The 53619-nt window shown below is 68.6% G+C and carries 58 protein-coding genes (1 of these 58 only partly in view); 38 read left to right on the top strand and 20 right to left on the bottom strand.

All coding sequences use genetic code 11. The annotated features are described in order from the left end of the window. Together QLQ83_RS18160 and QLQ83_RS18155 are read left to right on the top strand one after the other, a co-directional pair. A protein-coding gene (locus tag QLQ83_RS18160) for a hypothetical protein (RefSeq protein WP_040185486.1) crosses the window boundary here: on the top strand, positions 1 to 193 show its 3' portion. It extends 101 nt beyond the left edge of the window; only the last 193 of its 294 coding nucleotides appear in the window; its start codon lies off the left edge, out of view; its stop codon occupies positions 191 to 193. 134 nt (positions 194 to 327) lie between these two features. Continuing rightward, positions 328 to 630, top strand: coding sequence for a DUF6482 family protein (locus QLQ83_RS18155; RefSeq protein ID WP_282736911.1), 303 nt, complete (start codon positions 328 to 330; stop codon positions 628 to 630). Positions 631 to 632: 2 nt separating this feature from the next. On the opposite strand, the gene QLQ83_RS18150 is transcribed toward QLQ83_RS18155, so the two are convergent. Beyond that, entirely contained in the window at positions 633 to 1040 is a 408-nt protein-coding gene (locus QLQ83_RS18150) for a thiol-disulfide oxidoreductase DCC family protein (protein WP_282736910.1), read from the bottom strand. Further along, positions 1037 to 2623, bottom strand: coding sequence for a cryptochrome/photolyase family protein (locus QLQ83_RS18145; RefSeq protein ID WP_282736909.1), 1587 nt, complete (start codon positions 2621 to 2623; stop codon positions 1037 to 1039). Before QLQ83_RS18145 ends, QLQ83_RS18150 begins: the two co-directional genes overlap by 4 nt. A 113-nt stretch (positions 2624 to 2736) precedes the next feature. Here QLQ83_RS18145 and hemH point away from each other — a divergent pair, with 113 nt between their 5' ends. Further along, positions 2737 to 3825 (top strand): ferrochelatase, encoded by a 1089-nt coding sequence (gene hemH / locus QLQ83_RS18140; protein WP_282736908.1) that lies wholly within the window; start codon positions 2737 to 2739, stop codon positions 3823 to 3825. A gap of 61 nt (positions 3826 to 3886) precedes the next feature. On the opposite strand, the gene QLQ83_RS18135 is transcribed toward hemH, so the two are convergent. From QLQ83_RS18135 to QLQ83_RS18110, 6 genes are read right to left on the bottom strand one after another with little or no spacing between them, the layout of a single operon-like run. After that, complete coding sequence (locus tag QLQ83_RS18135; RefSeq protein WP_181243564.1) at positions 3887 to 4279, bottom strand: Na+/H+ antiporter subunit G; 393 nt, start codon at positions 4277 to 4279, stop codon at positions 3887 to 3889. Positions 4280 to 4287: 8 nt separating this feature from the next. Then, positions 4288 to 4557, bottom strand: coding sequence for a K+/H+ antiporter subunit F (locus QLQ83_RS18130; RefSeq protein WP_250059830.1), 270 nt, complete (start codon positions 4555 to 4557; stop codon positions 4288 to 4290). Continuing rightward, on the bottom strand, positions 4551 to 5048 hold the full coding sequence (locus QLQ83_RS18125; RefSeq protein WP_282736907.1) for a Na+/H+ antiporter subunit E: 498 nt from the start codon (positions 5046 to 5048) through the stop codon (positions 4551 to 4553). The genes QLQ83_RS18130 and QLQ83_RS18125 overlap by 7 nt, the downstream gene beginning before the upstream one ends. After that, complete coding sequence (locus QLQ83_RS18120; protein WP_282736906.1) at positions 5045 to 6553, bottom strand: monovalent cation/H+ antiporter subunit D; 1509 nt, start codon at positions 6551 to 6553, stop codon at positions 5045 to 5047. The genes QLQ83_RS18125 and QLQ83_RS18120 overlap by 4 nt, the downstream gene beginning before the upstream one ends. Then, positions 6550 to 6894 (bottom strand): Na+/H+ antiporter subunit C, encoded by a 345-nt coding sequence (locus QLQ83_RS18115; RefSeq protein ID WP_106230575.1) that lies wholly within the window; start codon positions 6892 to 6894, stop codon positions 6550 to 6552. The genes QLQ83_RS18120 and QLQ83_RS18115 overlap by 4 nt, the downstream gene beginning before the upstream one ends. Next, the gene (locus QLQ83_RS18110) at positions 6894 to 9728 is read right to left on the bottom strand and encodes a monovalent cation/H+ antiporter subunit A (RefSeq protein WP_282736905.1); all 2835 of its coding nucleotides are present in this window, start codon (positions 9726 to 9728) and stop codon (positions 6894 to 6896) included. The genes QLQ83_RS18115 and QLQ83_RS18110 overlap by 1 nt, the downstream gene beginning before the upstream one ends. A gap of 262 nt (positions 9729 to 9990) precedes the next feature. Between QLQ83_RS18110 and QLQ83_RS18105 the strand changes: the two genes are divergently transcribed. The 11 genes from QLQ83_RS18105 to rloA3 all read left to right on the top strand — a co-directional run bounded on the left by QLQ83_RS18105 (position 9991) and on the right by rloA3 (position 19673). Beyond that, a complete protein-coding gene (locus QLQ83_RS18105) occupies positions 9991 to 12321 on the top strand; it encodes a putative monovalent cation/H+ antiporter subunit A (protein ID WP_282736904.1) in 2331 nt (776 codons plus the stop codon). After that, a complete protein-coding gene (locus QLQ83_RS18100; RefSeq protein WP_282736903.1) occupies positions 12314 to 12751 on the top strand; it encodes a Na+/H+ antiporter subunit B in 438 nt (145 codons plus the stop codon). The genes QLQ83_RS18105 and QLQ83_RS18100 overlap by 8 nt, the downstream gene beginning before the upstream one ends. 9 nt (positions 12752 to 12760) lie before the next feature. After that, entirely contained in the window at positions 12761 to 13108 is a 348-nt protein-coding gene (locus tag QLQ83_RS18095) for a Na+/H+ antiporter subunit C (RefSeq protein WP_282736902.1), read from the top strand. Beyond that, on the top strand, positions 13105 to 14622 hold the full coding sequence (locus tag QLQ83_RS18090; RefSeq protein ID WP_282736901.1) for a Na+/H+ antiporter subunit D: 1518 nt from the start codon (positions 13105 to 13107) through the stop codon (positions 14620 to 14622). Before QLQ83_RS18095 ends, QLQ83_RS18090 begins: the two co-directional genes overlap by 4 nt. Continuing rightward, complete coding sequence (locus QLQ83_RS18085) at positions 14619 to 15092, top strand: Na+/H+ antiporter subunit E (protein ID WP_282736900.1); 474 nt, start codon at positions 14619 to 14621, stop codon at positions 15090 to 15092. Before QLQ83_RS18090 ends, QLQ83_RS18085 begins: the two co-directional genes overlap by 4 nt. Before the next feature lie 17 nt (positions 15093 to 15109). Continuing rightward, the gene (locus QLQ83_RS18080; protein WP_282736899.1) at positions 15110 to 15379 is read left to right on the top strand and encodes a monovalent cation/H+ antiporter complex subunit F; all 270 of its coding nucleotides are present in this window, start codon (positions 15110 to 15112) and stop codon (positions 15377 to 15379) included. Then, the gene (gene mnhG, locus QLQ83_RS18075) at positions 15372 to 15779 is read left to right on the top strand and encodes a monovalent cation/H(+) antiporter subunit G (RefSeq protein ID WP_282736898.1); all 408 of its coding nucleotides are present in this window, start codon (positions 15372 to 15374) and stop codon (positions 15777 to 15779) included. Before QLQ83_RS18080 ends, mnhG begins: the two co-directional genes overlap by 8 nt. Positions 15780 to 16016: 237 nt before the next feature. Further along, positions 16017 to 17315 (top strand): DASH family cryptochrome, encoded by a 1299-nt coding sequence (locus QLQ83_RS18070; RefSeq protein ID WP_282736897.1) that lies wholly within the window; start codon positions 16017 to 16019, stop codon positions 17313 to 17315. Next, positions 17315 to 17767, top strand: coding sequence for a DUF3429 domain-containing protein (locus QLQ83_RS18065; protein WP_282736896.1), 453 nt, complete (start codon positions 17315 to 17317; stop codon positions 17765 to 17767). The genes QLQ83_RS18070 and QLQ83_RS18065 overlap by 1 nt, the downstream gene beginning before the upstream one ends. 70 nt (positions 17768 to 17837) lie before the next feature. Beyond that, positions 17838 to 19094, top strand: a complete 1257-nt coding sequence (locus tag QLQ83_RS18060) for a lytic murein transglycosylase (protein WP_282736895.1) — start codon at positions 17838 to 17840, stop codon at positions 19092 to 19094. Positions 19095 to 19115: 21 nt separating this feature from the next. Continuing rightward, a complete protein-coding gene (gene rloA3, locus QLQ83_RS18055) occupies positions 19116 to 19673 on the top strand; it encodes a retropepsin-like aspartic peptidase RloA3 (RefSeq protein ID WP_282736894.1) in 558 nt (185 codons plus the stop codon). 9 nt (positions 19674 to 19682) lie between these two features. Here the strand turns inward: rloA3 and QLQ83_RS18050 are convergent, their stop codons facing one another. Continuing rightward, on the bottom strand, positions 19683 to 20396 hold the full coding sequence (locus QLQ83_RS18050) for a 16S rRNA (uracil(1498)-N(3))-methyltransferase (protein ID WP_282736893.1): 714 nt from the start codon (positions 20394 to 20396) through the stop codon (positions 19683 to 19685). Between the two features lie 99 nt (positions 20397 to 20495). Between QLQ83_RS18050 and phaR the strand changes: the two genes are divergently transcribed. The 6 genes from phaR to coq7 all read left to right on the top strand — a co-directional run bounded on the left by phaR (position 20496) and on the right by coq7 (position 24758). After that, positions 20496 to 20960: a polyhydroxyalkanoate synthesis repressor PhaR gene (gene phaR, locus QLQ83_RS18045; RefSeq protein WP_282736892.1), complete on the top strand. Its 465-nt coding sequence runs from the start codon at positions 20496 to 20498 to the stop codon at positions 20958 to 20960. A 70-nt stretch (positions 20961 to 21030) separates the two neighbouring features. Next, the gene (gene purD / locus QLQ83_RS18040) at positions 21031 to 22326 is read left to right on the top strand and encodes a phosphoribosylamine--glycine ligase (protein ID WP_282736891.1); all 1296 of its coding nucleotides are present in this window, start codon (positions 21031 to 21033) and stop codon (positions 22324 to 22326) included. A gap of 38 nt (positions 22327 to 22364) precedes the next feature. Then, positions 22365 to 22799 carry an acyl-CoA thioesterase gene (locus tag QLQ83_RS18035; RefSeq protein ID WP_282736890.1) on the top strand — a complete coding sequence of 145 codons (435 nt, stop codon included), beginning with the start codon at positions 22365 to 22367 and terminating at the stop codon, positions 22797 to 22799. After that, positions 22799 to 23671: a phosphoribulokinase gene (locus QLQ83_RS18030; RefSeq protein WP_282736889.1), complete on the top strand. Its 873-nt coding sequence runs from the start codon at positions 22799 to 22801 to the stop codon at positions 23669 to 23671. The genes QLQ83_RS18035 and QLQ83_RS18030 overlap by 1 nt, the downstream gene beginning before the upstream one ends. A 29-nt stretch (positions 23672 to 23700) precedes the next feature. Next, a complete protein-coding gene (locus QLQ83_RS18025) occupies positions 23701 to 24042 on the top strand; it encodes a histidine triad nucleotide-binding protein (RefSeq protein WP_282736888.1) in 342 nt (113 codons plus the stop codon). Between the two features lie 71 nt (positions 24043 to 24113). Further along, the gene (coq7, locus tag QLQ83_RS18020; RefSeq protein ID WP_282736887.1) at positions 24114 to 24758 is read left to right on the top strand and encodes a 2-polyprenyl-3-methyl-6-methoxy-1,4-benzoquinone monooxygenase; all 645 of its coding nucleotides are present in this window, start codon (positions 24114 to 24116) and stop codon (positions 24756 to 24758) included. A 132-nt stretch (positions 24759 to 24890) separates the two neighbouring features. Here the strand turns inward: coq7 and QLQ83_RS18015 are convergent, their stop codons facing one another. The 3 genes from QLQ83_RS18015 to QLQ83_RS18005 form a co-directional block, all read right to left on the bottom strand. Then, positions 24891 to 25310, bottom strand: a complete 420-nt coding sequence (locus QLQ83_RS18015) for an OsmC family protein (RefSeq protein WP_282736886.1) — start codon at positions 25308 to 25310, stop codon at positions 24891 to 24893. Positions 25311 to 25603: 293 nt separating this feature from the next. Then, positions 25604 to 26278, bottom strand: a complete 675-nt coding sequence (murU, locus tag QLQ83_RS18010; RefSeq protein ID WP_282736885.1) for an N-acetylmuramate alpha-1-phosphate uridylyltransferase MurU — start codon at positions 26276 to 26278, stop codon at positions 25604 to 25606. Then, complete coding sequence (locus QLQ83_RS18005; protein ID WP_282736884.1) at positions 26275 to 27300, bottom strand: aminoglycoside phosphotransferase family protein; 1026 nt, start codon at positions 27298 to 27300, stop codon at positions 26275 to 26277. Before QLQ83_RS18005 ends, murU begins: the two co-directional genes overlap by 4 nt. 166 nt (positions 27301 to 27466) lie before the next feature. On the opposite strand from QLQ83_RS18005, the gene QLQ83_RS18000 reads away from it, so the two are divergent. From QLQ83_RS18000 to QLQ83_RS17965, 8 genes are all read left to right on the top strand, one after another. Next, the gene (locus QLQ83_RS18000) at positions 27467 to 29944 is read left to right on the top strand and encodes an LPS-assembly protein LptD (protein ID WP_282736883.1); all 2478 of its coding nucleotides are present in this window, start codon (positions 27467 to 27469) and stop codon (positions 29942 to 29944) included. Positions 29945 to 29976: 32 nt separating this feature from the next. Next, positions 29977 to 30636: a SurA N-terminal domain-containing protein gene (locus QLQ83_RS17995; protein WP_282736882.1), complete on the top strand. Its 660-nt coding sequence runs from the start codon at positions 29977 to 29979 to the stop codon at positions 30634 to 30636. After that, positions 30636 to 31679, top strand: coding sequence for a 4-hydroxythreonine-4-phosphate dehydrogenase PdxA (gene pdxA / locus QLQ83_RS17990; protein ID WP_282736881.1), 1044 nt, complete (start codon positions 30636 to 30638; stop codon positions 31677 to 31679). Before QLQ83_RS17995 ends, pdxA begins: the two co-directional genes overlap by 1 nt. A gap of 248 nt (positions 31680 to 31927) precedes the next feature. After that, positions 31928 to 32743, top strand: coding sequence for a 16S rRNA (adenine(1518)-N(6)/adenine(1519)-N(6))-dimethyltransferase RsmA (gene rsmA / locus QLQ83_RS17985; RefSeq protein WP_282736880.1), 816 nt, complete (start codon positions 31928 to 31930; stop codon positions 32741 to 32743). Beyond that, positions 32740 to 33138, top strand: a complete 399-nt coding sequence (gene apaG, locus QLQ83_RS17980) for a Co2+/Mg2+ efflux protein ApaG (RefSeq protein ID WP_282736879.1) — start codon at positions 32740 to 32742, stop codon at positions 33136 to 33138. The genes rsmA and apaG overlap by 4 nt, the downstream gene beginning before the upstream one ends. 43 nt (positions 33139 to 33181) lie before the next feature. Next, the gene (locus tag QLQ83_RS17975; protein WP_282736878.1) at positions 33182 to 34006 is read left to right on the top strand and encodes a symmetrical bis(5'-nucleosyl)-tetraphosphatase; all 825 of its coding nucleotides are present in this window, start codon (positions 33182 to 33184) and stop codon (positions 34004 to 34006) included. A gap of 30 nt (positions 34007 to 34036) precedes the next feature. Then, a complete protein-coding gene (glpE, locus tag QLQ83_RS17970; RefSeq protein WP_282736877.1) occupies positions 34037 to 34360 on the top strand; it encodes a thiosulfate sulfurtransferase GlpE in 324 nt (107 codons plus the stop codon). A 3-nt stretch (positions 34361 to 34363) separates the two neighbouring features. Further along, positions 34364 to 35524, top strand: coding sequence for a polynucleotide adenylyltransferase (locus QLQ83_RS17965; RefSeq protein ID WP_282736876.1), 1161 nt, complete (start codon positions 34364 to 34366; stop codon positions 35522 to 35524). Positions 35525 to 35527: 3 nt separating this feature from the next. On the opposite strand, the gene folK is transcribed toward QLQ83_RS17965, so the two are convergent. Together folK and folB are read right to left on the bottom strand one after the other, a co-directional pair. After that, positions 35528 to 36046: a 2-amino-4-hydroxy-6-hydroxymethyldihydropteridine diphosphokinase gene (gene folK / locus QLQ83_RS17960; protein WP_282736875.1), complete on the bottom strand. Its 519-nt coding sequence runs from the start codon at positions 36044 to 36046 to the stop codon at positions 35528 to 35530. Next, a complete protein-coding gene (folB, locus tag QLQ83_RS17955; protein ID WP_282736874.1) occupies positions 36046 to 36411 on the bottom strand; it encodes a dihydroneopterin aldolase in 366 nt (121 codons plus the stop codon). Before folB ends, folK begins: the two co-directional genes overlap by 1 nt. A gap of 170 nt (positions 36412 to 36581) precedes the next feature. Between folB and plsY the strand changes: the two genes are divergently transcribed. Then, entirely contained in the window at positions 36582 to 37169 is a 588-nt protein-coding gene (gene plsY / locus QLQ83_RS17950) for a glycerol-3-phosphate 1-O-acyltransferase PlsY (protein ID WP_411971142.1), read from the top strand. A 123-nt stretch (positions 37170 to 37292) separates the two neighbouring features. On the opposite strand, the gene QLQ83_RS17945 is transcribed toward plsY, so the two are convergent. Both QLQ83_RS17945 and tsaD read right to left on the bottom strand, forming a co-directional pair. After that, positions 37293 to 37472, bottom strand: coding sequence for a hypothetical protein (locus QLQ83_RS17945; protein ID WP_282736873.1), 180 nt, complete (start codon positions 37470 to 37472; stop codon positions 37293 to 37295). Between the two features lie 209 nt (positions 37473 to 37681). Further along, the gene (gene tsaD / locus QLQ83_RS17940) at positions 37682 to 38719 is read right to left on the bottom strand and encodes a tRNA (adenosine(37)-N6)-threonylcarbamoyltransferase complex transferase subunit TsaD (protein WP_282736872.1); all 1038 of its coding nucleotides are present in this window, start codon (positions 38717 to 38719) and stop codon (positions 37682 to 37684) included. Positions 38720 to 38986: 267 nt separating this feature from the next. On the opposite strand from tsaD, the gene rpsU reads away from it, so the two are divergent. The 3 genes from rpsU (at position 38987) to rpoD (ending at position 43225) form a co-directional block, all read left to right on the top strand. Then, complete coding sequence (rpsU, locus tag QLQ83_RS17935; RefSeq protein WP_013333229.1) at positions 38987 to 39202, top strand: 30S ribosomal protein S21; 216 nt, start codon at positions 38987 to 38989, stop codon at positions 39200 to 39202. Positions 39203 to 39321: 119 nt separating this feature from the next. After that, positions 39322 to 41142: a DNA primase gene (dnaG, locus tag QLQ83_RS17930; protein ID WP_282736871.1), complete on the top strand. Its 1821-nt coding sequence runs from the start codon at positions 39322 to 39324 to the stop codon at positions 41140 to 41142. A 241-nt stretch (positions 41143 to 41383) separates the two neighbouring features. After that, positions 41384 to 43225 (top strand): RNA polymerase sigma factor RpoD, encoded by a 1842-nt coding sequence (gene rpoD, locus QLQ83_RS17925; protein ID WP_282736870.1) that lies wholly within the window; start codon positions 41384 to 41386, stop codon positions 43223 to 43225. Between the two features lie 90 nt (positions 43226 to 43315). Here rpoD and QLQ83_RS17920 read toward each other — a convergent pair whose 3' ends face one another. Both QLQ83_RS17920 and QLQ83_RS17915 read right to left on the bottom strand, forming a co-directional pair. Continuing rightward, positions 43316 to 43972, bottom strand: coding sequence for a hypothetical protein (locus QLQ83_RS17920; protein ID WP_282736869.1), 657 nt, complete (start codon positions 43970 to 43972; stop codon positions 43316 to 43318). Between the two features lie 62 nt (positions 43973 to 44034). Beyond that, positions 44035 to 44973 carry a LysR substrate-binding domain-containing protein gene (locus tag QLQ83_RS17915; protein ID WP_282736868.1) on the bottom strand — a complete coding sequence of 313 codons (939 nt, stop codon included), beginning with the start codon at positions 44971 to 44973 and terminating at the stop codon, positions 44035 to 44037. A gap of 168 nt (positions 44974 to 45141) precedes the next feature. Between QLQ83_RS17915 and QLQ83_RS17910 the strand changes: the two genes are divergently transcribed. The 6 genes from QLQ83_RS17910 to QLQ83_RS17885 all read left to right on the top strand — a co-directional run bounded on the left by QLQ83_RS17910 (position 45142) and on the right by QLQ83_RS17885 (position 51613). After that, positions 45142 to 46521: an L-serine ammonia-lyase gene (locus tag QLQ83_RS17910; protein ID WP_282736867.1), complete on the top strand. Its 1380-nt coding sequence runs from the start codon at positions 45142 to 45144 to the stop codon at positions 46519 to 46521. 326 nt (positions 46522 to 46847) lie between these two features. Next, positions 46848 to 47624, top strand: coding sequence for an ABC transporter ATP-binding protein (locus QLQ83_RS17905; RefSeq protein WP_282736866.1), 777 nt, complete (start codon positions 46848 to 46850; stop codon positions 47622 to 47624). Then, positions 47621 to 48367: an ABC transporter ATP-binding protein gene (locus QLQ83_RS17900; protein ID WP_282736865.1), complete on the top strand. Its 747-nt coding sequence runs from the start codon at positions 47621 to 47623 to the stop codon at positions 48365 to 48367. The genes QLQ83_RS17905 and QLQ83_RS17900 overlap by 4 nt, the downstream gene beginning before the upstream one ends. A gap of 91 nt (positions 48368 to 48458) precedes the next feature. Further along, entirely contained in the window at positions 48459 to 49679 is a 1221-nt protein-coding gene (locus tag QLQ83_RS17895; RefSeq protein ID WP_282736864.1) for an ABC transporter substrate-binding protein, read from the top strand. A gap of 58 nt (positions 49680 to 49737) precedes the next feature. Next, complete coding sequence (locus QLQ83_RS17890; protein ID WP_282736863.1) at positions 49738 to 50625, top strand: branched-chain amino acid ABC transporter permease; 888 nt, start codon at positions 49738 to 49740, stop codon at positions 50623 to 50625. A 4-nt stretch (positions 50626 to 50629) separates the two neighbouring features. Then, the gene (locus QLQ83_RS17885; protein ID WP_282736862.1) at positions 50630 to 51613 is read left to right on the top strand and encodes a branched-chain amino acid ABC transporter permease; all 984 of its coding nucleotides are present in this window, start codon (positions 50630 to 50632) and stop codon (positions 51611 to 51613) included. Positions 51614 to 51693: 80 nt separating this feature from the next. On the opposite strand, the gene gfa is transcribed toward QLQ83_RS17885, so the two are convergent. After that, a complete protein-coding gene (gfa, locus tag QLQ83_RS17880) occupies positions 51694 to 52263 on the bottom strand; it encodes an S-(hydroxymethyl)glutathione synthase (RefSeq protein ID WP_282736861.1) in 570 nt (189 codons plus the stop codon). Positions 52264 to 52507: 244 nt separating this feature from the next. Then, a complete protein-coding gene (locus QLQ83_RS17875; RefSeq protein WP_282733581.1) occupies positions 52508 to 53617 on the bottom strand; it encodes an S-(hydroxymethyl)glutathione dehydrogenase/class III alcohol dehydrogenase in 1110 nt (369 codons plus the stop codon). Between the last annotated feature and the right edge of the window lie 2 nt (positions 53618 to 53619).

The following is a 53619-nucleotide window of genomic DNA, read 5'->3' as shown; positions in this document are numbered from 1 at the left end:
GCTGGGGATGCCTGACCTCTACCGCTATCACCTGGTGGTGGACGGCGAGGCCTACAGCTACCAGACCGAGGATGCCGAGCTGCCGGTCCAGGTCGGCGACCGAGTGGTGTTCCGCTACAAGGAGACCAAGGCCGGCAACTGGGTGGACCGCAACTCCCTGGGCAAGGCGATCGATCCTTCCGAATATCAGTAGGTCCGGAACCTGACGAAGCGGTCAGGGTCACATCAAGGTAATGTCGACGACACGATACCGTCACCGGGTGCAGTCAGGCTGTGCCCGTTCTTGTATCTCGACATCATCGCCCCGGACATCAGGAGGAAGGACCCATGGAATTCCAGGAATTGAAAGCCTTCGTGGCTCGCCACGACAACTTCGAGATCCGCGTGATCGGCCATGCCGGCAGCCGGTTCTATCAGGTCGAGCTGGAGGACGTGGAGGGACAGCGTCACATGCTGACCCGTGCCGCCAAGCCGATCCTCTTCCGCTCGCTGGATGACGTCTATCTGGAGCTCAAGCGCGCCGGCATCCACCGTGCCTATCTGGTCCAGCAGGTGCCCCACGACGAGATGATCGGGCGCGAGACCCACTATCAGGACCCGCTGACGTCGCGCATGCCGCTGGTCTTCTGACCCTATCCCTTGTCCTTGCCCTGCCGCCGCCGTTGCAGCCAGCGCCCCAGGCGCAGGCGGCGGCGGGCGAACCAGCGATACCCCGCATCCATCGTGACCGCGATCCCCGGCAGGGTGCTCAGCCACACCAGCCGGCGATAGCCCAGCACCGCGTAGAGCGCGCGGCTGGCATCCATGCCGATGTACCAGCGCCCCCCGGTGTCGCGGACGTGCAGAAGGCCCATCATCGCCTCGACGCTGGTGCCGAGCGCCGCGGCGTCGAAGTCCGCTGCCTGGATATCCACCAGCCTGACCCGCGCGCGGCGCGGGTGACGCGCCAGCCAGGCCACCTCGCGCTGGCAGAGCGGGCAGTGACCATCGTGGTAGAGGGTCGCCGGGGCGCGGGCCTGGAGGCTCTCGCGTCGTGTCATGGGATCATCTCCTGAATGGCGTCGTAGCCCGCCCGGTGCACGCCCTGGCCATAGGCGGGGGCGGTGTCGAGTCGTGCCAGGAAGGCCTCGGCCTGCTCGCGCATGGCCGCGCGCTTGTCATCGCTCATGCGCCGCAGGCTGGCGTAGATCAGCGACATGCGCGGGTTGCCGCTCAGGGCGTCGGCATGGCGTTCGAGGAAGGCCCAGTAGAGGCTGTTGAAGGGGCAGGCGTCGGGGCCCGTGGCCTGCTTCGGGTCGAAACGGCAGTGCCGGCAGTGGTCCGACATGCGGTCGATGTACTTCCCCGAGGCGCAGTAGGGCTTGGAGCCCATCAGTCCCCCATCGGCATGCAGCACCATCCCCAGGGTGTTGGGCAACTCCACCCATTCGCAGGCATCGGCGTAGACGGCCAGGTACCAGTCGCACAGCGCCTCGGGCGCCACGTCGCAGAGCAGCGCGAAGTTGCCGGTGACCATCAGCCGCTGAATATGGTGGGCATAGGCCTGGTCGCGGGTCATCTCGATGGCGCGCCTCAGGCAGCGCAGTTCGGTGTCGCCGCTCCAGAAGGCGGCCGGCAGGCCACGGCTCGCCCCCAGTGCGTTGCGACGCTTGTAGTCGGGCATCCGCGTCCAATAGAGGCCGCGCACATACTCCCGCCAGCCCAGCACCTGACGGATGAAACCCTCCACCGCGTTGAGCGGTGCCTCGCCGCGGTAGTAACGAGCCTCGACCGCCTCGCACACCTCCCGGGGCGAGAGCAGGCCCAGGTTGAGGGCCGCGGATAGCCGGGAATGGAAGAGGAAGGGATCGGCGTCGCTGATCGCGTCCTGAAAGCGGCCGAAGTCGGGGAGAAGACGCTCGAGAAAATGGCGCAGGTCACCCAGCGCCTGACGGCGCGTTACCGGCCAATGAAAGTTCTCCAGAGTGCCGAAATGCGCGGGGAAATGCTCCGCCACCAGCGCCAGCACGGCCTTGGTAGTCTCGTCCCGGCCGTGACGGGGCGGCGGGGGCGGGCGTGTCCCCGTGGACAGCGGCTCGCGATTGTCATGGTCGAAGTTCCACCGGCCGCCTGCCGGCTGGCCGTCCTCCATCAACAGGCCGGTGCGCTGGCGCATCATGCGGTAGAAGTGCTCCATCCGCGGCGCCTTGCGCTTCCGGGCCCAGGCAGCGAACGCCTCCGGCGTCGTGAAGAAGCGGTCATCCTCGATCAGGCGCCAGGGCAGGGCGGCGTCCTCGCGCTCGCGCATCGCCTGCCACAGCCGCCACTCGCCGGGGCGCACCACGCGGACCTCGTCGCAGGCGTAGAGGCCGGCCAGGCGCTCTGCCTCGTCGACCAGCGCCTGGGCATTGTCCGGGTCGTCCAGGGCGCTGTAGTGGACGCGATGGCCCCTGTCGCGAAGCTCGGCGGCGAAGTGGCGCATGGCGGAGAGGATCAGGGCGATCTTCTGGGGATGGTGGGGCACATAGGTGCCTTCGGCGGCCACCTCGCACAGTGCGACCACCGTGTCGTCCGGCAGGTCACGCAGGCTGGCCATGTCATGGCTGAGCTGGTCGCCGAGCAGCAGCACAAGCGGTCGGGACATGATCCTCTTCTCAAGCTGTACAAATTCCGCTCATAGTACAACTTCATCCCACCCCGGGCGAGCGGGCTGTTAGACTAGGGCGCAATGACTCATCGACCCGAAGGAGCTCCCGCATGACCCCCCCGAACCCGGATAAGGCCTCCCCCGACCTGGATTCACCGGGCAGCGGCCGCCTGGCCCATGCCCCGGCCGACCACCCGGCGGTGGCCAGGCCGAAGGTCGGCGTGGTGCTCGCCAACCTGGGCACGCCGGATGCCACCGACTACTGGTCGATGCGCCGCTACCTGAGCGAATTCCTCTCCGACAAGCGGGTGGTCGACTACCCGGACTGGAAGTGGCAGCCGCTGCTGCAGCTGATCATTCTCTCGCGCCGGCCCTTCAAGTCCGGTGAGGCCTATCGTGGCATCTGGAACACCGAGAAGGACGAGAGTCCGCTGCTGACCATCACCCGCGAGCAGACCCGCAAGATCGCGGCGGGGCTCCACGCGCAGTTCGGCGAGAGCGTGGTGGTGGACTTCTGCATGCGTTACGGCAACCCCGCTACCGACAGTGTGCTGAAGCGCATGCAGGCGGCGGGTTGCGAGCGAATCCTGTTCTTCCCGCTCTATCCGCAGTACGCCTCGCCGACTACCGCCACGGCCAACGACCAGGCCTTCCGCACCCTGATGACGCTCAAGTGGCAGCCGGCGATTCGCACCGTGCCCGCCTATTTCGAGCATCCCGCCTATCTGGATGCCCTGGCGAATTCGGTGCGCGAGGCCTACGACGCCGCCGAGACGCCCCCCGAGGTGCTGGTCGCCTCCTACCATGGGGTGCCCAAGCGCTATCTGCTGGAGGGTGACCCCTACCACTGCCAGTGCCAGAAGACCACGCGCCTGCTGCGCGAGCGGTTGGGCTGGGGGGAGGCGGCGATCCAGACCGCCTTCCAGTCCAAGTTCGGCCCCGAGGAGTGGGTGGGGCCGGCCACCGTGGAGCACGTCGCCGAGCTGGCCCGTCAGGGCAGGAAGCACATCGCGGTGGTGTCGCCGGCCTTCTCGTCGGACTGCGTGGAGACCCTGGAGGAGATCGAGGAGGAGATCCGCGAGAGCTTCCTCGAGGCCGGCGGCGAGACCTTCACCTACATCCCCTGCCTGAATGATCGCGACGACCATATCGCCGCGCTGCTCTCGATCATCGACAACGAGCTGGGCGGCTGGGTGTAGGCCCTGCCGGTCCTTGTCGGTTCCTGTCCACCCTGCCTCGGGNTGGCGGGCCCGAGGCGTGTCAGCCGTGGCCGCGATCCGGGTGTGGTACCGGCTTTTCGCCGATCTCCTCGTCGCGCAGCTCGGGCGGGTTGCCGCGGGTCTTGTCCTCGTGTCGCAGCTGCAGGTGCAGGCCGGTCTTGGCCAGCAGGTGGGCGCTGACCGGGGCGGTGATGAACAGGAACAGCGTGATCAGCATCTCCTGGATGTCGGGCTTGCCGTCGATCACCCAGAAATAGAGCATCGAGGCGACCAGCATGCAGCCGATCCCCAGGGTGGTGGCCTTGGTGGGCCCGTGCAGGCGCATGTAGAAGTCGCGCAGGTGGGCCATGCCCAGCGAGCCGATGAAGGCGAAGGCGCCACCGGCGACCAGCAGGAAGGCGATCACGCCCTCGAGGAACACGTACAGCGTCATGGGGCCTCCTATTCGATGATGTCGCCGCGCAGCAGGTACTTGCAGACCGCCACGGTGCTGATGAAGCCGAGCATGGCGATCAGCAGCGCCGACTCGAAGTAGGTCTTGGTGTTCAGCCACAGTCCCATCAGCACGATCAGCGCGATGGAATTCACGTACATGGTGTCCAGCGCCAGGATCCGGTCCGGCATGTCCGGCCCCACCGTCAGGCGATAGACGTTGAGCAGCAGGGCCGCCACCACCAGGGCCATGCTGGTCCACAGGGCAATGTCTAGCATTCGTAGATCTCCTTCAGCGGCCGCTCGTAGCGTTCGCGGATATGCGCGATCAGCGCCTCCTCATCCTCCACGTCCAGGGCATGGATCAGCAGCGTACGGCCGTCCAGGCGCAGGTTGGCCGATACCGTGCCCGGGGTCAGGCTGATGGTGTTGGCCAGCAGGGTGATGGTGAAGCGGTCCTCCAGCATCAGCGGGTATTCCACGAAGTGGGGGCGCAGCCGGCGCCAGGGATTGACGATCAGCCAGGCCACCTCGATGTTGGCGATGAGGATGTCGCCGAGCACGCGCAACACGAAGCGCAGCAGCTTCCAGGGCCGGGCCACATGGGGCTGAGCATCCCAGAAGCGATGGGTGGCCAGCGGGATCACCACCGCCAGGAAACCACCCAGCAGGAGCTGGCCGAAGGCGGTGCTGCGCACCAGCAGCAGCCAGACCGCCAGCAGCAGGATCGACAGCAGGGGGGTCGGCAGCCAGGGACGGGGCTTGATCATGGCGTGCCTCCGGCATCGTTCAACAGGGCGTTGACCACCACCTGGGGGTTGGCCAGCTGCTCGGCGGTGGCCCGGGTGTAGTCGCTGACCGGGCCGGCCAGGGCCACCAGCAGCGGCGAGGCACCCAGCAGCCAGGCGACCCCGAACCACTGGCGCCGCGGCAGGGGCAGGCCCATCGGCTCCCCCTGACTCCGCCAGAACAGGGTGGAGCCGGCCCGGGACAGGGCAATCAGCGCGCACAGGCCGGTGCCCAGCAGGATCGGCCACAGCCAGGCGCGCTGGCCGCCCTCGGCGGCCGCCATCATCAGGGCCTTGCCGATGGCCCCCGAGAGCGGTGGCAGGCCGGCCACCGCCACGGCACCGACGAAGAACAGCCCGGCCAGCCAGCCGCCCTGATGCAGGGGGCGGCCCCTGACCAGGCGGGTACCGGCCTTGCCCCGCTGCAGGCCGATCAGCTCGGCCAGCAGGAAGAGCCCGCCGGTGATCAGGGTGGTGTGTATCAGGTAGTAGAGCAGGGCGGAGACGGCGGCCGGCGAGCCCATGCCGATGCCGGCCAGCAGGGTGCCCACCGAGACCAGCACCAGGTAGGCCACCAGCAGGCGCAGGTCACGGGCCGCGAGCACGCCGACCCCGGCCACCACCAGGGTGCCCAGCGAGAGCCACCACACCCAGGCCTGCTCGAGGTCCGCCAGCGGTCCGGCGTGGTCGCCGAAGACCAGCGAATAGACCCGCAGGATGGCGTAGATGCCGACCTTGGTCATGATGGCGAACAGCGCCGCCACCGGCGCCGGCGCGGCGGCGTAGGCCCGCGGCAGCCAGAAGTAGAGCGGCAGGATCGCCGCCTTGAGGCCGAACACCACCAGCAGCATCAGGCCGCCGGCGGTGACCAGCCCGGCCCGCTCGTCGGGCAACTCGGCGAGGCGCACCGCCATGTCGGCCATGTTGAGGGTGCCGGTGGCGCCGTAGAGCACGCCCACGGCGATCAGGAACAGCGAGGAACCGGCCAGGTTGAGCACCACGTAGTGCACGCCGGCCTGGATACGTGCCTTGCCGCCGCCGTGCAGCAGCAGGGCGTAGGAGGCCAGCAGCAGCACTTCGAAGAACACGAAGAGGTTGAACAGGTCACCGGTGAGGAAGGCCCCGTTGATGCCCATCAGCTGCCACTGGAAGAGGCCGTGGAAGTTACTGCCGCGCTCGTCGTCGCCGGCACAGGCGAACACCACCGCCCCGAGGGCGAGCACCGCGGTGAGCAGCACCATCAGCGCCGAGAGGCGATCGAGCACCAGCACGATGCCGAAGGGCGGCTGCCAGTCACCCAGCGCATAGTAGGTGACCTCGCCGCCGGCGGCACGGGCCACCAGGGCGAAGCCGACCACCACCAGTGCCGCCGTGGCGACGACCCCGACCAGGCGCTTGGCCCGGGTGGCTCCCTGGCGGCGATACAGCAGCAGGATGCCGGCGACCAGCGGCAGCACCACGGGCAGGACGATCAGATGCTGCATCACGGGCGCCCCTCCCCGTCTTCATGCTTGCGGCCGTCGACATGGTCGTTGCCCGCCTCGCTGCGCGCGCGCATGGCCAGGATCACCACGAAGGCGGTCATGGCGAAGCCGATCACGATGGCGGTGAGCACCAGTGCCTGGGGCAGCGGGTCGGCATAGTCGGCCGGTCCGTCGAGGATGGCGGCCCCGTCGGTGGTCAGCCCGCCCATGGAGAACAGGAAGAGGTTGACCGCATAGGAGAGCAGGGTGAGGCCGACCACCACCGGGAAGGTGCGGCCACGCAGGACCAGATAGAGCCCGCAGGCGGTCAGCACGCCGGTGGTGATGGCGTAGAGGCTTTCCATCAGCGTTTCTCCTTGCCGGGTCGCGAAGTGGGGGCGTTGTCGAAGCTCGTGGCGGCTTCCTTGGCCGGGCGGTGGGGCGTGGTGACCTTGCCCAGGTTGGCGAGGATCATCAGCGTGGCCCCCACCACCGCCAGGTAGACGCCGAGGTCGAAGAGCATGGCGGTGGCCAGCTCGAACTTGCCGACCAGCGGCAGGTGGAAGTAACCGAAGGCCGAGGTCAGGAAGGGATGGCCGAACAGCCAGCTGCCAAGCCCCGTGAGGGTGGCGATGGCTACCCCGGCGATCGCTACCGGCTGATAGGGGAAGTCGAGGCGCTGCTGGACCCATTCGACGCCGCGGGCCATGTAGAGCAGGATCAGCGCCACGGCGGTGACCAGACCGGCGATGAAGCCGCCGCCGGGCTGGTTGTGGCCGCGCAGGAAGATGAAGGCCGACACCAGCAGGGCCAGCGGCAGCAGCGCCATGGAGATGGAGGTGAGAATTGCCGGATAGTGGTCCGGTGACCAGAGTCGACCCTTGCCGTCGCTGTGCGGCATGAACAGTCGCAGCCGGTTGAGCAGCTTGAAGATCGCCAGGCCCGCCAGCGCCAGCACGGTGATCTCGCCCAGGGTATCGAAGCCACGGAAGTCCACCAGGATGACGTTGACCACGTTGTGGCCGCCGCCGCCGGGCACGCTGTTCTCCAGGAAGAAGCCCGAGATGGGGGCATTGTCCCGCGTCAGCACCGCGTAGTTGAGGCTGGCGACCACCATGCCCAGGGCACCGGCCAGCACCACGTCGCGCAGGCTGCGGCGGTTCGAGGACTCCCGGGGTGTCTTCTGGGGCAGGAAGAACAGCGCCAGCATCAGCAGGATCATGGTCACCACCTCCACCGAGAGCTGGGTCAGCGCCAGGTCGGGCGCGGAGAAGCGGGCGAAGGTCAGGGCGACCACCAGGCCCACTACCGAGAGCATCAGCAGCGAGATCAGGCGGTAGCGGTGGGTGGCGGCCGTCGCGATGCCGCCGAAGATCAGCAGGCCGGCCCCCAGCAGCAGGATGCCGTCGAGGGGCTGGTTGCCCAGCTCGCCGGTCAACCCGCTCAGGCGCGCCAGGCCCAGGCCGCCCATCAGCAGGGCGGCCAACAGCAGCCAGGTCATGTAGCGTTGCAGCGAGCCCCCGTCGAACCGGGCCAGGCCCGCCTCCGAGCCGCGTCCCAGCCATTGCACGGCGGCCTCGAACACCAGGCGGGCATCCACCGGGCGGAATCCCTTGAGGAAGCGGCGCAGGTCGGGGTGGCGCCAGTAGGTCGCGACGCCGGCGACCAGGGCCACCAGGCTCATCATCAGCGGCAGGTTGACGCCGTGCCAGATCGCCAGGTGGAACTCGAACGCCTCGCCCAGCACCGGCGCCAGCGCCAGGCCCAGCAGCCCCTCCGCCAGCACGGGGGCCAGGCCCACGACCACGCACAGCACCACCAGCAGTACCACCGGGGCGCGCATCAGCCAGGGCGGCTCATGGGGCGACCTGGGCGGCGCCTCTCGGGCCGGCCTGAAGAAGACCGCATGCACCAGGCGCAGCGAGTAGGCCACCGAGAGGATGCCGCCCAGGGTGGCGAGTACCGGCAGCAGCCAGCTCAACCCGCCCAGCACCGGGGTCGCCAGGGTCTCGGTGAAGAACATCTCCTTGGAGAGGAAGCCGTTGAGCAGCGGCACGCCGGCCATGGCGGCGCCCGCCACGCTGGTCAGCACCGCGGTGACCGGCATGGCCCGGCGCAGGCCCCCCAGGCGGCCCAGCTCGCGCGTGCCGGTCTCATGGTCGATGATGCCTGCGCTCATGAACAGCGCCGCCTTGAAGGTGGCGTGGTTGAGGATATGGAAGAGTGCCGCGAGCACCGCCATGGGCGTGCCGATCCCCAGCAGCACGGTGATCAGTCCCAGGTGGCTGACCGTCGAGAAGGCCAGGATGCCCTTGAGGTCGGTCTTGAGCAGGGCGAACCAGGCGCCATAGAGCATGGTGGCCATGCCGACCAGGGAAACGATCACCGACCACAGCTCGCTGCCGGCGATGGCCGGGTGCAGGCGCGCCATCAGGAAGATGCCCGCCTTGACCATGGTCGCCGAGTGCAGATAGGCGGAGACCGGCGTGGGGGCCGCCATGGCATGGGGCAACCAGAACTGGAAGGGGAACTGCGCCGACTTGGTGAAGGCGCCGAGAAGCACCAGCACCAGCATCAGCGGGTAGCGCGGGTCGGCGAGAATCGCCTCGCCGCCGGCCAGGACGTCGTCCATGGCGTAGCTGCCCACCATGTCGCCCAGCAGCAGCAGGCCGGCGAGCAGCGCCAGGCCTCCGGCGCCGGTCACGGTCAAGGCCATGCGCGCGCCCTTGCGGGCGTCGCTGCGGTGCGACCAGAAGCCGATCAGCAGGAAGGAGGAGATGCTGGTGAGCTCCCAGAAGAGCCACAGCAGCAGCAGGTTGTCGGCCATCACGATGCCGACCATGGAGGCCATGAACAGGATCAGATAGGCGTAGAAGCGCCCGAAGGGTTCCTCCGGCGACAGGTAGTAGTGCGCATAGAGCAGGATCAGCAGGCCGATCCCCATGATCAGCAGGTTGAACAGCACCGACAGGCCGTCCAGCCGGAAGGCCAGGTCGAGGCCCAGGGTGGGTACCCAGTCGACGGCGAAGCGCAGTGCCTCGCCGGCGGCCAGGTCCGGCAGCTGCCCGAGGGTCAGCAGCAGGGCCAGCGCGGGCAGCAGCGCGGTGGCCAGGGAGCAGAATCGTCGCCCGCGTCGCTCGGTGAACGCGGGCACCAGCACCCCCAGCAGGGGCAACAGGGCTATCCACAGCAATGTCATCGATCGGTCATCCTGCGCGGGTCCGGGAACGGGGAGGGCCTAGCGTGCCCGCGGGACAGGATGACGCAAGCGACATGCCGTCGCATCCCGTCCCTGGGTCAGGTAGCCCCCCCATGGCTTGGCTCCTTTCCACTCTACCGCAAAGGGAACTCGCTCGCCGCCTCCTTGCCTTTCAACACCTTGTCTCTATAGAGTTGAGCGTTCGAATCGGTGGGGGCGGCGACGGTGCCGCGAACGCCGTCACGACAGGGGAGGGCGCCTGATGCAACTTGCCGTGCTGGGAGGCTTCGTGGTGGCGGGAATGGCCCCGCTGCTGCATCACTGGTTCGGGGCCCGGACGCCGCTGGTGATGGCCCTGCTGCCCGCCTCCCTGTCGGCCTGGCTGCTCGGCCAGTGGCCAGCGGTCGCCTCCGGCGAGGTCCTGCTGCTGGAGTGGGCCTGGGTGCCGGGGCTCGACATCACCCTGACCTTCCTGATCGACGGCCTCGCCTGGCTGTTCGCCATGCTGATCACGGTGATCGGCGCCCTGGTGCTGGTCTACTCGGGGGAGTACCTGCGTGGCCATCGCGACCTGCCGCGCTTCCTGGTGGTGATCACCGCCTTCATGATGTCGATGCTCGGCCTGGTGCTGGCCGACAACCTGGTCACGCTCTTCGTGTTCTGGGAGCTGACCAGCATCACCTCCTACCTGCTGATCGGCTTCAACCACACCGACCTCGCCGCCCGCAAGGCGGCGCTCCAGGGGCTCTTCGTCACCGTGGGCGGCGGCCTGGCGCTGCTCGCCGGGTTCGCCATGCTCGCCGTGGCCGGTGACAGCTGGTCGCTGGCCGAGCTCACCCGCCGCGGCGAGCTGCTGCGCGAGCATGCGCTCTACACGCCGCTGCTGGTCTGCGTGCTGCTGGGCGCCTTCACCAAGTCGGCGCAGTTCCCCTTCCACTTCTGGCTGCCCAACGCCATGGCGGCCCCCACGCCGGTCTCGGCCTACCTGCACTCGGCGACCATGGTCAAGGCGGGGGTCTATCTGCTCGCCCGGCTGCATCCCGCTCTCGGCGGCACCGATGGCTGGGTGATCACCCTCTCGCTGGTGGGGGCGCTGACCATGGCCACCGGCGCCTTCCTGGCGATCCAGCACACCAACGTCAAGAAGCTGCTGGCCTACTCCACGGTGATGGCGCTGGGCACCCTGACCATGCTGCTCGGCATCGGCACCGAGGGGGCGCTGGTCGCCTTCGTGATCTTCCTGCTGGCTCACTCGCTCTACAAGGGGGCGCTGTTCATGGTGGCCGGCATCCTCGACCACGAGACCGGCACCAAGGACGTCACTGCCATGGGGGGGCTGCGTCGGGTGATGCCGATCACCGCCGCCGTGGCCGGGGTCGCCGCCCTGTCGCTGGCCGGGCTGCCGCCCTTGCTGGGCTTCGTGGGCAAGGAGCTGATGTTCGCGTCGGTACTGTCCGTCGATGCCTGGCGCCCCCTGATCCTGCTGCTGGCCTTCACGGCGGCCTTCCTGACCCTGGCCGTGGCGGCCATCGTCGCCCTGCGCCCCTTCTTCGGCGTCCCGCGCGAGACTCCCCGGGCGCCCCATGAGGCGCCGCATGCCATGCTCGCGGGGCCCGCCCTGCTGGCCGCGCTGTCGCTGTCGTTCGGCCTGGCCCCCGGTCTGCTCGATCCCCTGGTGGGCGCCACCGTGGCGGGCATCGGCGCGCCCGGGGCCGAGGTGCACCTCGCGCTGTGGCACGGGGTCAACCTGCCCCTGCTGCTGTCGCTCGCTAGCCTGCTGCTGGGCCTGCTGGCCTACCGCCACTGGGATCGCCTGCGGGCATGGCTGGCACGCCTCGAGCCGCTCATGGCCCGCGGCCCCGAGGCCGGCTACGAGGCGCTGATGGCCGGCATGGTGAGCGTGGCCGGCTGGCAGACCCGCATGCTGCAGAACGGGCATATTCGCAACTACCTGGTGGTGACCCTGCTGGTGCTGGTGGGCCTGGTCGGCCATGCGCTCGTCTTCCGGCACACCCTCGAGTTCGACTTCGCCCTGGCGGTCTACTTCCACGAGGCCGTGGTCGCCGGCCTGATGATCGCCGGTGCCGTGGCGGCCTGCGTGATGCGCTCGCGGCTGGCAGCGGTGGCCGCACTGGGCATCATGGGCTTCTCCATCGCCCTGACCTTCGTGCTGTTCAGCGCCCCGGACCTGGCGATCACCCAGTTGCTGGTGGAGACCCTGACGGTGATCCTGCTGGTGCTGGTGCTGTTCCGCCTGCCGCGCTTCGCCACCCTCTCCACGCCCATCGAACGGCTGCGAGACCTTGCGGTGGCGAGCCTCACCGGCGGCCTGATCACCCTGCTGATGCTCTCGGTGCTGTCCGGCGAGCGGCTGCCGCGGATCTCGGACTACATGACCGCCAACAGCCAGCCGCTGGGCCATGGCCACAACATCGTCAACGTCATCCTGGTCGACTTCCGGGCGTTGGATACCCTGGGCGAGATGTTCGTGCTGGCGTTGGCGGCTATCGGCGTCTACGCCATGCTGCGCTTCCATGCCGAGGCGTACGATGCCCGGCGCCAGGCGCCGCCGCCGGAGAGAGACGATGGTTAGATCGGGCACACTGATCCTCAATGCCGCGGCGCGGCTGCTGCTGCCGCTACAGCTGCTCTTCTCGCTGTTCCTGCTGCTGCGCGGGCACGACGAGCCGGGGGGCGGCTTCATCGCCGGCCTGGTGGCGGCGGGAGCCTTCGCGCTCTACCTCTTCGCCCGTGGGCGTCGCGCCCTGAGCGAGATGCTCAAGGTGTCGCCCCGCGACCTGGTCGGCATGGGACTGCTACTCGGGGTGCTCGCCACGCTGCCGGCCTGGTGGGTCGGCGAGCCCTTCTTCACGGCCCAGTGGTGGACCATCCCGGTCATCGACTTCAAGGCCTCGACGCCGCTGATCTTCGATATCGGCGTCTATCTGGTGGTAGTGGGCTCGGTGCTCACCGCGATCACCGCCCTGGTCAAGACCGACGATCAGGAAGACGACGAACACTGAGGAGGCTCCATGGAACCCTTGATGGCCATCACCATCGGCGTCCTGTTCGCCGCCGCCATCTACATGATGCTGCGCCGCTCCATCGTCAAGCTGGTGATCGGGCTGATGCTGCTCTCCAATGCCGCCAACCTGCTGATCTTCGCCACGGCGGGCATGGTGCGCGGCGCACCGCCGCTGGTCCCGCAGGGCCTGACGGCGCCCGAGGGCCCGGTGGCCGACCCGCTGCCCCAGGCACTGGTGCTCACCGCTATCGTCATCGCCTTCGGGGTGCTGTCGTTCGCCGTGGTGCTGGTGCGTCGTGCCTGGGAGATCGTGCGTGCCGATGACCTGGACAAGATGAAGGATACCGACACGTGAATCCCCAGATCGCGCTGCCCATCCTCATCCCGCTGCTGTCGGGAGCTCTGTCGCTGGTGTTCTGGCGCTCCCGGAGCATGCAGCGCTTCGTCGCCGTGGCCGGTACCGCTGGCCTCTTGCTGACCAGCCTGTGGCTGCTGGCCACGGTCAATCGCGACGGCATCCTGGTGATGCATATGGGCGGCTGGCCCGCGCCCTTCGGCATCAGCCTGGTGGCCGACCTGCTGGGGGCGATCATGGTGGTGCTCACCGGCATCATCGGCTTCGCCGTGGCGCTCTTCTCGCTGGCCACGGTAGGGCGCGGTCACGAGGCCTACGGCTACTTCCCGCTGATGCACCTGCTGCTGGCCGGGGTCGCCGGGGCCTTCCTCACCGGCGACATCTTCAACCTCTACGTCTGGTTCGAGGTGATGCTGGTGGCGTCATTCGCGTTGCTGATCCTGGGCAGCGAGAAGGCGCAGATGGAGGGGGCGATCAAGTACGTCACCCTCAACCTGGTCTCCTCGGTGACCTTCCTGGTCGCGGTGGGGCTGCTCTATGGGATGGTGGGCACGCTCAACATGGCCGACATCGCCCGTCGCCTGGCGACCCTGGAGGACGACGGCATGGTCGATGTCCTGGCGATGATGTTCATGGTGGCCTTCGGCATCAAGGCGGCGGCCTTCCCGCTGTTCTTCTGGCTGCCGGCCTCCTACCACACCCCGCCGGTGGCCGTATCCGCGCTGTTCGCCGGCCTGCTGACCAAGGTCGGGGTCTATGCGCTGTTCCGGGTGTTCACGCTGATCTTCAACCAGAGCCCGGGCTATACCCACGAGATCCTGCTGTGGGGGGCGGGGTTCACCATGCTCTCCGGGGTGCTGGGCGCGGCGGCACAGTTCGAGTTCCGGCGCATCCTGTCGTTCCATATCGTCAGCCAGATCGGCTACATGATCCTGGGGCTGGCGCTGTTCACGCCCCTGGCGATCATCGGCGGGGTCTTCTACATCATGCACCACATCATCGTGAAGACGAATCTCTTCCTGGTCAGCGGCATCATCCATCGGCTGCGTGGAACCTACCAGCTCAAGTCGCTGGGCGGCTTCTATCGCAGCCACCCCTGGCTGGCCGTGCTGTTCCTGATCCCGGCGCTGTCGCTGGCCGGCATGCCGCCCCTGTCCGGTTTCTTCGCCAAGTTCATCGTGATCCGCGCCGGCATCGAGGCCGAGGCCTACGGGGTGACCTTCATCGCCCTGCTGGTGGGGCTGCTCACCCTCTATTCGATGATCAAGATCTGGGCCGAGGTGTTCTGGAAGTCGGCGCCGCCGGAAGGGGACGTCGACCCCTATCCGGCGGTCAATCCGCGCGAGATGTGGCTGATGGCCACGCCGGTGGTCGGCCTGGCGCTGTGCACCCTGTTCATCGGCCTCAATGCCGAGCCCATCTTCGCCCTGGCCGAGGCCTCGGCCGGCCAGCTGCTGGCGCCCGAGCGCTACATCGAGGCCGTGCTCGGCGAGGCCGGGGAGGTGACGCCATGATCGGGGCCGCCTGGAACCTGCTGCTGGGCTTCGCCTGGGTCGTGCTCACTGGCGACTTCAGCGGCCGCAACCTGCTCGCCGGGCTGTTCTTCGGCTACCTGGTGCTGGCGCTGATCCAGCCCCAGGTGCCGGCACTGGCCGGGCATGCCCAGCGGCTGCCACGGTTGATCCGTTTCGTCGGCTTCTTCCTCAAGGAGCTGGTGATGGCCAACCTCAAGGTCTCCTACGACATCGTCACCCCGCCCTGGTACATGAAGCCGGGGGTGATCGCCATGCCCCTCAAGGCCAGCACCGAGTTCGAGATCGCCTTCGTCGCCAACCTGATCTCGCTGACGCCGGGTACCCTGAGCCTGGATGTCTCCGACGATCGCCGCGTGCTCTACATCCATGCCATGTTCCTGGACGACGAGCCGGAACTCAGGCGCAGCCTGGCGGAGCTGGAGCGCCGGGCACTGGAACTGTTCCATTAGTGAAAGGAGGTGACCCCGTGTCGACCGTGATCCTGCTGAGCCTGGCGGTGATGGCCCTGGCCCTGTGCCTGGCCTTCGTGCGCCTGTTCCGCGGGCCCAGCCTGCCGGACCGGGTGGTGGCCCTGGAGCTCTTCTCGTCGATCCTCGTCGGCATCATCGGGGTGATCGCCATCGCCACCGATGTGCCGAGCCTGCTCGACGTGGCCATCGTCATGGCACTGATGGCGTTCATGGCCGCCATCGGCTTCGCCCGCTTCCTGGAACGCGGGGGGCCCCGGGATGACTGAGTTGATCAAGGGCAGCCTGATACTGGCCGGGGCGATCTTCATGTTCCTGGCGGCGCTCGGGGTGGTGCGCCTTCCCGACCTGCTGACCCGCATGCACGCCACCACCAAGGCCGCGACCCTGGGAGCCACCCTGATCATGCTGGCGGTGGCGCTGCACTTCGGCCAGGTGGCGGTGGTGGCGCGGGCCTTCGGCGTGATCCTCTTCATCATGATGACCGCCCCGGTGGCGGCCCATGTGATCGGCCGGGCGGGCTATTTCGTCGGTTCCCGGCTGTGGAGCGGTACGGTGAAGGACGAGCTCAAGCCCAACTACGACCCCCTCACGCACCGCCTGAAGAGCCACCTGGAGACCGAGGCCAACGCCGCCCGGCCCCCGCGTGACCCCGAGGACGCCCCCTGACCCTCGAGTAAGCGTTGCATGTCTCGTGAAGGCCGCCCGCGGGCGGCCTTCTGCATGACGCCTTCATGGCGGCGGAATATCATGTACAATATCTATACATTGAATTTCTCTTGTCCATGAATCACGCCATGAGGGGGGCGCCATGCGTCGCATTACGGCTCTGTCCGCCCGAGGTGCCGCCCGCCGAGGCGGATACGCCACTTCCCATTGCCCGAAGTCATCTGGCGGGAGGTGGGCATGAGCACCGAGATCGCCTGGTTTCGCCACGACCTGCGCCTGGCCGACAACCCGCTGCTGGCCTTTCCGACGCCGCCCGAGCAGCTGCTGTGCGTCTACGTGCTCGACGCCAGCTGGCTGGAGTCGGCCCTGCCCGGGCTGGCGGCGCGACGGGTCGGCCCGGCCCGCCTGCAGTTCCTCTGGCAGAGCCTGATCGAACTGCGTGGCGAGCTGCTCAAGCGCGGCAGTGACCTGCTGGTGCGCATCGATGATCCGGTGACGGTGGTCGCGGACCTCGCCGAACGGCACGCAGCGACCCGGGTACGCGTTCGCCACGACGCCGGTTGCGACGAGGACGAGGCGGTGGCGACCCTCGCCGCACGGCTCGAGGGGCGTTGCGAGGTGGTGAGGACCGACGGGGGCATGCTGTTCGATGCATCGAGCCTGCCCACCGGCGTGGCCGACCTGCCGACGAGCTTTTCCGCCTTCCGTCGGCGAGCCGAGAAGGCCTCGCAGGTCCCGGAGAGCGGCCCGGCCCCGGTGACCCTGCCGCCCTGGCCGCGGGAGGCCGCCCGGGGGCTGCCGCCCCTGCACGAGGTGAGTCCCGAGGCCGCCGGCTGGCAGCCCGACCCGAGGGGCCGGTTCCGCTTCGCGGGCGGCGAGGCGGCCGGGCGGGCCAGGCTCGACCATTACCTGTGGGACACCGCGGCCGTGGCGCGCTACAAGCAGACCCGCAACGGCCTTGTCGGTGCCGACTTCTCCACCCGGCTCTCGCCCTGGCTGGCACATGGCTGCCTCTCGGCTCGGCAGGTGCACGATGCGGTGCGCGCCTGGGAGAACCGGCATGGCGGCAACGACTCGACCTACTGGCTGGTCTTCGAGCTGCTGTGGCGCGACTACTTCCACTGGGCGGCGCATCAGGAAGGGCGCAGCCTGTTCGGCGCGCGGCCGCTGCCCGACGCGGGGGCGAGCTTCGCTGCCTGGCGGCAGGGCAGGACCGGGATGCCCCTCGTCGATGCCGCCATGCGCGAGCTGGCCGCCACCGGCTGGCTCTCCAACCGGGCTCGCCAGAACGCGGCGAGCTTCCTGGTGCGCGACCTCGGCGGGGACTGGCGCCTGGGCGCGGCCTGGTTCGAGCATTGCCTGGTCGACCACGACGTGGCCAGCAACTGGGGCAACTGGCGCTATCTGGCCGGGGTGGGGCGCGATGCGCGGCCGCGTGCCCTGGACGTCCAGGACCAGGCCGGGCGCTACGACCCCGACGGCACCTATGCGGCGCTCTGGGCGTCTGCCGTCGCTGCGCATGGGGAGGCGCCCTGATGCGCGCCTCGATCCCTGCACTGCCGCTGTGGCTCGGCCTGGCCGGCCTGCTGCCCTTCCTGGCGAGCGTCGCGGCGGCATGGCTGGCGCCGGTCGCCTGGCAGGTCGTCGCCGTCCGGGCCTTCCTGGGCTATGGCGCGGTGATCCTCTCCTTCCTCGGCGGGGTGCAGTGGGGCGTGGCCATGTGCCGGGAGCGCCCGGGCGAGGCCGCCTTCCGGTGGCGCATGTTGCTCGCCATGGTGCCGAGCCTGGTCGCTTGGCCGGCGCTGCTGCTCCACCCGCTCACCGGTGCCTGGGTGCTGGCCATCGGCTTCGTGCTGGTGCGCTTGCATGAACTCTCCCGGGAGGGTGGGGCGAGGCTGCCCGGCTGGTACCAGGCCCTGCGCATGCCCCTGACCCTGGTCGTGCTGGCCTGCCACGCGCTGCTGATCTGGCGGCTCTGGGGGAGCTGAACGGGCTGGCCTGGAGGCCGGTTCTGGGCGATGATCGGGCGCATCATGGAAACGTCCTGCAGGAGCGACGATGAGACGGATGCTGACCACCCCCCTGCTGCTGGCCCTGCTGGCCGGCTGCCAGGCCGCGCCTCCCAGCGAGGCCAGCGTGGACCGCGAGGCGGAACGCGGCGAGACGACCGACGCCGTGGCCGGTGAGCCGGCGGCCGCGGCAGACTTCGCCAGCTGGCTGGCCGACTTCCGGCGCGAGGCGCGGGCAGAGGGCATCGGCGAGGCGACCCTGGCGCGAGCCCTGGACGGCCTGCGCTATCGTCCGCGGGTGATCGAGCTCGACCGCTCCCAGCCCGAGTTCGTGCGGCCGATCTGGCAGTACCTGGACAGCGCCGTATCGGCGACCCGGGTGACCACCGGGCGGGAGCGCCTGGACGCGCACCGCGCCACGGCCCGGGAGATGGAGCGGCGCTACGGGGTGCCCGCCGAGGTGATCGTCGCCATCTGGGGCATCGAGAGCAACTACGGCGGCAACTTCGGCGACTTCTCGACCCTGGAGGCCCTGGCTACCCTGGCGTACGACGGCCGCCGTCGCGACTTCGCCCGCGGCGAGCTGCTCGCGGCGCTGCGAATCCTGGAGGCCGGGGACATCTCGCCCGAGCGCATGCAGGGCTCCTGGGCCGGTGCCATGGGACACACCCAGTTCATTCCCTCGAGCTTCGAGGCCTATGCCGTGGATGGCGACGGCGACGGGCGGCGAGACATCTGGGGCAGCATCCCGGACGTGATGGCCTCCACCGCCAACTACCTCGACAGTGCCGGCTGGCAGGCAGGGCAGCCCTGGGGCGTGGAGGTCCGCCTCCCCGACGACTTCGACTACGCCGAGACCGAGATGTCCACCCGTCGCCCCAGCCGCGACTGGGCCGGACGTGGCGTGCGCACCCTGGACGGGGAGCCGCTGCCCGACTTCGCGGCGGCCTCGGTGATCGTGCCTGGTGGTGCGGAGGGCCCGGCCTTCCTGGTGGGCCCCAACTTCCGTGCCATCCTGCGCTACAACAACGCCACCAGCTACGCCCTGGCGGTAGGCACCCTGGCCGATGAGGTGGCCGGCCGCGAGGGCGTGGTGCAGGGGTGGCCCCGTGAGGAACAGCCGTTGAGCCGGAGCCAGGTGCGCGAGATGCAGCGCCTGCTCAATCAGCGTGGCTTCGAGGTGGGCACGCCGGACGGCATCATGGGCCCCAACACCCGCCGTGGCCTGCGCGAGTTCCAGGCCGCCATCGGCACCACGCCGGATGGCTTCGCCACCCGCAACCTGCTCGAGCGCCTGAAGCGCTGAGCCCCGGACCCGGAGGAGACCATGACCCTGACGCTGACACGTTATCGCCTGCCCCTGCTGGCTGCCCTGCTGCTGAGTGCCGCGTCGCCGGCCATCGCCGAGGACGAGGACAAGGTCTTCGGCTGGGTGGAGAAGGCCACCCTGGAGCCCTGGGGCGTGGAGGTGAAGGCCAAGCTCGACAGCGGTGCCCTGACCTCGTCACTGGACGCCCGCGACATCGAGGCCTTCGACAAGGAGGGCGAGGAGTGGGTCCGCTTTCGCCTCAGGCTCGAGGACGAGGCCAGCGGCGAGACCTTCACCGAGCGCATGGAGCTGCCGCTCTATCGGGACCTTCGGGTGCGCGGGGCTGGCGGCCGTGACGAGCGGCCGGTGGTGCTGATGAAGGTCTGCCTGGGCGATACCGTCTACGAGGAGCAGTTCGGGCTGCGCGACCGCGAGGAGATGAACTACCCGCTGCTGCTCGGGCGCCGTTCCATCGGCCACCTGGGGCTGCTCGACGTGCGCGAGACCTTCCTCAACGAGCCCGACTGCGACGACGATGCCCCGTTCGTCGCCCACGACCCGGACGAGGAGGAGTAGCCCGCGAGCTCAGAAGAGCCGGGCGAGAAGGGCCGTCACCGCGGTCTCCACCCGCAGGATGCGCGGGCCCAGGTGGATGCCCTCGCAGCCCGCCGAGAGCAGCTTTTGCACCTCCCAGGGGATGAAGCCCCCCTCCGGGCCCACCAGCAGCAGCACGGGCTCGTCGAGGGCGCGGGGGCAGTCTCCGGGCAGGCCGGGGTGGGCCACCAGGCCCCGACGGTCCTCCAGCAGGCCCGGCAACCGTTCCTCGACGAAGGGGCGAAAGCCCTTGGCCAGGACCACCACCGGCAGCTGGGTATCGCGGGCCTGCTCCAGCCCGAGCACCAGGTGGCGGTGGATCTTCTCCTCGCCGAGTTCCGGCGACTGCCAGTAGCTCTTCTCCACGCGGCGGGTGTTGAGCAGGGTAATGTGCTTTACGCCGAGGGCGGTGACGTGCTCCAGGGTGCGGGCCAGCATCCGTGGGCGGGGCAGGGCGAGCACCAGATGCACCGGCAGCGCCGGCGGCGGTGCCTGGTCCAGGGCGGCGACGTCGAACAGGGCCTCGCCATCGTCCAGGGCCAGCAGTTCCCCGCGCCCCAGGTGCCCCCCTTCGATGCCCAGCGTCAGGATGTCGCCGGGACTCGCCCGGTGCACCTCGCGCAGGTGGGCCAGGCGCCGCGGGTCGCGGACCCGGGCCAGGCGGTCGTTCTCGATGTCATCGGCAGAGAGCAGGATCAGGTTCATGGGGCCTCGCGTTGGCGGCTATGCCTTGCATGGTGGGTGTCGCGGTGCACAATAGCCGTAAAGGGGCAGCCGCCCCTTCGTATAACAAGGAGCAGCGCCGTGCGCGTGATTCGCAAGTATGCCAACCGCAGGCTCTATGATACCGAACAGAGCCGCTATGTGACCCTCGAGGACCTGCGCGGCCTGATCCTCGACGAGGTGCCCTTCCGCGTGGAGGATGCCAAGAGCGGCGAGGACCTGACCCGCACCATCCTGCTGTCGATCATCATCGAGCAGGAGCAGGCCGACGGTGATGCGCAGGTGTTCTCCAACGACCTGCTCGCCCAGTTCATCCGCGTCTATGACATGGCCCAGCCACTGCCCCTATCCCGGTATCTGGAGCAGGGCACCAAGCTGATGCTCGAGCAGCAGAAGCGCATGCAGGACCAGTGGCAGCAGGCCATGCGGCACTCGCCCATGGAGCTGATGCGCGAGTTGGCCGAGGAGAACATGAAGTTCTGGCAGAAGACCATCAACCAGGCCGGCCCCCCCGACGAGGACGACAAGGGCGGCGGCAAGCCGTGAGCGGCGCCCCGGGCGAGTTTCTGACATAATGCCGCGACGTTTCTTGCACGGTTGTGAGGTAGCACAGCGGATGAAGGTCCTGATCATCGGCGGCGGTGGCCGCGAACACGCCCTGGCCTGGAAGGTCGCCCAGTCCCCCCGGGTAGAGACCGTCTTCGTCGCGCCCGGCAATGCCGGCACGGCCCGGGAGCCGGGCCTCGAGAATGTCGATATCGGCGCCTCGGACCTGGCGGGCCTGGTGGCCTTCGCCCGGAAGCAGGAGGTGGCGCTGACCATCGTCGGTCCCGAGGCGCCCCTGGTCGAGGGCGTGGTCGACCGCTTTCGCGAGGCGGGCCTGGCGATCTTCGGGCCGACGGCCGGTGCGGCCCAGCTCGAGGGCTCCAAGGCCTTCTCCAAGGATTTCCTGGCCCGGCATGCCATTCCCACCGCCGACTACCGCACCTTCACCGCGGTAGCGCCGGCCCTCGAGTATCTGGAAGAGAAGGGCGCGCCCATCGTCATCAAGGCCGACGGCCTGGCCGCCGGCAAGGGCGTCATCGTGGCCATGACCCGTGACGAGGCGGAAGCCGCGATCCGCGACATGCTCGAGGCCAACGCCTTCGGCGATGCCGGGGCCCGGGTGGTGATCGAGGAGTTCCTCGAGGGTGAGGAGGCGAGCTTCATCGTCATGGTCGACGGCGAGACGATCCTGCCCATGGCCACCAGCCAGGACCACAAACGGGTCGGCGACGGCGACAGCGGCCCCAACACCGGCGGCATGGGCGCCTACTCCCCGGCGCCGGTGGTCGCCGACGAGGTCTTCGAGCGCATCATGGCACGGGTCATCCGGCCCACGGTGCGCGGCATGGCCGAGGAGGGGCATGCCTACACCGGTTTCCTCTATGCCGGCCTGATGATCGACGCCGACGGCAACCCCAAGGTGATCGAGTTCAACTGCCGCTTCGGCGACCCCGAGACCCAGCCGATCATGCTGCGCCTGCGCGCCGACCTCGCCGAGCTGTGCCTGGCCGGGGCCCGCGGCGAGCTGGCCGGCCATGCCTGCGACTGGGACCCGCGTGCCGCGGTGGGCGTGGTGCTGGCCGCCGGGGGCTACCCGGGCAGCTACCGCAAGGGAGATGCCATCGAGGGGCTCGAGGCCGCCGAGGCCACCGGCTGCAAGGTCTTCCATGCCGGCACCGCCGAGGATTCACAGGGCCGGGTGGTCACCGCCGGGGGGCGGGTGCTCTGCGTCACTGCCCTGGGGGACGGCGTGGGGGCGGCCCGCGACCTGGCCTATCAGGGGGTGGCCGAGATCGCCTGGCCCGACGTGCTCTACCGCCGCGACATCGCCCACCGGGCCATCGCCCGGGAGCGCGATGACGCTTGATGGCGTGCGGTGCCGATACAACAAGATCAGGAGCGAGGATGGAGCGTGTCAGACTGAGCTTTCCCACGGATGACGTGGTGCACCGTCACCCGCTGACGGTGCGCATCACCGACATGAACTACGGTCGCCACCTGGGCCACGATGCCCTGGTGTCACTGCTGCACGAGGCCCGCGTGGCGGCCCTCGCCTCGCGGGACCTTCGCGAGTGGGACCTCGGCGGCTATCCCTGCGTGGCGGCGGATCTCGCCGTGCAGTACCAGGCCGAGACGCGCTGGCCCGATGCCCTGGTGGTCGAGACGGCCATCCCCGAGCCGGGACGCAAGGCGATCGGCGTCTACCATCGCATCCTGCGCGAGGCCGATGGCGTGACGGTGGCCACGGCGCGGATCAACCTGATGCTGGTCGATCCGCAAAGCGGCCGACCGGTGGCGATCCCGGCCGACGTGCGGTATGCCCTGGCAGGAGCGAACTGATGTCCCGGGAGTATCCGATCATCGCCCTGACCGGCTCCTCCGGTGCCGGCACCACCACGGTGAAGCGTACCTTCGAGCGGATGTTCGCCCGGGAGGCGGTGCATGCCGCCTTCGTCGATGGCGATGCCTTCCACCGCTACACCCGCCAGGAACTGGCGCGGCTCCTCCTCGACGAGCCCGAGCGCAAGGACGAGCTTTCCCACTTCGCCGTGGAGGCCAATCTGCTCGACCGGCTCGAGGCGCTGTTCCAGGAGTACGGTGAGCATGGCAATGGCACCTACCGCCACTATATCCATGCCGAAGACAAGCAGATGATCGAAGCCGGCTACCAGGTGGGCACCTTCACCGAATGGCAGTCGCTGCCCTGCGGCACCGACCTGCTGTTCTACGAGGGCCTGCACGGGGGGCTGGTCACTGCCGAGCTCGACATCGCCCGCCACGTTGACCTGCTGGTAGGGGTGGCGCCCACCATGAACCTGGAGTGGATCCAGAAGATCGATCGCGACATGCGTCACCGTGGCTACTCCCAGGAGGCTGTGATCGATACCATCCTGGGGCGCATGGACGACTACGTGCGCTACATCCAGCCGCAGTTCTCGCGTACCCATATCAATTTCCAGCGGGTGCCTACGGTGGATACCTCCAACCCCTTCGAGGTGCAGGACATCCCCACCGATGCCGAGTCCTTCGTGGTGATCCGCTTTCGCGACCCGGCCACGGTGGACTTCCCCTACCTGCTGGCGATGATCCAGGATGCCTTCATGAGCCGCCCGCACACCCTGGTGGTGCCGGGGTCACGGCTGTCGCTGGCCATGGAGCTGATCCTGGGACCGCTGGTCCGCCACCTGCTCGCCCAGCGGCGCTTCCGTTGACCCGAGACCCGACCGGAGGAACGACCCCCATGGATTGCCTGTTCTGCAAGATCATCGATCGCGAGATTCCCGCCGACATCGTCTATGAGGACGATGCGGTGCTGGCCTTCAACGACATCAATCCCCAGGCACCCACCCACATGCTGATCGTGCCCAAGCAGCATATCGCCACCCTCAACGACATCGAGGAGGACGACCTGGCGCTGGTCGGCCGACTGCAGTACACCGCCGCGCAGCTGGCGGCGGAGAAGGGCTTTGCCGAGGAGGGCTACCGGGTGGTAATGAACTGCAATGACCAGGGTGGTCAGACCGTCTATCATATTCACATGCACCTGATGGGCGGTCGTCGCTTCACTTGGCCGGCTGGCTAGCTGGCGCTCTGCGGCTCGCGCCGCGCGCGACAGGCGTACGACGCATCTGGTGCATTCTCGAGAGACCCGCCATGCCCCGTTCCCTTTCCCGCACCGACAACCTCATCCACCAGTTCGATACCGTGCTGAGGACCCTGGTGCCCCATGCGGCCGCGCCCTCGCGTCCGTCGCCGGCGACCCCGGAGATCCATGACGAGCCGCTGAGCGACGCGGAGCGCCGGCACGCCGCCGGGCTGATGCGCATCAACCACACCGGCGAGGTGTGTGCCCAGGCCCTCTATCAGGGCCAGGGATGCACCGCCAAGCTGCCGGAGGTGCGCGACCAGATGGAGCAGGCCGCCCAGGAGGAGATCGACCACCTGGCCTGGTGCGATACCCGTCTGCAGGAACTGCATGACCGGCCCAGCCTGCTTAACCCGCTGTTCTACGCGGCTTCCTTCAGTCTCGGTGCCACGGCCGGCGCGGTGGGCGACCGGATCAGCCTGGGTTTCGTGGCCGCCACCGAGGAGCAGGTGGGCCACCATCTGGAGGAGCACCTGGTCAAGCTGCCGCCGGGTGACCAGCGCTCACGGGCGGTGCTGCGCCAGATGGCCATCGACGAGGCCCACCATGCCCAGCTGGCCCTGGAGGCCGGTGGCGCCCGCTTCCCCGCGCCGGTCAAGCTGGGCATGAAGCTCATGTCGAAGGTGATGACCAAGAGCGTCTATCGACTGTAAGCGCCGAGTTGCTCAGTGACGGGCGGCAGGTGTCGAGGAAGCCGACGAGAAACCCCGCAGGATGTCGAGTCCGGCGGGGTTACGTCGTTTAAATCGGCATCGGCAGTGACATCATCCTGCGGCGCTCGGCGCCTACTCTTCGACGATGGTGAAGGAGTGGGTCATCTCGACCCCGCCCTTGACCAGCATGATGGAGGCGCTGCAGTACTTCTCGGCGGAGAGCTCCACGGCACGGGCCACCTGCTTTTCCTTCAGTCCCTTGCCGCTGACGGTGAAGTGCACGTGGATCCTGGTGAAGACGCTGGGGACCTCGTCGGCGCGCTCGGCCTCGAGGCTGGCCACGCAGTCGGTGACGTCGGCGCGGGCCTTGTCCAGGATATTGAGAATGTCGAAGGAGGTGCAGGCGCCCATGCCCATCAGCAGCATCTCCATGGGCCGCGGGCCGGTGTTGCGGCCGCCGTGGTCGGGCGGGCCGTCGATGACCACGCTGTGGCCGCTGCCGCTCTCGGCGACGAATTGGCGTCCATCGGTCCATTTCACGCTGGCTTTCATGGGATCGGCTTCCTTCAGTTGAATTCGCAGGTCAGGCAGCATAGCAGCTGCGGCTCCTGTGCTCAGCCTCGGTGCATTACTCGAATATCGCTTGAGGCTTTATCGGCGACGGGCCTGCGAGGGGGCGCTGTGAACCCCTCCCTGGGCGCTACCGATGCCCTGCTGCGCTCTCGCGTCCCGCTCCGCTTGCAGGACCGGTGCTGGCCATCCGTGGCCAGCCCGTTCGGAGCAGTGCTCCTCACCCCTGGCATAGGCCCCCTCTTCGGCCTGTCCCCGACGCCTCTCGCTTCGGTTCACTGCTTGTGCCTTGCCTGCAGCCACTGTTCTAGTGCCGCCAGCCGCTCGGGCGTGCCCACATCGATCCAGGCGCCGCGGTGGTGATGGCCGCCGATGCGCCCCTCGGCCATGGCGCGCCTGAGCAGCGGCGCCAGGGCGAAGGCACCGGGCGCCTCGTGGGCCACCAGCGCGGGGTCGAGCAGGCTGATGCCGGCGAAGGTCAGCCGTGGCTCGCCCTCGGCGTGCACCCGGCCACCGGCGTCCAGGTGGAAGTCGCCCTGCGGATGGTGGTCGGGGTTGTCCACCAGCACCAGCCGGGCCAGGTCGTCGCCCAGCGCGGGCAGTGCCGCCGGCTCCAGGTCGCACCAGACGTCGCCGTTGACCAGCAGGAAGGGGGACTGGCCGAGCAGGGACAGCGCCTGGCGGATGCCGCCACCGGTCTCCAGCGGTCTCGCCTCCCGGCTCCAGGCGATGTGCATCCCGAAGGCGGCGCCGTCACCCAGCGCCGCGACGATCTGCTCGGCGCGGTAGCTGACGTTGATGACCACCTCGCTGATGCCGCTCGCCCGCAGGCGTTCGAGGTGGTGGACGATCAGCGGCTTGCCGCCCACCTCGAGCAGCGGCTTGGGGCAGTGGTCGGTGAGCGGGCGCATGCGGGTGCCGAGCCCTGCGGCCAGGATCATCGCCCTCATGCGCCGGCCTCCAGGCGCGCCGCCAGTGCCGGGCGGAAGGTGTCGACGAGCCAGGTCTTCAGGCCCGCGTGACCGGGCAGGTCGGCGAGGCTGTCCTCCAGATGGCCGAGGAAGTGCGGCAGCCGCTCGAGGTAACCCTCGCGGGCGTCGCGGAGGGTCAGCCGGCAGAAGATGCCGAGCACCTTGAGCGCGCGCTGGGCGGCCATGGCCTGTGCCTGGCGATGGAAGGTCGCGGCGTCGACATCGCCGAGGAGCCTGCCGTCGGCGACGGCGCGCACTCGGAAGGCCTCCACCCAGGCGGCGAATCGGGCCGGGGGGAATCGGCAGTAACGACCGCGCAGCAGCGAGATCAGGTCGTAGCTGAGCGGTCCGGCCACGGCATCCTGGAAGTCGATCAGGTGCAGGGCCTCGTCCTGCACCATCAGGTTCATGGCGTCGAAGTCGCGATGCACCGCAACCACCGGCTGGGCCAGGGCCTCGGCGATCAGGACCTCGCGCAGTGCCGCCCAGCCCGGCGGGGCGGCCATGTCCAGCCACTCCCCGAGGCACCAGTCGGGGAAGAGGTCGAGCTCGCGGCCGAGCAGGGCGGCGTCATAGGCGGGCAGCCCCTCGACGGGGGCGCGATTCTGCAGCGCGTGGATCAGCTCGAGGGCGCGTTCGTGCCAGGCCAGGGTCGCGGGGGCATCATCGCCCTGGAAGCACTCCTGCAGCGGGGTGTCGCCCAGGTCGTCGAGCTCGATGAAGCCCTGTGCCAGGTCGACGCCATGCACGGCGGGCACGGGCAGGCCGGCCGAGCGCCAATGCTCGGCGATGGCCACGAAGGGACGGCTGTCCTCCCGGTCGGGCGGGGCATCCATCAGCATGCGGGTGGTGCCGTCGGGCAGTTGCAGGCGGAAGTAGCGCCGGAAGCTGGCGTCGCCGGCAGCGAGTCGCACCGCGATGGCGGACGCCGGCAGCGCGTGCCGGCGGGCAGCCCACTGGCGCAGCCGTTCCGGTCGCGTGGTGTCGGTGGCCTCTGGCATCGTCGTCTGGCTCCTTGTGTGAGAGGCGGGTGCGGTTGACGGCCCCCTGGAGGCCCCGCATGCTGAGTTCCCGACTTCGTCGGCGATGGCAGGGGCCCATGCCGGCAGGACAGGCCGGATGCGGCCTGTATAATACCGATTCACCCCGCCAAGGACATCGTGGAGCATGGGCAAGCGACTCTCGTGGACATGGACGGCCCTGGCAGGCCTGGTCTGTACCGGCCTGGCGAGCGGCCCCCTCGGGGCGGCGCCGCCCGAGCCGCTGCCGGCCGACCAGCTGGACTGGCAGCCCTGGGGCGAGGCGCGCCCCGCCGACGCGCTGTGTCGCGGCCGCTACGTGATGCCGGACTACCGGCTGCCGCCGCCACCCGGCGAGAAGGTCGCCAGCGAGTCCGACAGCGCCGACTACGGGGAGGATGGCGAGACGCGCCTCGGTGGCGAGGTGCTGCTGCGCCGCGGCAATGCCCAGCTCGAGGCGCCAAGGGTGCGCGTGCCCGGCAGTCGCGAGACCGCCTATGCCGAGGGGCCCCTGGCGCTGCGCGACAGCGGCCTGCTGGTGCGCGGTGACGCGGCCGAACTGTCGCTGAACAGCGATGCCGCCAGCATCGACACGGCCCACTACGTGGCGCATGAGCAGCGCCTGCGCGGCGATGCGGTACGCCTGGCGCGCCTCGAGGATGGCCGCTATCGCCTCACCGAGGCAAGCTTCACCACCTGCGAGCCGGGCAGCGACCTCTGGCGCCTGGTGGGCAATGATATCCTGCTCGACCGCGAGCGCGGCGTCGGCACCGCGACCCATGCCCGTCTGGAGATGGGCAAGGTGCCGGTCTTCTACTGGCCCTGGGTGCGCTTCCCCCTCGACGAGCGTCGCCAGACCGGCTTCCTGTGGCCGATGATCGGGCTCTCCACCGACTCGCTGGACTATGCCCAGCCCTTCTACTGGAACATCGCCCCGAACCATGACGCCACGATCACGCCGCGCTGGATCAGCGACCGCGGCCTTCTGCTGGGCGGCGAGTACCGCTACCTGTTCGAGCAGGATGCGGGGCAGGTCGAGGGCGCCTACATCGCCGATGACCGCGCCGCGGGAGACGATGCCTCCGATGCTTCCACGCTGGAGAACGGCGATGCCCGCTGGTACCTCGACTATCGCCATGCGGGCCGCTTCGATGCCCGCACCCGCTACCGGCTGCGCTATGGGGCGGCCAGCGACGGGCGCTACTTCGACGACTTCGGGCGTGGCTTCGGCGATGGCGATACCGGCAGCATGCCGCGGCTCGCCCGGCTCGACCACCGTGGCGACGTCTGGCAGCTGCAGGCCAGGGCCCAGGGCTACCAGAAGCTCGACGACCCGCTGCTCCAACGCGACAAGCCCTTCTACCGGCTGCCCAGCCTGACCGCCAACGCCCGCTGGTCCCAGGACGGCGGCTTCTACCAGCAGTGGCGCTCCAACCTGACGTACTTCTGGCGTGATGTGAATGCCGATGAGCAGGGCATCTATGAAGTCGGGGACCGGCGCCTGAGGATCCCCATCGCCGAGGCGGCCAACGGTACCCGGCTGCACCTCTCGCCGGCCACCGGCTGGCGGCTCGACGAGAGCTGGGGTCACCTGGAACCGCGCATCGAGTGGCTCGCCACCGCCTACCAGCTCGACTACGGCGAGCGCGAGACCGAGCGCGACGAGGGCCTCACCCGCAGCGTGCCGGTCGGCACAATCGACGGGGGCCTGGTGTTCGAGCGGGAACTGGACCTGGGCGGGCGCGGCTATCGCCAGACCCTGGAGCCGCGCATCAACTACGCCTATGTGCCGGCGCGCGACCAGACCGAGTTCCCGAACTTCGACACCGCCGAACAGGCCTTCTCCTGGAACCAGCTCTGGTCGCCCTACCGCTTCACCGGGAGCGACCGGGTGGGCGACCTCAATCGCGTCTCCCTGGGGCTCGAGTCGCGGCTGCTGGCCGATGCTACCGGGCGCGAGCGGCTCTCGGTGGGGGTGGGGCAGGCCTACTACCTGGAGGATCGCACCATCGACATGGCGGGGGATCCGGATACCCTGCCGCCCGAGTCGAACTTCCAGCGCTACTATCGGGCGACGCGAGACCGCTCGCCACTGGTCACCCGGGTCGACTGGCAGCTCACCGACCACTGGCGCTCGCGCTGGCAGTGGCTCTATGACGACCACCTCGAGCAGACCGAGAGCACCTCGCTGGCCCTGCAGTATCGCGCCGATGCCGGCCACGTGGTGAACTTCGGCTATCGCTGGCAACTCGAAGGCTTCGACCCGTCCCAGGAGGACGAGGACGTGGTCAACTACAACCGCGAGGAGTACGACCTCTCGTTCGCCTGGAAGGCCAGCCGCCGCGTGGACCTGATCGGCCGGTTGCTCTACGACAACACCAACGACCGTGCCCTGGAGCAGCTGGCGGGTGTCCAGTGGAACGACTGCTGCTATGGTCTGCAGCTGGTCTGGCGCGAGTGGATCGACGACAACGACACCGCGAACACCATCGAGGATGACCTCACCGACCGGGGGGTCTTCCTGCGCTTCGTGTTCAAGGGGCTGGGCGGCGTCGGCGGCGAGGCCGACAGCTACTTCGAGGAGGCGATCCCGGGCTATCGGGCCACCGCCCTCGGCCGGCCTTGAGACATTTGACAATGACGAGAGGAAAGAGAGACATGCGCAGTCGACGTATCGCCACCCTGGCGCTGGCCCTGTGCCTTGCCTCCCTGCCCCTGGCAGGGCAGGCGCAGGAAGCCGGTTCCCCGGATTCCCCGCCGCAGGGTCGCCAGACGCTGGATCGCATCGTGGCGGTGGTCAACGATGGCGCCATCATGCAGAGCGAACTCGAGGAGCGCGTCGCCCAGACGCGCAGCCAGATCGCCGGCCAGCAGCAGGAGGTGCCGCCCGAGGGGGTCCTGCGCGAGCAGGTCCTGGATCGCATGATCGTCGAGGAGATCCAGCTGCAGATGGCCCGTGACGCCAACCTTAGCGTCGACGACACCGAGCTCAACGGCCAGGTGCGGACCATCGCCGAGAACAATGGCATGACGCTGGACCAGTTCGCCGATGCCCTCGAGGCCGATGGCCTCTCGCTCTCCGTGGTCCGTGACCAGGTCCGCCGCGAATTGATGATGCGCCAGCTGCAGCAACGCCAGGTGGCCAGTCGCGTCAACATCTCCGAGCGGGAGGTGGACCGCTTCATGGAGCAGCAGGGTGCCAGCCGCGAGCAGGCCCGCCAGGCGCTGTTCCAGCGCAAGGTCAACGCCGAGATGGAGGAGTGGGTCCAGGAGATCCGCAGCCGCGCCTTCGTCGACAACCGCCTCGCGGAGCGTTGATGGTATCGCGCGACGCACCGGTACTGGCCCTGACCTGCGGCGAGCCGGCGGGCATCGGGCCGGAACTGGCGGTGATGCTGGCCGCCGACGGGGGGCCCGCCGCCCGGGTGGTGGCAGTGGGCGACCCGGTCCTGCTGGCCGAGCGTGCCGCAATGCTCGACCGCCGGGTGGAGATCCGGGTGCTCGCGCCCGATGAGCCCCCGCCGGTGGCGCGACGCGGCCTGCTGCCGGTGTGGCCCGTGGCGCTGCGAACCCCCTCGCACCCCGGCCGTCTCGACCCAGCCAATGCCGGCCATGTCCTCGAGACCCTGGACGTGGCGATCGACGCCTGCCGGTCCGGCCGGGCCGACGGCATGGTCACGGCCCCGCTGCACAAGGGCGTGATCCTGGATGCAGGCCATGCCGGCTTCACCGGCCACACCGAGTACCTGCGCGATGCCTGCGGGGTGGCGGAGGTGGTGATGATGCTCGCCACCGACAGCGCCCTGCATGCCCGCGAGGCGGGCTGGCGGGGCGAGGCGGCCCTGAGGGTGGCACTGGCCACCACGCACCTGCCGCTACGCGAGGTGGCCGACACCATCACCGCGCCCCGGCTCGAACGCCTGCTGCGCATCCTCCACGCCGACCTGCAGCGCTGGTTCGGCATCACGGCGCCGCGCATCGCCGTCTGCGGGCTCAATCCCCATGCCGGGGAGGGCGGCCACCTGGGCCGCGAGGAGCTCGACGTGATCATTCCGGCCCTGGAGGGCCTGCGGGCCGAGGGGCTGGCCCTTGACGGGCCCCTGCCCGCCGATACCTTGTTCACCCCGCGTCACCTCGAGGGCGTCGATGCGGTGCTGGCCATGTACCATGACCAGGGGCTGCCGGTCTTGAAGTATGCCGGCTTCGGCCGCGCCGCCAATATCACCCTGGGGTTGCCGCTGGTGCGCACCTCGGTGGACCACGGCACGGCCCTCGACCTGGCCGGCACGGGGCGCGCCGATCTCGGCAGCCTGCGGGTCGCGGTGGCCCTGGCCGCCGAGATGGCCGGCCGCGGGGTATAGCCGATCTGGAGGAGCGCCGGGGACAGGCTGAAGAGCAGGTCCTACGCCAGGGGTGAGGAGCATTGCTCCGAACGGGCTGGCCATGGATGGCCAGCACCGGACCTGCAAGCGGAGCGGGACGCGAGAGCGCCGCAGGGCGTCGGTAGCGTACAGGGATGTATTCACAGCGCCTGCTCGTAAGCCTGTCGCCGGAAAAGCTCCGTGCACGGAAATAGCTCAAGACCCTAGTGATAGAAGGACACCCCTGAATGGCATCCCGCTCCCCGGTTCACCGGGCCCGCAAGCGCTTCGGCCAGAACTTCCTGCGCGACCCCGGCGTCATCTCGCGCATCGTGCGGGCCATCGGGCCCCGCCCCGGCGACCGGCTGGTGGAGATTGGCCCCGGCCAGGGGGCGCTGACCGAACCGCTGCTCGAGGCGGCCGGTGGCCATCTCGAGGTGATCGAGCTCGACCGGGACCTGATTCCCGGCCTGCGCGTGCAGTTCTTCGACAAGCCCGGCTTCGTCATCCACGAGGGCGACGCCCTGAAGGTGGACTTCCGGGCCCTGAGGGGCGACGGGGCGGCGCTGCGGGTGGTGGGCAACCTGCCCTACAATATCTCCACGCCGCTGATCGTACACCTGCTGGAAGCCGGCGATGCCGTGGCCGACATGCACTTCATGCTGCAGAAGGAGGTGGTGGAGCGCCTGGCCGCTGTCCCGGGCGGCCCCGACTGGGGGCGCCTCTCGGTGATGGCCCAGTACCACTGCCGGGTCGACGCGCTGTTCACGGTGCCGCCGGAGGCCTTCGTGCCGCGCCCCAGGGTGGAGTCGGCCATCGTGCGCCTCACCCCCCACCGCGCCCTCCCGCATCCGGCCCGTGACGAGGGACTGCTCTTCACCCTGGTGCGCGAGGCCTTCGGCCAGCGGCGCAAGACCCTGCGCAACAATCTCAAGGGGCGCATCGACGCCGCGACCCTCGAGGCGCTGGAGATCGATCCGGGGCGGCGCCCCCAGACGCTCAGCGTCGAGGAGTTCGTGCGTATCGCCAACCATCTGGCCGCGGCCGAAGGAGACGCCTCATGACCCTGACCATCCCGGAAGGGCTCGACCATGCCATCCGCGTCGACGTGGCGCCGGATTTCCGCATCGAGGAGTCCGCGCCCGACGAGCAGCGCTTCGTCTTCAGCTATACCGTCACGGTGCACAACACCTCCCGGCACAGCGTTCAGCTGCTCGCCCGCTACTGGAAGATCACCCAGGGCAGCGGCAAGGTGCAGGAGGTGCGTGGCAAGGGGGTGGTGGGCCAGCAACCGATGATCGGACCCGGCCAGACCTTTCGCTACACCAGCCGGGCGATTCTCGACGGCCCGGTGGGGGTGATGGAGGGCACCTATACCTGCGTCGACACCGCCAGCCAGCGTCCCTTCGAGGTGGCCGTTGCCCCCTTCCGGCTGGCCGGGCCCAACCAGGTGCACTGACTCCACCGATCCGACCCTATCTCACTGACCCCGGGGGGCCGCGATGACCACCTATGCCATCGGCGATCTGCAGGGCTGTCACGACGAGTTCGTCGCCCTGCTCGAACAACTCGATTTCGACCCGCGTCGCGACCATCTGTGGCTGGCCGGCGACTTGGTCAACCGCGGCCCCGAGTCGCTTGCCTGCCTGCGCGAGGTGATGGCGCTGGGCGAGTCCGCCACCACCGTGCTCGGCAACCACGACCTGCACCTGCTGGCGGTGGCCCGCGGAGGCGCCCGCGAGAACCGCAAGGACACGCTCTCGACCATCCTGGCCGCCCCGGACCGCGAGCGCCTGCTCGACTGGCTGCAGTCGCGCCCGTTGCTGGTGCGCCGGTGCGCCGGGGAGCAGGGCGATACCGTCATGACCCACGCCGGCCTGCTGCCGCAGTGGTCGGTGGAGCAGGCCGCAGGGCTGGCCAGCGAGGCGGGGTCGCGCCTCACGGGCGAGCGGGCCGGCGCCTTTCTCGAGCGGATGTACGGCAACGCCCCGGCCTGCTGGCGCGATGACCTCGACGGCATCGACCGCCTGCGGATGATCATCAACGTCTTCACCCGCATGCGCTTCATCGATGCCGCCGGCTGTCTCGACTTCGCCGCCAAGGAGGGCCTCGACAGTGCACCGCCCGGCTTTGCCCCCTGGTTCCAGTTTCCTCGCGACGACGACCCCTGGCTGCTGTTCGGCCACTGGGCGGCGCTGCAGGGCGAGACGCCGGCGAGCCGGGTACGCGCCGAGGCGCTGGACACCGGCTGCGTCTGGGGCAGCCGCTTGACCGCCCTGGACCTCGGGAGCGGCAGGCGCATCAGTGTCCCGAGCCGCCAGCGCTGAGTCCCACCCCTTTCCGACCATGAGGCTGCCATGACGACCTTCCAGCATCTCGATATCCCGACCCTGGCCGGCTGGTTCGCCGAGCGACGCGAGCTGGCGCTGGTCGATATCCGCGACCCGCAGAGCTTCGCCCAGGGCCATATCCCCGGTAGCCGCCGCCTGGACAACGACACGGTCGGCGCCTTCATCGAGGAGGCGTCACGCGAGACGCCCCTGGTGGTGGTCTGCTACCACGGTCACTCCAGCCAGCAGGCGGCGGCCTGGCTGGCCGGCCAGGGCTTCGCCGAGGTCTACAGCCTCGACGGCGGCTTCACCGACTGGCAGCTTCGCCACCCCGACCGCGTGGAGCGCTGAACCATGGCCGCGGTCGAGGATCCGCACCTGCAGGGGCTCGAGGTCTACCGGGTCGGCGGGGCGGTGCGCGACGCCCGGCTTGGCTGGCCGGTCAAGGACACCGACTGGGTGGTGGTGGGGGCCACGCCGGAGGAGATGCGCCGGCGCGGCTTCAAGCCGGTGGGGCGCGACTTCCCGGTCTTCCTGCACCCCGAGAGCCACGAGGAGTTCGCCCTGGCGCGCACCGAGCGCAAGTCCGGTCACGGCTACACCGGCTTCGTGGTGCATGCCAGTCCCGAGGTGACCCTCGAGGAGGACCTGGCGCGCCGTGACCTGACCATCAACGCCATGGCCGAGACCCCGGAGGGAGAGCTGGTCGACCCTCACGGTGGCCTGGCCGACCTGGAGGCGCGCCGGCTGCGCCATGTCTCCTCGGCCTTCGTCGAGGACCCCCTGCGGGTGCTGCGCACGGCGCGCTTCCTCGCCCGCTACGCCGGCCTGGGCTTCGTCATCGCCGAGCCGACGCGGCGGCTGATGCGTGAGCTGGTGGAGAGCGGCGAGCTGGCCCATCTGGTGGCCGAGCGGGTCTGGGCCGAGACCGAGAAGGCGCTGGGCGAGCCCTGGCCGGAGGTCTACTTCCAGGTGCTGGACGACTGTGGCGCCCTGGCGGTATTGATGCCGGAGCTGGCGGCCGACCCGTCGGCCCTCGACGAGGCGCTGGGGCGCCTGCACCGCTTGCCGGAGGACATCGAGGCCGAGTCACAGGCCCGCTGGCGCTGGGCGCGGCTGGTGGAGCACCTGGATGACGAGGACCGCGACGCCCTGGCCGAGCGGTTGCGCCTGCCCCGCGCCCATCAAGAGCTGGCCGGCCAGGCGGCCCGTACCCGTTCCCTGCTGGCTCGGGTGGCGCGGCACGGCCTGGACGGGGCCCGGGTGATGGCCTGGCTCGACGGCATCGACGCATGGCGCCGCGGCGACCGGGTGGCGCCGTTGATCAGCCTGGTGAGCCTGGAGGACCCGGGGCTGGCGGCGGACCTGGCCCTGGCATGGCGCCTGGCCCAGCAGATCCTGCCGAAGGCCCTGGTGGCCGAGGGCTACCGGGGGCGCGAACTGGGCGAGGAGCTGGCGCGGCGGCGCTGGGAGGCCATCGACGGCGCCCTCGCCAGCGCCGGGACGAGGTCCTGAGGCTCAGTCCGGCGCGGAGATGCCTCGGCCCTGCCAGACGAACTCCACCGGCCAGAGACGCTGCTGGCCGGTCTCGAAGGCATCCCAGTGGGCACGGTAGGTCCTGGCGGTAAGCGGATGACGGGCCTCGGGCAGCAGCTCGGCCAGCGGCTTCAGCACGAAGGCGTGGTGTAGGATCTCGCCACGGGGCAGCTCGACGTCGTCGTGGCGGCCGGTCAGGTCGCCCACGGTGAGCAGGTCGATGTCCAGGGTCCGGGGGCTGAACTTGGGGACCCCCTCGCGGCGGCCGTTGGCGAACTCCAGTCGCTTGCACCAGGCCTGCAGTTCGCCCACGGGACGGTCGCTGTCGAAGGCCACCACCAGGTTGTAGAAGTTGCGACCATCCTCGAAGCCCACGGGCTCGCTCTCGAAGACCCGCGAGATGACAAGCGGGCCGAAAGTCTCGGCCAGGGCATCCAGGCAGATCCGCACATGGCGCTCGCGCTCGATGTTGCTGCCGATGCTGACGGTGATTTGCGCCATCAGTCGCTCCCTGTCCGCTGGCCGCGCTCGATACAGACGCCCACCGCCGCGGCGGCAGGCACGGCGCCGGGCTTGCGCACGGTGAGGCGCAGCCAGGGGATGGCGAATTCGTCACGCAGGGTCTCGGCCAGGCGCTCGGCGAAGGTCTCCACCAGGGCGACGTCATGCTCGTCGGCGAAGGCGGCGATGCGCTCGCTGATGGCGGCGTAGTCCAGGGTCAGGCCGATGTCGTCACCGGCCGCCGCGGGGCGGATATCGGTGCCCAGTGCCAGGTCGAGCCGCAGCGTCTGGGTGATGGCACGCTCCCAGTCGTAGACGCCGATCACGGTGTCCACCTCGAGCGCTTCGATCAGCACAAGATCCATCGGGGGTCCCCGGGCCAGTGAAGGTTGCGGACCGGGCGATGCACAGGGTCCGCCTGCAGGCGCCCGATTGTACGCCAGCCAGGCCTCGGGCGACACCGGGGGGCGCGCCGGCCTGTCCCGCGCCGCCCATGGCTGGCACAATCACGGTTTCACCCCACAGGAGGCCGCCCGTGGAGGCGCCACTCGACCTCATCCTGCCGCTGGTGGCGATCGGCTATCTGAGCGGTACCTGGCTCGGCGCCCTGACGGTGTGCCGCCTGGCCGGCGTGGGGGACCCGCGGCTGGCCGGCTCCTGCAATCCGGGGTTCTCCAATGTCCTGCGCCTGCACGGTCGTCGCCTGGCCCTGGCCACCCTGGTGGTGGACGTGGCCAAGGGCATGCCGGTGCTGTGGTTGGCCATGTGGCTCGGCCTGCCGCCCTGGGGGCTGGGGCTGGTCGGGCTAGGCGTGTTGCTGGGCCACAGCTACCCGGCCTGGCACCGCTTCCGGGGCGGCAAGGGCGTGGCCAGTGCCTTCGGCGTGATGCTGGTGCTCACGCCCTGGGTGGCGCTCTGCTGTGCGGCCCTCTGGATGCTGCTGGCCTGGCGGGTGCGGACGGCAGCCGTCGCCTCCCTGGCCAGTGCCGCCATGGCACCGCTGGCCAGCCTCTGGCTGGCCCCGGAGTTCGCTGGCGTGGTGATCGTCTTCACCCTGCTGGTGCTGGCGCGCCACGTGCTCAATATCCGCCGTCTTGGCAGGGGTGACGAGCCGGGGCTCTGAGCTGCTCGGCTTCGCCAGGGGCTTGAAAGCTGGAAGAGCGGCGCTTCGCGCCTGGAAGCCGGAAGCTTGAAGAATGCGTCTTTTACCTGGGCCACATCAAGCTGCCTTCCAGCAGCTTTCAGCTTACGGCTTGCGTAGCGTATCCATCGGCCAGCGCGGTACCGCCTGCATGATGCCGGTCTCGTCATGCTCGCCGGCCAGCAGGCGCTGGGCGCTGTGACCATGGAGAGGGCAATCATGGCGAAAGTCAGGCGGTGAGGGTGCCTCGAGAGTATCCATCGGCCAGCGTGGTACCGCCTGCATGATGCCGGTCTCGTCGTGCTCGCCGGCCAGCAGGCGCTGGGCGCTGTGACCATGGAGAGGGCAATCATGGCGAAAGTCAGGCGGTGACGGGTGCCTCGAGAGTCTCCATCGGCCAGCGTGGCACCGCCTGCATGATGCCGGTCTCGTCATGCTCGCCGGCCAGCAGGCGCTGGGCGCTGTGACCATGGAGAGGGCAATCATGGCGAAAGTCAGGCGGTGACGGGTGCCTCGAGAGTCTCCATCGGCCAGCGTGGCACCGCCTGCATGATGCCGGTCTCGTCATGCTCGCCGGCCAGCAGGCGCTGGGCGCCGACATAGGCAATCATCGCGCCGTTGTCGGTGCAGAAGCGCCCGCGTGGGTAGTAGGCCCGGGCGTCTCGCTTGGCGCACTCCCGCTCCAGGCGTTCGCGCAACCGCACGTTGGCGCTGACGCCACCGGCCACTACCAGGCGCTTGAGGCCGGTCGCGTCCAGCGCGCGGCGGCACTTGATCACCAGGGTATCGACCACTGCTTCCTCGAAGGCGCGGGCGACGTCGGCGCGTGCCTGGTCGTCGAGGCCGCTAGCCTGCTCGAGTTGGCGGATGGCGGTCAGGGTGTGGGTCTTGAGCCCCGAGAAGCTGAAGTCGAGTCCCGGGCGGTCGGTCATCGGTCGCGGGAAGCGGAAGCGGCCGGGGTCACCGGCCTCGGCCAGCTTCGCGACATGGGGGCCGCCGGGGTAGTCGAGGCCCAGCATCTTGGCCGCCTTGTCGAAGGCCTCGCCGGCGGCGTCGTCCACCGACTCGCCGAGCAGGCGATACTGGCCCAGACCGCGCACCTCGACCAGTTGGGTATGGCCGCCGGAGACCAGCAGGGCGACGAAGGGGAAGTCGGGGGGCTCGTCCTCCAGCATGGGGGCCAGCAGGTGGCCCTCCATGTGGTGGACGCCGAGCACCGGGATCTCCAGCGCCCGGGCCATGCCATGGGCGGTGCTGGCCCCCACCATCAGTGCACCGACCAGCCCGGGGCCGGCGGTGTAGGCGATGGCATCGAGCCCGGTGCGTGCCAGGCCGGCGTCGTCCAGCACCTGCTGGATCAGCGGCAGCAGGCGGCGGGTATGGTCCCGGGAAGCGAGCTCCGGGACCACGCCGCCGTACTCGGCGTGCATGGCGATCTGGCTGTAGAGGGCGTCGGCCACGAGGCCGCGCTCGGTGTCGAAGAGGGCGACGCCGGTCTCGTCGCAGGAGGTCTCGATGCCCAGTACGCGCATGGTGATGGCTCGGTGGTACGTGGAAGGCGGCATTCTACGCCTTTTGCCCCGCAGGCGCAGTGCGGAAACGATTTGCACGCGTCCGGTGTGGCGACTAGAATACTGTCCGCTGCAAGACTGGGTCGTGCACCCAGGAGTGGCCTTCCGCCTTTCACGCATCGTTCCGGTTCGCCAGGCGATTCCGGCGATCGTTGCGTGATGGCGAGTGGTCCTCGCAAGGTGTGCGTACAAACCGAACTCAAGTTACCCAAGGTAGGTGAGTGCTTAATGCCTTCTGTCAAAGTACGTGATAACGAGCCGTTTGACGTCGCGCTGCGTCGCTTCAAGCGTTCCTGTGAAAAAGCCGGTGTTCTCTCGGAAGTGCGTCGTCGCGAGCAGTACGAGAAGCCGACCGCAGAGCGCAAGCGCAAGGCGGCCGCGGCCGTCAAGCGCCATGCCAAGAAGCTTCAGCGTGAGCGCAAGCGTTTCGAACGGCTCTATTGATCCGTACTGGAGTCGGTAGGGGCATCCGGCCCCTGTCGTCTCAAGAGGGACGCCAAGCGGCCGCCTAACGGTGGCCGCTTGTTTTTCGTCGCCTCTCCCGTCCTACGCAGGGTGCCCGAATGTCCGGCCAGATTCCCCAGCGCTTCATCGATGACCTCCTGGCCCGTGTCGACGTGGTCGAGGTGGTCGGCGAGCGCGTGAAGCTGAAGAAGGCCGGGCGTAACCATTCGGGTCTCTGCCCCTTCCATCAGGAGAAGTCGCCGTCGTTCACCGTCAGCGCCGACAAGCAGTTCTACCACTGCTTCGGCTGCGGCGCCCACGGCAATGCCCTGCGTTTCCTGATGGAGCACGAGAACCTGCGCTTCCCCGAGGCGGTGGAACAGCTCGCCGCGCGCCTGGGCATGGAGGTGCCGCGTGAAGGGGCCGACGACCCGCACGCCCAGGCCCGCGAGCGCAAGCGCAAGGAGGGGGTCAACCTGCTGGAGCTCTCGGCCAGCTACTACCGTGAGCGGCTGAAGATGCCGGAAGGGGAGGGCGCCCGCCGTTACCTTGCCGAGCGCGGGCTGTCGCCGGAGGTGCAGCAGGCCTTCGCCATCGGCTATGCCCCGGCCGGCTGGGAGGCGCTCAAGCGTCACCTCTCGGAGCGCGGCGTCGCCGAGGCGGTGCAGGTCGAGTATGGCCTGCTGGTGCATCGCGAGGAGAGCGGGCGGACCTATGACCGCTTCCGCGACCGGGTGATGTTCCCGATCCGCGATATTCGCGGCCGCACCATTGCCTTCGGCGGGCGGGTGCTGGGCGATGCCAAGCCCAAGTACCTCAACTCGCCCGAGACCCCGGTGTTCCACAAGGGGCGCGAGCTCTACGGCCTCTTCGAGGCCCGGCAGGCCAATCCACGGCTCGAGCGGCTGGTGATCGTCGAGGGCTACATGGACGTGGTGGCACTGGCCCAGTTCGGCATCCGCAACGCCGTGGCCACCCTCGGCACCTCCACCAGCGAGGAGCACCTGGGGCGGCTGTTCCGGATGGTCGGCGAGGTGGTGTTCTGCTTCGACGGCGACCGGGCCGGTCGCCAGGCCGCCGCCCGGGCGCTGCAGACGGTATTGCCGCAGATGATCGACGGGCGCCAGGCGCGCTTCATGTTCCTGCCCGAGGGGGAGGATCCCGACACGCTGGTGCGTCGGGAGGGCCCGGAGGCCTTCGAGGATCGCATCACCTGTGCCAGTCCCCTGTCGGAATTCCTCTTCGATCACGCCGCCGAGGGGCGCGATCTGGCGACGATCGAGGCGCGCGAACGCTTCGCCAGCCAGGTGCTGTCGGCGATCGGCAAGCTGCCGGAAGGGGTGCTCAAGTCGCTGCTGCTGACGGAGCTCTCGCGACGCACCGGCGTCGACCAGTCGCGCTTCGAGGCGCTGGTTACGCCACGGGAGACGCCGGAGGCCGAGCCGCCCCCCGCGGTGGATGCCGGGCGCGACGAGGCGTCCCGGCCCCGTCCGCCACGAGGGGGCGGCCCGGCAGGCGAGGCGCTGAGCCTGATGGGGCGTGTGCTGCAGCTGCTGGTCCATGAGCCGCGGCTGGTGGAGCGCCTGCCCGAGGAGAGCGACTGGTATCCCGGGGAGGACCCGGAAGCCCGGCTGTGCCACGAGGTGGAGCGGCTGTTGCGGGCGGGGCGCTATCGCAGCGCTCAGGTGCTGCTGGCTCACTTCCACGGCACACCGGAGGGCGAGCGGCTGGCCGAGCTGGCGCGCCGCGAGCTGCTCATCCCGCCGGGCGCGCGGGCCGCCGAACTGGACGGGCTGGTCGAGCACTTCCGGCGACACCGTCTCAGGCCGTCGCATCAGGAGGAAGTCGATGCGCTGCTGTCAAAGCAACAGCGGGGAGAGCGGCTTTCGCAGGAGGAGCGCCAGCGCCTGATGGGGCTGCTCACCGAGCTCAAGGGGTGAGGCAATGCACCGCCCCGCGGTAGGACATTGGCGGCGGGGTTGAATTTTCTCCTACTATCACCACATACGAGGGGAGTGCCCGCAAACGGCGCAACCTGACAACCTAACACACCTGAATGACCGCGCAAATACACCGAACTGGCAGAAAGGTGGTTTCACCCGCTATACTGTTCGGCTTATCGAGTTTTCACCGCCTCAGTGCTTCAGGTGCTTCATTCTTCTTCGTCGAGATAGGGTTTCTATGGCTGGAAATGCGCAGCAGCAGTCACGTCTGAAGGAGTTGATCGCGCGCGGCAAGGAACAGGGCTTCCTGACCTATGCCGAGGTCAACGACCACCTTCCCGAGGATATCGCCGACCCGGATCAGGTGGAAGACATCATCGGCATGATCAACGACATGGGCATCAGTGTCGTCGAGGAAGCCCCCGATGAAGACACCCTGATGATGTCGGATCATTCCACGGACGAGTCGGCCGCCGAAGAGGCCGTCGCCGCACTCGCCGCCGTGGAGAGCGACGTCGGCCGCACCACCGACCCCGTGCGCATGTACATGCGCGAGATGGGGACGGTGGAGCTGCTGACCCGCGAAGGCGAGATCGAGATCGCCAAGCGCATCGAGGAGGGTACCCGCGAGGTGATGTCGGCGCTGGCCTACCTGCCCGGTGCCGTGGATTCCATTCTCGATGCCTATGATGCGACCCAGGACGAGGAGGCCCCCGGGCGCCTCTCCGACCTCTTCTCCGGCTTCATCGATCCCGACGAGGGGATTCCCGGCGTGGCCGAGGCGGAGGTTCCCGAGGAGGAGCCCCGCGACGAGGCCGAGGGCGATGCCGATGACGAGGACGGTGAGGCCGAGGAGGAGACGACCGGCGGTCCCGACCCCGAGGAGGCCCGGGCCCGCTTCGAGCAGATCCGCGAGCAGAACGCCGCGGCCCAGGCCGCCATCGAGGCCCACGGCCGCGGCTCGAAGGAGGCCCAGGAGGAGCTGGCGCGTCTCGCCCAGCTGTTCTCGCCGATCAAGCTGGTGCCCAAGCACTTCGAGCGCCTGGTGGGGCAGGTACGCATCAGTGTCGAGCAGGTGCGCGCCCAGGAAAAGGCGATCATGCAGCTGTGCGTGAAGAAGTCGAAGGTGCCGCGCAAGACCTTCATCAAGGCCTTTCCGGGCAGCGAGTCGAGCCCCGAGTGGCTCGACGAGTTCAGCGCCGCCAATCCGAAGTACGCGGCTCGCCTGGCGCCCCTGCGTGGCGACATCCAGCGTGCCCAGCGCAAGATCGCCTTCGAGGAGGAGATGATCCAGCTGCCGGTGACCGAGATCAAGGAGGTCAACCGCCGGCTCTCCATCGGCGAGGCCAAGGCGCGCCGGGCCAAGAAGGAGATGGTCGAGGCCAACCTGCGCCTGGTGATCTCCATCGCCAAGAAGTACACCAACCGCGGCCTGCAGTTCCTGGACCTGATCCAGGAGGGCAACATCGGCCTGATGAAGGCGGTGGACAAGTTCGAGTATCGTCGCGGCTACAAGTTCTCCACCTACGCGACCTGGTGGATCCGCCAGGCGATCACCCGTTCGATCGCCGACCAGGCGCGCACCATCCGCATCCCGGTGCACATGATCGAGACCATCAACAAGCTCAATCGCGTCTCCCGCCAGATGCTGCAGGAGATGGGCCGCGAGCCGACCCCGGAAGAGCTTGGCGAGCGCCTCGAGATGCCCGAGGACAAGGTGCGCAAGGTGCTCAAGATCGCCAAGGAGCCGATCTCCATGGAGACGCCCATCGGCGACGATGACGACTCGCATCTGGGCGATTTCATCGAGGACGGCACCATCCTGCTGCCCATCGACTCGGCGACCGGCGAGGGGCTGATCGAGGCGACCCGCAACGTGCTCGGCGGCCTCACCGCCCGTGAGGCCAAGGTGCTGCGCATGCGCTTCGGCATCGACATGAACACCGATCACACCCTCGAGGAGGTCGGCAAGCAGTTCGACGTCACCCGCGAGCGAATCCGCCAGATCGAGGCCAAGGCACTGCGCAAGCTGCGCCACCCCAGCCGCTCCGAGCCGCTGCGCTCCTTCCTCGACGAGTAGTCGCCGGGAAGGACGGGAAGGGCGTCATGCCCGCCCCAACGACAAGCCCCGCAGGCGATGCCTGCGGGGCTTGTTGCATTCGGGGGTGCGTCAGGCGGCGCGACGCGCCAGGGCCCATCGGCGGCTCAGCAGGACCAGCTCGATCATGGCGATCAGGATCAGTGCATAGCCGAACAGCTCCACCACCTCCTCGGCGGCATCCTTGAAGGTGCGCACATAGTCGTCACGGAGAATCGCCTGCCACATCTCGCTGCGGCCATAGAGTCGCGAGAAGACGTAGGTGGTCAGGAAGCCGGCGGCGAACAGGCCGAAGGAGAGGCTGTTGGCATAGCCCGCGAACTGGGCGGCGAAGTCATGGCGGTGGCGGATCACGCCGTAGAGGCTCGGCAGGATGATCAGCGCCACCAGCAGCTGCCAGGCCCCGTCGAAGACGCGGGCATCCAGCAGGGCATCCTGCTCGCGGACCAGGGAGCTCGCCACGAAGGCGAGCAGCAGCAGGCTCACCTGCGGCAGTTCGCGCAGCCCGACCCTCACGTAGAGCAGCAGCAAAGTCGAGAGCGCCAGCAGGCCGCTCTGGGCCAGCTCGGTGAAGCCCCGTTCCGAGAAACGGGTCTCGGGCAGGTAGAGGGCCTCGACGTAGACGCCCTGGGCGATGCCGGCGACCAGCAGGATGTAGAGGATGGCCCTCAGACAGGTGGCGGCGAAGCCGATCGGCATGGGGCGTTCGGGGGGAAGGTGGGGAGGCATCGTGAGTCCGTTCGAGCATGACATGCGAAGCGAGTATTGTACCGTCCCGCCCCCCGGCGTGCCTACTCGACCGGCAGGCCTGCCTGGGTGGCGCGGCGCGCCTCCTCGACGATCCAGTCGTGTACGGCGGACACCCGCCGGTCGTCGAGCGCGCCCGGGGCATGCACGATGCCGTAGCGCATGCCGGTGGGCACCCGCTGCGCGAAGGGGGCGATCAGCGCACCGCTCTCCAGTTCGCCGCGGATCAGTGTCTGGCGGGCGATGGCGACCCCCATGCCGGCGATGGCCGCCTCCATGGTCAGATGGTTGCGGTTGAAGGTGTAGCCCCGGCGCAAGTTCAGGGGCGGGGCCTCGATGGCCTCCAGGTAGCGCTCCCATTCGGCATGCTCGTGGCTGCCGCGCCAGGCGGTGACGTCGTGCAGCAGCGGGTACCAGGCCAGGTCGGCGGGGTGGCGAAGGGGCGGGCGGCCGCGCAGCAGGGCGGGGGCGCAGACCGGGAAGATGTGCTCTTCCATCAGCGACGTGATGGAGAGTCCCGGGGCCTGGCCATCGTTGAGGTCGAGGGCCAGGTCGAAGTCGCCGTCGCGCAGCGAGAGGCTGCTGTCCTCGGCCCTGACATGCAGCTCGATGTCGGGAAAGCGCGCCTGCAGCCGCGGCAGGCGCGGCATCAGCCACTTGTGCAGGAAGGAGGGTACCGAACGCAGGCGGATCACCCCGCTCATCACCCCGCTGCGCAGTCGCCGCACCTCCAGGCCCACGGCCTGGTAGGCCTCGTCCACCACCGCCGCCAGGCGGCGGCCCTCCTCGGTCAGCTCCAGCCGCCGGGGCAGGCGACGGAACAGCTTGAAGCCCAGGCGTTCCTCCAGCTGCTTGATCTGCTGGCTCACCGCGCCGGTGGTGACGTGCAGCTCCTCCGCCGCCCGGGTGAAGGAGAGGTGGCGGGCGCTGATGGCGAAGACCTTCAGCCAGGCGTGGGTCTGGGCGTGCAGGAGTCGGCTCATGGTTTAGCTGGGCTATACTGTGGGCGAGATATTCTGGCTTGTTGCTGGGGCGATGCCGCACCAGCATAGAGGCAACGTCAACCCAAGGCCAGAAACGTTCAGTAGCGCTGAACCCGGAGGCTACAAGGCTCCGCCCCGGCCACCCTGTCAGTCACGCGAGGTTCTTCCATGGCAATCAGCGTCTTCGACCTGTTCAAGATCGGCATCGGGCCCTCGAGCTCCCACACCGTGGGGCCGATGGCGGCGGCTCATGATTTCGTCCAGGAGCTGAAACGTCGCGACCTGCTGGAGCGCGTGACGCGCCTGGAGATTCACCTGCATGGCTCGCTCTCCGCCACCGGCAAGGGCCACGGCACCGACCGGGCGGTGGTGATGGGGCTGATCGGCGAACATCCGTCGCACATCGACCCGTCCATCGTCGCCCCGCGCATCGAGGCGCTGCTCGAGTCCCGGACCCTGCAGCTCGACGGCCACCAGGCGATCCCCTTCCACTGGAGCCGGGACCTGCAGTGGCACGACGAGAGCCTGCCCTACCATCCCAACGCCCTGACCCTGGTCGCCCACGGGCAGGCGGAGACGCTCCATCGCAACGTCTACTACTCCGTGGGAGGCGGCTTCGTGGTCGACGAGGCCCAGGCGCGTTCCGGCGAGCTGGACAGCGACACCACGGCCCTGCCCTATGACTTCCATTCCGCCGCCGAGCTGATGGCGCTGTGCCGCATGCATGACCTGCGCATCAGTGAGCTGATGATGGAGAACGAGAAGGCCTGGCGCAGCGAGGCCGAGGTGCGCGCCGGCCTGTGGGAGATCTGGCAGGCCATGCAGGCCTGCGTGCAGAGCGGGCTCGCCGCCGAAGGCGTGCTGCCCGGGGGGCTCGAGGTCCGGCGCCGGGCGGCCTCGCTGCACCGGCGGCTGCTGGCCATGGACGGCGATGACAGCCTGATCGCCTCGACCTTCTCGGCGATGGACTGGGTCAACGTCTTCGCCCTGGCGGTGAACGAGGAGAATGCCGCCGGCGGGCGCATGGTCACGGCCCCCACCAACGGGGCGGCGGGGATCATCCCGGCGGTGCTGCACTATTACATGAAGTTCCAGCCGGAAGCTTGCGAGCGGGAGGTGGTGGACTTCCTGCTTACCGCCGGTGCCGTGGGGATCCTGTGCAAGAAGAATGCCTCCATCTCCGGCGCCGAGGTGGGCTGCCAGGGCGAGGTCGGGTCGGCCTGCGCCATGGCCGCCGCCGGCCTCGCTGAGGTGATGGGCGGCAGCGTGGGCCAGGTGGAGAATGCCGCCGAGATCGGCCTCGAGCATAACCTGGGCCTGACCTGCGACCCGATCGGCGGCCTGGTGCAGGTGCCCTGCATCGAGCGCAACGCCATCGCCTCGGTCAAGGCCATCAATGCCGCACGCATGGCCCTGCGCGGCGACGGCGAGCACTTCGTTTCCCTGGACCACGTGATCCGCACCATGCGCGACACCGGTGCCGACATGCAGGAGAAGTACAAGGAGACCTCCCGCGGCGGCCTGGCCGTCAACGCCATCGAGTGCTGACGGCTGCCTATGGCAGCCGCGGCCTCGAGCCAGAGCAGGCGCGATGTCCCGCAAGGGGCATCGCGTCTTTTTTTGCCCGACATAGTTTGCAAGCTATTGATCGCGCGGGCGTCTACACCATTGGTCGAGTTCGGCGCTTCTCCTGTTGCCGTGCCGCGGCCAGTCCTCTAGCTTACGTTAACGTAAAGTGCAGAGTGTTCTCCGGGGCAGCCTGAAAGTGTCATCCAGGCCCTCGATGCCGGAACCGCCGCAACCACAACAACGGCCGACAACAACGACAACAGCATCCACGGCGGATCGCCCGAGCGATCCAGAGAGGACGAACCATGACCCAGGAGTTCATACTGGAAACTCGCGGGTTGACCAAGGAGTTTCGCGGCTTCACTGCCGTGGACGACGTCAACCTGCAGGTCCGGGAGGGGCATATCCATGCCCTGATCGGCCCCAACGGGGCCGGCAAGACCACCGTCTTCAACCTGCTCACCAAGTTCCTGCCGCCCACCCGCGGCGAGATCCTCTATCGCGACAAGCCGATCACCGGCATGAAGGCCAACGAGATCGCCCGGCTGGGGCTGGTGCGCTCCTTCCAGATCTCCGCGGTGTTCGCCCACATGACGGCCATGGAGAACGTGCGGGTGGCGCTGCAGCGCAAGCTGGGCACCTCCTTCCACTTCTGGAAATCCGAGAAGAGCCTCGAGCACCTCAACGAGCGGGCCCTGGAACTCCTCGACGAGGTGGGCCTGCGCGAGTACGCCGACGTGCTCACCGTGGAGATGCCCTACGGGCGCAAGCGGGCGCTGGAGGTGGCCACCACCCTGGCCCTGGAACCTACCCTGATGCTGCTCGACGAGCCGACCCAGGGCATGGGCGCCGAGGACGTCGACCGCATCGTCGAGCTGATCCGCCGGGTCTCGAAGGGCCGCACCGTGCTGATGGTGGAGCACAACCTCAGCGTGGTCAGCCGGCTGTGCGACCGCATCACCGTGCTGGCGCGCGGTAGTGTGCTGGCCGAGGGCGACTACCAGGAAGTCTCACGGAATCCCCAGGTGCGCGAGGCCTATATGGGCAGCGATGCCACCGCGGAAGAGGAGGCCAGCGCATGAGTCAGGCAGCCGAGAAGCTCACCGACTACCACGACCTGGACGGCGCCGAGATGCTGCGGGTCAGCGACCTGCACGCCTTCTACGGCGAGTCGCACATCCTCCACGGCGTCGACTTCGACGTGAAGCGCGGCGAACTGGTGACGCTGCTGGGGCGCAACGGCGCCGGGCGCAGCACCACCCTCAAGGCGATCATGAACATGGTCGGCCGGCGCACCGGGTCGATCGTCATCAACGGCACCGAGACCCTGGCCATGAAGCCGCACCGCATCCCGCGGCTGGGCATCGGCTACTGCCCCGAGGAGCGCGGCATCTTCGCCAGCCTCGACGTCGAGGAAAACCTGCTGCTGCCGCCCACGGTGCGCAGCGGCGGGATGGGGATCGATGAGATCTACGCGATGTTCCCCAACCTCTTCGAGCGGCGCCGCAGCCAGGGCACCCGGCTCTCCGGGGGCGAGCAGCAGATGCTGGCCATGGCGCGCATCCTGCGCACCGGGGCCCGGCTGCTGCTGCTCGACGAGATCACCGAGGGGCTCGCCCCGGTCATCGTCCAGGCGCTGGGCGAGGTACTGGTCAAGCTCAAGGAGCGCGGCATGACCATCGTGCTGGTGGAGCAGAACTTCCGCTTCGCCGCCCCGCTGGCCGACCGCCACTTCGTGATGGAGCACGGCCGCATCATCGAGGAGATCAGTGCCGCCGAGCTGCCCTCGCGGCGCGAGCACCTCAACTCCCTGCTGGGGGTATGACGGTTCGCCGTCGCCCGGCAGTTCATCCACCGCAATGCAACCCGCATCGACAACAACAAGTAGCCCCACCCGGGGCCACGGAGATGACACCATGACCTTCAACAGGAAGACGCTTGCCAGCAGCATCGCACTCGCCACCGCCACCCTGATGGCCAGCGGCGCCCAGGCACAGATGAGTGACGACGAGGTACGCATCGGCTACCTGGCCGACATGTCCGGCACCTACCGCGACCTGGCCGGCCCCGGCGGCCTCGAGGCCCTGGAGATGGCCATCGAGGACTTCGGCGGCGAGGTGAACGGCGCCCCGATCGAGGTCTTCAGCGCCGACGATCGCAACAGCGCGGACGTGGGTGCCAACACCGTGCGCGAGTGGTTCGACACCCGCAACGTCGACCTGGTCGCCGGCCTGGTCGCCTCCTCGGTGACCATTGCCGCGACCAAGGTGATCGAGGAGAACAACGGCCTGGGCATCGTCTCCGGCTCCGCCGCCTCCAGCATCACCAACGAGCACTGCACGCCGAACCACATCCACTGGGTCTATGATACCTATCCGCTGGCCAACGGCACGGCCAAGGCGGTGGTGGAGCAGGGAGGCGACACCTGGTTCATGCTCACCGCCGACTATGCCTTCGGTCATGCCCTCGAGGGCGACGTGACCAAGGTGGTGGAAGAGAACGGTGGCGAGATCGTCGATACCATCCGTCACCCCTTCCCGACCAGCGACTTCTCCTCCTATATCCTCCAGGCCCAGGGGTCCGGTGCCAAGATCATCGGCCTGGCGAACGCCGGTGCCGACACCGTCAATGCCATCACTACCGCCAGCCAGTTCGGTGTGGTCCAGGGCGGCCAGCAGCTTGCCGGCCTGCTGATCTTCCTCAACGACGTTCACGCCATGGGGCTCGAGGATACCCAGGGTCTGCTGCTCACCACCGGCTGGTACTGGGACATGGACGACCAGGCCCGCGAGTGGGCCGAGCGCTACTATGAGCGCACCGAACGCATGCCGACCATGGTGCAGGCGGGCATCTACTCCAGCACCATGCATTATCTGGAAACGGTGGCCGAGGCGGGTACCGACGACCCCGAGACTATCCGCGCCGCCATGGCCGAGCGCCCGGTGGAGGATTTCTTCTCGCGCAACGGCCATATCCGCGAGGATGGCCGCATGGTCCACGACATGTATCTGGCCGAGGTGAAGTCGCCGGAGGAGTCCACCGGCGAGTGGGACCTCTACGAGATCCAGGCCACCATCCCCGCCGAAGAGGCCTACCGGCCGCTCTCCGAGAGCCAGTGCAAGCTGGTCAACAACTGAGCACGGCCGGAACCGGCGGCGGCTTCGGCCGCCGCCTCTCTGACGGGAGGTCCATGACATGACAATGATTTTCGGGGTGCCGTTGGCGGTGTTCATGGGCCAGCTGATGCTGGGCCTGATCAACGGTGCCTTCTATGCCCTGCTCAGCCTGGGGCTGGCGGTGATCTTCGGCCTGCTGAAGATCGTCAACTTCGCCCACGGGGCCATGTACATGCTGGGGGCTTTCGCCGCCCTGCTGGGCCTGCAGTATCTGGGGCTCAACTACTGGGTGGCACTGCTGCTCGTCCCCCTCGTGGTGGGTGGGCTGGGCATGCTGATCGAACGCTACCTGCTGCGGCGTATCGCTCATCTCGACCACCTCTACGGGCTGCTGCTCACCTTCGGCCTGGCACTGATCTTCGAGGGCACCCTGATCAACTTCTTCGGCGTGTCGGGCTCCAGCTACCCCACGCCCGAGGCCCTTCAGGGCGGGCTCAATCTGGGCTTCATGTTCCTGCCCACCTACCGTGGCTGGGTGCTGGTGGCGGCGCTGGTGGTCTGCCTGGGTACCTGGTTCGTCATCGAGCGCACCCGTCTCGGCGCCTACCTGCGCGCCGGCACCGAGAACTCGGCGCTGATGCAGGCCTTCGGGGTCAATGTGCCCCAGCTGATCACCCTGACCTACGGCTTTGGCGTGGCGCTCGCCGCCCTCGCCGGGGTGCTGGCCGCCCCGCTCTACCCGGTGTCGCCGACCATGGGCTCGAGCCTGCTGATCGTGGTCTTCGCGGTGGTGGTGATCGGTGGCATGGGCTCGATCATCGGCGCCGTCATCACCGGCCTGTCCATGGGCCTGATCGAGGGCCTCACCAAGGTCTACTACCCCGAGGCCGCCAACACCGTGATCTTCCTGGTGATGATCCTGGTACTGCTGCTGCGCCCCGCGGGACTCTTCGGCAAGGAGGCATGACATCATGTCCGCAACCCAGACCCTGACGCCGGCCATGCAGCGGCAGCGCAACGCCCGGCTGCGTCGCAATGGCCTCTATCTGGTCCTGATCGCCATCGCGCTTGTCGCGCCCTTCGTGGCCTACCCGGTGTTTCTGATGAAGGTGCTGTGCTTCGCGCTGTTCGCCTGCGCCTTCAACCTGCTGCTTGGCTACGCCGGCCTGCTCTCCTTCGGGCATGCCGCCTTCCTGGCCACCGGCGGCTACTTCACCGGCATCATGCTGGCCAGCTACCCGGGGCTGACCCCGGAGCTGGGCATCCTGATCGGCACCTTCGCCGCCGTGGTGCTGGGCACCCTGTTCGGCGCCCTGGCGATTCGCCGCCAGGGGATCTACTTCGCCATGGTGACCCTGGCGCTGGCGCAGATGATGTTCTTCTTCTTCGTCCAGGCGCCCTTCACCGGCGGCGAGGATGGCCTGCACGGGGTGCCACGGGGCGAGCTGTTCGGGCTGATCAGCCTGAAGAGCAACCTCAACATGTACTACTTCGTGCTGGCGGTCTTCGTGATCGGCTTCGCCATCATCCAGCGCGCCGTGCACTCGCCCTACGGCCAGGTGCTCAAGGCGATCCGCGAGAACGAGCCGCGGGCCGTCTCGCTGGGCTACAACGTCGACGCCTACAAGCTGGTAGCCTTCGTGCTCTCCGCGGGCCTGGCGGGCCTGGCGGGGTCCACCAAGACGGTGGTGTTCCAACTGGCCTCGCTCACCGACGCCCACTGGCACATGTCCGGCGAGGTGATCTTGATGACCCTGCTGGGCGGGGTGGGCACCCTGTTCGGCCCCGTGGTGGGCGCCGGGGTCGTGGTCAGCCTGCAGACCCAGCTGGCGCAGTCGCCGCTGGGCAACTGGGTGGGCGTGATCCTCGGCCTGATCTTCGTGATCTGCGTGTTGAGCTTCCGCAGCGGCATCGTCGGCGAGATCCAGAAGATGGTGAAGAAGAACTTCAAGTAGGGCCAAGCGGCCAGAACGCCATCGGGCGCCCCAAGGGGCGCCCGATGGCGTCTGTGCGTGGCACGCAGCGATGGCAAGCGTCACAGTACTCCCTTGGCTTTGGCCGTATGGATGGCGATGGCATCCATCAGCGGAGGCGACAGGCAGTCGTAAGGCTCGAGACCCAGCTCCTTGAGCCGGCCGCGGACCTTGTCCATGTTGTCCGGGTTGGCGCCCGATTCGATGATCGAGGAGACGAAGGCGGCGAACTCCGGCGCCGCCCAGCCCTTATCGTCGGAGAGTTCCGTGTGGATGAAGTCCAGGCCGTGGAAGGGGTGGTCGGTATTCTCGATGCGGCCGAACATGTGAACCCCGCACTCCTTGCAGGCATGTCGCTGGATGGCGGCGGAGGTGTCGACGACTTCCAGCTTGTCCTCGTTGGCGGTAACGCTGAGGCTCTCGCGGGGTACCACGGCGACCATCGAGAACAGGGCTCCCCCGGGTTTCCAGCACTTGGTGCAGCCGCACACATGGTTGTGGGCGCACTGTGCCTTGACGGTCACCTCGACGGGGTTTTCGCTACAGTGGCAATGCAGGGTGCCGCCGTTGAAGCTGTCGCTGCCGGCACGCACACCGCTATCCACGGCGGGATGGATCCTGATGTCGCTCATGGTAGTGGCTCCCTGGGTAGTGGTGGCTGCTGCGGAGGATGTTGCTGTGGGGGTCTCGGGTCGGTCACGGCCCTGCTGAGGCGTCGTCGAGGGTGTCGCCCCCTGGCCGCCGAACCAGCGCTTCAAGGTATCCATCAGGCTCATGGGCTTCCGCTCCTCTTGTAGTCTTGTCAGCATGGCGATCACCTGCGTCGTTGCGGGCCAGGCGGTACCTGTCGGTCACGCCGTCTTCAGTAGTGAAGCCTCAGTAGTGTAGGACGGTGCGGATGCTCTCGCCGCGGTGCAGCAGCTCGAAGGCTTCGTTGATCTTCTCGAAGGGCAGGTCGTGGGTGATGAAGTCGTCGATGTTGATCTCGCCGTTCATGTAGCGCTCCACGTAGCCCGGCAGCTCGGTCCGCCCCTTCACGCCACCGAAGGCGGAGCCCTTCCAGACCCGCCCGGTAACCAGCTGGAACGGCCGCGTGCTGATCTCCTCGCCGGCGCCGGCCACGCCGATGATCACCGACTCGCCCCAGCCCTTGTGGCAGCACTCCAGCGCCGAGCGCATGACGTTGACGTTGCCGATGCACTCGAAGGAGTAGTCGACGCCGCCATCGGTCAGGTCGACGATCACCTGCTGGATGGGGTCGCTGTACTCCTTGGGATTGACGAAGTCGGTGGCGCCGAACTGCTCGGCCAGTTTGAACTTCTCCGGGTTGACGTCGATGGCGATGATCCGCGCGGCCTTGGCCATCACCGCGCCCTGGATCACCGCCAGGCCGATGGCGCCCAGGCCGAAGACGGCGACGGTACTGCCCGGCTCCACCTTGGCGGTGTTCATCACCGCGCCGATGCCGGTGGTCACGCCGCAGCCCAGCAGGCAGATCTTGTCCATCGGCGCCGCCTTGGAGACCACGGCCAGCGAGACCTCGGGCAGCACCGTGTACTCGCTGAAGGTGGAGGTGCCCATGTAGTGGTGCAGCATCTGGCCGTCCAGCGAGAAGCGCGAGGTGCCATCCGGCATCACGCCCTTGCCCTGGGTGGCGCGCACCGCGCTGCACAGGTTGGTCTTGCCCGAGAGGCAGAACTTGCACTGGCCGCACTCGGCGGTATAGAGCGGGATGACGTGATCGCCGGGCTTGACGCTGGTGACGCCCTCGCCCACCTCCTGGACGACGCCGGCCCCCTCGTGGCCCAGCACCGCCGGGAAGTTGCCCTCCGGGTCGGCACCGGAGAGGGTAAAGGCATCGGTGTGGCAAACGCTGGTGGCGGCGATCTTCACCAGCACCTCGCCGGCCTTGGGGCCCTCGACGTCGATCTCGACCAGCTCCAGGGGCTTGCCGGCTTCCATGGCGACGGCGGCACGTGACTTCATGG

Origin of the sequence: Halomonas rhizosphaerae (assembly GCF_030010555.1) — a bacterium.
Classification (GTDB): Bacteria; Pseudomonadota; Gammaproteobacteria; order Pseudomonadales; family Halomonadaceae; genus Halomonas; species Halomonas rhizosphaerae.
Note: the sequence above shows the minus strand (reverse complement) of the source record. Positions and strands in the feature narration are given on the sequence as shown.

Bases quoted from the DNA above. Each gene is read 5' to 3' on its own strand.
- QLQ83_RS18155 (WP_282736911.1), top strand. From the start codon at position 328: ATGGAATTCCAGGAATTGAAAGCCTTCGTGGCTCGCCACGACAACTTC.
- QLQ83_RS18150 (WP_282736910.1), bottom strand. From the start codon at position 1,040: ATGACACGACGCGAGAGCCTCCAGGCCCGCGCCCCGGCGACCCTCTAC.
- QLQ83_RS18145 (WP_282736909.1), bottom strand. From the start codon at position 2,623: ATGTCCCGACCGCTTGTGCTGCTGCTCGGCGACCAGCTCAGCCATGAC.
- hemH (WP_282736908.1), top strand. From the start codon at position 2,737: ATGACCCCCCCGAACCCGGATAAGGCCTCCCCCGACCTGGATTCACCG.
- QLQ83_RS18135 (WP_181243564.1), bottom strand. From the start codon at position 4,279: ATGACGCTGTACGTGTTCCTCGAGGGCGTGATCGCCTTCCTGCTGGTC.
- QLQ83_RS18130 (WP_250059830.1), bottom strand. From the start codon at position 4,557: ATGCTAGACATTGCCCTGTGGACCAGCATGGCCCTGGTGGTGGCGGCC.
- QLQ83_RS18125 (WP_282736907.1), bottom strand. From the start codon at position 5,048: ATGATCAAGCCCCGTCCCTGGCTGCCGACCCCCCTGCTGTCGATCCTG.
- QLQ83_RS18115 (WP_106230575.1), bottom strand. From the start codon at position 6,894: ATGGAAAGCCTCTACGCCATCACCACCGGCGTGCTGACCGCCTGCGGG.
- QLQ83_RS18110 (WP_282736905.1), bottom strand. From the start codon at position 9,728: ATGACATTGCTGTGGATAGCCCTGTTGCCCCTGCTGGGGGTGCTGGTG.
- QLQ83_RS18105 (WP_282736904.1), top strand. From the start codon at position 9,991: ATGCAACTTGCCGTGCTGGGAGGCTTCGTGGTGGCGGGAATGGCCCCG.
- QLQ83_RS18100 (WP_282736903.1), top strand. From the start codon at position 12,314: ATGGTTAGATCGGGCACACTGATCCTCAATGCCGCGGCGCGGCTGCTG.
- QLQ83_RS18095 (WP_282736902.1), top strand. From the start codon at position 12,761: ATGGAACCCTTGATGGCCATCACCATCGGCGTCCTGTTCGCCGCCGCC.
- QLQ83_RS18085 (WP_282736900.1), top strand. From the start codon at position 14,619: ATGATCGGGGCCGCCTGGAACCTGCTGCTGGGCTTCGCCTGGGTCGTG.
- mnhG (WP_282736898.1), top strand. From the start codon at position 15,372: ATGACTGAGTTGATCAAGGGCAGCCTGATACTGGCCGGGGCGATCTTC.
- QLQ83_RS18070 (WP_282736897.1), top strand. From the start codon at position 16,017: ATGAGCACCGAGATCGCCTGGTTTCGCCACGACCTGCGCCTGGCCGAC.
- QLQ83_RS18065 (WP_282736896.1), top strand. From the start codon at position 17,315: ATGCGCGCCTCGATCCCTGCACTGCCGCTGTGGCTCGGCCTGGCCGGC.
- QLQ83_RS18060 (WP_282736895.1), top strand. From the start codon at position 17,838: ATGAGACGGATGCTGACCACCCCCCTGCTGCTGGCCCTGCTGGCCGGC.
- rloA3 (WP_282736894.1), top strand. From the start codon at position 19,116: ATGACCCTGACGCTGACACGTTATCGCCTGCCCCTGCTGGCTGCCCTG.
- QLQ83_RS18050 (WP_282736893.1), bottom strand. From the start codon at position 20,396: ATGAACCTGATCCTGCTCTCTGCCGATGACATCGAGAACGACCGCCTG.
- purD (WP_282736891.1), top strand. From the start codon at position 21,031: ATGAAGGTCCTGATCATCGGCGGCGGTGGCCGCGAACACGCCCTGGCC.
- QLQ83_RS18035 (WP_282736890.1), top strand. From the start codon at position 22,365: ATGGAGCGTGTCAGACTGAGCTTTCCCACGGATGACGTGGTGCACCGT.
- QLQ83_RS18030 (WP_282736889.1), top strand. From the start codon at position 22,799: ATGTCCCGGGAGTATCCGATCATCGCCCTGACCGGCTCCTCCGGTGCC.
- QLQ83_RS18025 (WP_282736888.1), top strand. From the start codon at position 23,701: ATGGATTGCCTGTTCTGCAAGATCATCGATCGCGAGATTCCCGCCGAC.
- coq7 (WP_282736887.1), top strand. From the start codon at position 24,114: ATGCCCCGTTCCCTTTCCCGCACCGACAACCTCATCCACCAGTTCGAT.
- QLQ83_RS18015 (WP_282736886.1), bottom strand. From the start codon at position 25,310: ATGAAAGCCAGCGTGAAATGGACCGATGGACGCCAATTCGTCGCCGAG.
- murU (WP_282736885.1), bottom strand. From the start codon at position 26,278: ATGAGGGCGATGATCCTGGCCGCAGGGCTCGGCACCCGCATGCGCCCG.
- QLQ83_RS18005 (WP_282736884.1), bottom strand. From the start codon at position 27,300: ATGCCAGAGGCCACCGACACCACGCGACCGGAACGGCTGCGCCAGTGG.
- QLQ83_RS18000 (WP_282736883.1), top strand. From the start codon at position 27,467: ATGGGCAAGCGACTCTCGTGGACATGGACGGCCCTGGCAGGCCTGGTC.
- QLQ83_RS17995 (WP_282736882.1), top strand. From the start codon at position 29,977: ATGCGCAGTCGACGTATCGCCACCCTGGCGCTGGCCCTGTGCCTTGCC.
- pdxA (WP_282736881.1), top strand. From the start codon at position 30,636: ATGGTATCGCGCGACGCACCGGTACTGGCCCTGACCTGCGGCGAGCCG.
- rsmA (WP_282736880.1), top strand. From the start codon at position 31,928: ATGGCATCCCGCTCCCCGGTTCACCGGGCCCGCAAGCGCTTCGGCCAG.
- apaG (WP_282736879.1), top strand. From the start codon at position 32,740: ATGACCCTGACCATCCCGGAAGGGCTCGACCATGCCATCCGCGTCGAC.
- QLQ83_RS17975 (WP_282736878.1), top strand. From the start codon at position 33,182: ATGACCACCTATGCCATCGGCGATCTGCAGGGCTGTCACGACGAGTTC.
- glpE (WP_282736877.1), top strand. From the start codon at position 34,037: ATGACGACCTTCCAGCATCTCGATATCCCGACCCTGGCCGGCTGGTTC.
- QLQ83_RS17965 (WP_282736876.1), top strand. From the start codon at position 34,364: ATGGCCGCGGTCGAGGATCCGCACCTGCAGGGGCTCGAGGTCTACCGG.
- folK (WP_282736875.1), bottom strand. From the start codon at position 36,046: ATGGCGCAAATCACCGTCAGCATCGGCAGCAACATCGAGCGCGAGCGC.
- folB (WP_282736874.1), bottom strand. From the start codon at position 36,411: ATGGATCTTGTGCTGATCGAAGCGCTCGAGGTGGACACCGTGATCGGC.
- QLQ83_RS17945 (WP_282736873.1), bottom strand. From the start codon at position 37,472: ATGCAGGCGGTACCACGCTGGCCGATGGATACTCTCGAGGCACCCTCA.
- tsaD (WP_282736872.1), bottom strand. From the start codon at position 38,719: ATGCGCGTACTGGGCATCGAGACCTCCTGCGACGAGACCGGCGTCGCC.
- rpsU (WP_013333229.1), top strand. From the start codon at position 38,987: ATGCCTTCTGTCAAAGTACGTGATAACGAGCCGTTTGACGTCGCGCTG.
- dnaG (WP_282736871.1), top strand. From the start codon at position 39,322: ATGTCCGGCCAGATTCCCCAGCGCTTCATCGATGACCTCCTGGCCCGT.
- rpoD (WP_282736870.1), top strand. From the start codon at position 41,384: ATGGCTGGAAATGCGCAGCAGCAGTCACGTCTGAAGGAGTTGATCGCG.
- QLQ83_RS17920 (WP_282736869.1), bottom strand. From the start codon at position 43,972: ATGCCTCCCCACCTTCCCCCCGAACGCCCCATGCCGATCGGCTTCGCC.
- QLQ83_RS17915 (WP_282736868.1), bottom strand. From the start codon at position 44,973: ATGAGCCGACTCCTGCACGCCCAGACCCACGCCTGGCTGAAGGTCTTC.
- QLQ83_RS17910 (WP_282736867.1), top strand. From the start codon at position 45,142: ATGGCAATCAGCGTCTTCGACCTGTTCAAGATCGGCATCGGGCCCTCG.
- QLQ83_RS17905 (WP_282736866.1), top strand. From the start codon at position 46,848: ATGACCCAGGAGTTCATACTGGAAACTCGCGGGTTGACCAAGGAGTTT.
- QLQ83_RS17900 (WP_282736865.1), top strand. From the start codon at position 47,621: ATGAGTCAGGCAGCCGAGAAGCTCACCGACTACCACGACCTGGACGGC.
- QLQ83_RS17895 (WP_282736864.1), top strand. From the start codon at position 48,459: ATGACCTTCAACAGGAAGACGCTTGCCAGCAGCATCGCACTCGCCACC.
- QLQ83_RS17890 (WP_282736863.1), top strand. From the start codon at position 49,738: ATGACAATGATTTTCGGGGTGCCGTTGGCGGTGTTCATGGGCCAGCTG.
- QLQ83_RS17885 (WP_282736862.1), top strand. From the start codon at position 50,630: ATGTCCGCAACCCAGACCCTGACGCCGGCCATGCAGCGGCAGCGCAAC.
- gfa (WP_282736861.1), bottom strand. From the start codon at position 52,263: ATGAGCGACATCAGGATCCATCCCGCCGTGGATAGCGGTGTGCGTGCC.
- QLQ83_RS17875 (WP_282733581.1), bottom strand. From the start codon at position 53,617: ATGAAGTCACGTGCCGCCGTCGCCATGGAAGCCGGCAAGCCCCTGGAG.